Origin of the sequence: Nitrogeniibacter aestuarii (assembly GCF_017309585.1) — a bacterium.
Lineage (GTDB): Bacteria > Pseudomonadota > Gammaproteobacteria > Burkholderiales > Rhodocyclaceae > Nitrogeniibacter > Nitrogeniibacter aestuarii.
In genome coordinates, this window is record NZ_CP071321.1 from 1,027,769 (window position 1) to 1,083,384 (window position 55,616).

Below are 55,616 nucleotides of genomic sequence, written 5' to 3' on the forward strand. Positions count from 1 at the left end.
CTGAAATGGTCGAACCGGATCTTCGGGCGGGCGCGTTGTGCTGCGGTGTTTTCGAGTAAGGACTCGAACGGCGGCTTCAGCGCCTGCAGCGCGGCTGGCCTTGCATGGCACGCATGTCTTCGGCCAGCCTGTCTTGATTCATATCGAGGCTTCCTGATAACCAAGCGGGAATGCCGGTGGCGTCGATGCCTGTTGTTCGAGCGCGCTCTCCAGGCATTCCTTCGCGTGGCAGCAGCAGGCGCCGCAATCGGAGCCGATGCCCAGGCAGCCGCGCAAGTCGCGCATGCGCCGTGCGCCATTTTGCGCCGCGCTGTGGATGTCGCTCTCGGTTACTGCATTGCACACGCATACGTACATTCGAGTCTGGCCCCTGTCGTGTCTTGTGACTATTTCGTGAGGATCAGCTTGCCGGCCTTGGTTTCCTGCAGGCGGTAACGGGTCCCACGGTGTTCGATGGTGACGCAGCTGCGACCGCGCAGCAGTTGCCGGCTTTCGATCGGCGCGTCAGTCTCGGACGCAGCAGTCGTGGCGGCGGCGTGCGAGGCGGGCGTGTCGGGGAGCTTGGGCGGCGTCATCTTTCAATCAACAATGAAAATACGAACGATTCGCATTTAATCAGCTGTGAGGCGGCAAGTCAACCTGAATGCGAAGCATTCGCATTGTTGTGGACTGCGTCCTGGCGACGAAAGCGCGGGGAGCGGTTTATAGTGAGGCGATGTTCATGACTGCCGGGTGTCCGGCAAGGTAACGCGAGGGAAAACACCATGGCTTTCGTGATTTCTGCGCCCAGGCAGGCGACCGTGCCGGTGGCCGGTCGATCGGATGAATTTCCGGTGCGTCGGGTGTACTGCATCGGGCGCAACTACGCCGCGCACGCCAGGGAAATGGGGGGATCGCCCGATCGGGAGCCGCCGTTCTTTTTCTGCAAGCCGGCGGATGCGGTCTATCCCGTCATCTCCGGTGAAACCGGGGACTGGCGCTATCCGGGCATGACCAAGGACGTGCACCACGAGATCGAAATGGTGGCTGCCATCGGCCGGGGCGGGCGCAATATCGTGGTGGACGCGGCGCTCGATCATGTCTGGGGTTATGGGGTCGGGCTGGATATGACCCGTCGCGATCTTCAGGCCGAACTCAAGGCACAAGGGCGTAGCTGGGAGGTGGCCAAGGCCTTCGATCACTCGGCACCGATGTCGGCCTTGCGTCCGGTGAGCGAGATCGGTCATCCAACCGCAGGCGCCATCTGGCTTGATGTGAATGGTGAGCGTCGCCAGACCGGCGATCTGTCGGACATGATCTGGTCGGTGGCCGAGGCCGTGGCAGAACTGTCGCGCTACTTCCTGCTCGCGCCGGGTGATCTGCTCATGACCGGAACCCCCTCGGGCGTCGGCCCGGCGAAGAAGGGGGATGTCCTGGTCGGTGGTGTGGAAGGCGTGGCCGAGCTTTCGATCAAGGTGCTCTGATGCGCGAGCCGGCCGGCGGGCCGCCTCCGACCACGCCGGCTGCCCGGGGGACTACTTCGCGAGTTTCCTGATGGCGTTCGAAGTTGCGACCGAACCTTCGGTGACAAAGGCTTCCACATTGGCTTCGATGGTGTCCGGGTCGTACAGGTAGTTCACCATCAGGCCAAAGGACTGCTTGATGCCCTTGGAGGAGGTGTCGCCCATCCAGTTGAGCCGTTCGATGCGCGCGCCATTGCCCAGATGGAAGCGGGCGACCGGGTCAAAGGGCAGGTCGCCCCGGCCGCGGCCAGAAACCAGATAGCGCGCGGCGACGCGGCTGAGCGCAGGCTGGAGCGCATCCGGCATGCCGGGCTGCTCCAGCCAGGTGTCTTCAAGCACCATCGCAAGCAGGGTGTCCGCATCGGCGGCAGGGACGCCCAGGTCGGTCAGTTTCTTCCATTCGCTGTCGGTCACCGCGTCATCGAGCACCTCCGGGTGCTCGCGCAGCCAGTGGCGCAGTCTCGGCATGGGCGAGAGGGTGGCGAACTGCTTGAGACCGGGTAGATCACGTTTCAGATCATCGACCACGCGTTTGAGCAGGAAGTTGCCGAACGACACGCCGCGCAGCCCCACCTGGGTGTTGCTGATCGAATAGAAGATGGCAGTGTTGGCCTTCTCCGGGTCGGCAAGGGGGGCCATCTCGTCGAGCAGGCGCTGAACGTTGCCGGCCAGCTCTTCAACCAGGGCGACTTCCACGAAGATGAGCGGCTCGAGCGGCATGCGCGGATGGAAGAACGCGTAGCAGCGGCGGTCGGCATCGAGGCGGTTCTTGAGGTCCATCCACGAGCGGATCTCGTGGACGGCCTCGTACTGCACCAGCTTTTCAAGCAGGGCGGCGGGCGATTCCCAGGTGATGCGGCGCAATTCCAGAAAGCCCACGTCGAACCAGGCATTCAGGCGCGCTTCGAGCTCGCGGTCGAGGGCCTTGAGTTCGGGGTCGTCCTTGAGAAAGCGCAGCAGGTCGGCGCGCAGGTCCACCAGGAACTTGACCCCCTGGGGAATGGCGTTGAACTGGGTGAGTATGCGGATGCGTTTAGAGCGCATGGCGGCCCGGAGGGAGGCCTCCGCGTTCCATTGCGCTGTCGTGCCGATGGCCTGTTGATAGGCTTCGTGCGCTTCGGCGACACGCGCCGGGTCGGGGCCGAATTCGAGCGCGATCATGCGCAGGAACGCGTGGCGGGCGTCGTCATCGAGCTGCAGGTAGGTGTGGGCGAGGCGTGCCGCACGCTGTCGCGTGGTGACTTCGCCGCCAGCGCCCTCGGCGCATTCCTGCAGCTGTTCGCGGATGCGATCCAGGTCGTGGGGTTCGAGATGGGCCTGCTCCTTGCCGCCCCAGGAGATGATGGCGCGCATGGCGTTGAGGCCACGGGATACGAGATTGGACATGGTGATGCCTCCGGAACGCGGACGTCTCTCGTGGATCAGTCCGCGGCGTTTCGGTTTGCCTGTACGAGCAGGGCGATGCCAATGCCGATCATGGGCACGCAAAGCCACTGTGCCGTGGTGAGATAGGGGGTGATCCAGCTGAAGATGCCCGGATCCGGCGTACGGAAGAACTCGGCCGAGAAGCGCAGCACGCCATAGCCGATCAGGAACATGGCCGAGGTGGCACGCAAGGGCCGGGGTATGCGGCTGTACCACCACAGAAGCAGGAACAGCAGCAGGCCTTCGCCCGCCATCTGGTAGATCTGGGAGGGGTGGCGCGGTAGGTCGTCCACGTGAGGGAAGATCATGGCCCAGGGCAGGTCGGCCGGTGCGACCCGGCCCCACAGCTCACCATTGATGAAGTTGCCGATGCGCCCGGCCGCCAGACCGGTGGGCACCAGCGGGGCGATGAAATCGGTCACCGCCCAGAAGCCCTTGCCATGACGCCGGCCATACAGCCACATGGCCACCAGCACACCGAGGAAGCCGCCATGGAAGCTCATGCCCCCTTTCCACACCGCGAACATCTCCAGCGGATGGCTGAAATAGTAGGCCGGCTGATAGAACAGGATCTCGCCGAGTCGCCCGCCCACGATCACACCCAGCACGCCGTAAAAGAGCAGATCGTCAACCTGCTGCGGCGTCCAGTTCAGGTCGGGCCGGCGCCGGATGTGCAGGCGGCCAAGCAGCATGAACAGGCCGAAGGCCGCCAGATAGGTGAGGCCGTACCAATGAACCTTCAGGGGGCCGAGCGCGAACGCGACCGGATCGATCTGTGGGTAGATGAGCATGGGGTCAGTCTTCGCCCAGGCTGGCCTTGAGCGCGTTGAGTTCGGCGCGCAGGGCCGCCACTTCGGCTTCCAGCGTCTCGACCCGGGCGGACAGGCCGCCGGCACCGCCCCCACCGCTGGCCACCGACGCCACCACGGCGTCCACGTCCACATCGCCACACATCAGGTGCGCGTAGCGGGTTTCCTTGGTGCCCGGGGCGCGGGGCAGGGCGAGCACCATCGGGGGGTATTTTTCTTCGAGATGTTCGAGCCCGGCCTGGACGGCGGCCACATCGTCAAAGCGGTGCATGCGTTCGCTGCGGGTGCGAAGCTCGCCCGCTGTCTGGGGGCCGCGCAGCATCAGCAGGGCCAGCAGGGCCTGCTCGGCCGGTGGCAGGGAATGACGCAGGCGAATCAGCTGTTCGTACTTGACCACGCGCGCGCCCTCTCGGCGACCGACCAGGCCGCGGGCGTGAAGGGATTCGACGGCATCGGCCACCGTGGCCTCGTCCAGACTCATCACCGGGTCGCGCCCGGTGAGCTGGTTGCACCCGTTGGTGAGCGCGTTGAGGCTCAGCGGGTACTGGTCGGGCGTGGTGTAGCCCTTCTCGATGAGCACGCCAAGTACGCGGGCCTCCTCGGCACTCAGATCAAAGCCGTCGGTGTTCTCTTCACTCATGGGGCATCCTGGTTCGGGGCAGACCCGAATGATAGCCGAGCACGTTGCAAAGGCGTGCTACGACGCGCGCAGACCCTCGCGGGTCAGGTCGATGAGCGCCCGGGTGGACGCGTCGGCGTCGTCCGGATAGCCGCCTTCGTCGTAGGCCGCTTCAATCCGTTTGGCCAGCTGTTTGCCCAGCTCGACGCCCCACTGGTCAAAGCTGTTGACCTGCCACAGAACGCCCTGGGTGAACACCTTGTGTTCGTACATGGCAATCAGCGCCCCCAGGCTGCGCGGGGTCAGTTCGTCGAGCAGCACCATGTTGGTTGGGCGGTTGCCTGCGAAGGTGCGATGGGGCGCCAGTTCGCGGATGCGGGCCTCGCTCACGCCGGCTTCGCGCATCTCCGCCACCGCCTGTTCGGTACTTCGACCCTGCATGAGCGCCTGAGCTTGGGCGATGCAGTTGGAGAGGATGACCTTGTGGTGGGCGTCCGGGCTCAGACGGTTGCGCACGCTGACGATGAAATCCGCCGGAATGAGCTCGGTGCCCTGGTGGAGCAGCTGATAGAAGGCGTGCTGGCCATTGATGCCGCTGTAGCCCCAGACCACCGGGCCGGTATGACGCTCGACCGGCTTGCCGTCACGGGTGACCGATTTCCCGTTGCTTTCCATGTCCAGCTGCTGCAGGAAGGCTGGCAGCTGACGTAGCCCGTGATCATAGGGCGAGACCAGTTGGGTGTTGGCGCCCATGCCGTTGATGTACCAGACGCCGATCAGTGCGAGCAGCACCGGCAGGTTTTCCTGCCATGGTGCCGTGCGGAAGTGATGGTCCATCTGGTGCGCACCGGCGAGCAGCTCGTCGAAGACATCGGGGCCGACCGAGAGCATGACCGGCAAGCCGATTGCGGACCACAGCGAGTAGCGCCCGCCGACCCAGTCCCAGAAGCCGAACATGTTGTCGGTGTCGATACCGAAGGCGGCGACCTTCTCCGCGTTGGTGGACACGGCGACGAAGTGTTTGGCGATGTCGGCTTCGCTGGCCCCCTGATCGAGAAACCACTGGCGGGCCGTGTTGGCATTGACCAGCGTCTCCTGGGTACCGAACGACTTGGACGCAATGACGAACAGGGTGGTGTTCGGATCGAGGTGCCTGAGCAGTCCGGTAATGAGCGTGCCATCCACGTTGGCCACGAAGTGGGTCCGCAGGCGGGGGTGGGCATGCGCGCTCAGCGCGTCGCAGACCATGCGCGGACCGAGGTCGGAGCCGCCGATGCCGATGTTGACCACATCGGTTATGGCCTCGCCGGTGCGACCCAGCCACTGGCCGTCGCGGACCTGGTCGGCAAAACGGCGAACCCGGGAGAGGACAGCGTGAACGTCGTCGACCACATTGCGTCCGCCGACCTCGAGGACGGCATCGCGCGGCATGCGCAAGGCCGCATGCAGGGCGGGGCGCTGTTCCGTGCTGTTGATGGACTCTCCGGCGAACATGGCGTCGATGGCCGTGCGCAGTCCCATGGCATCGGCCAGCGAGAACAGGGCCTCAAGGCCGTCGTGGTCGATGCGGTTCTTGCTGTAATCGAGCAGGACGGGGCCGCTGCGGACCTGCATGCGCTCGGCGCGACGCTCGTCGGCGGCGAAAAGGTCGCGAATCCGGTGGCTCTTGAATGCGTCTGCGTGTGCTTGTACACGGTGCCATGCGCCATGGCGTGTCGTTTGGGTCATGCCGCGATCCAATGCTGTTCTTGTGCTGCAATTGAAGTGACATTCATGGGGCAAACGTTAGCACATCGAGGTTCAATCCGTCTGCGGACGCTGCAGCGCAGCATGTCGATCGGGCAGCCCGTCACCCTGTCTGCGCGAGTGCTTTGGGCGGAGTACAATGTTGGGCTAAACCGAATCTGCGGAGACACATCCATGCCCCAATATCGTTCCCGTACCTCCACGGCCGGTCGCAACATGGCCGGTGCGCGTGCCCTGTGGCGCGCCACCGGCATGAAAGACGGCGACTTCGAAAAGCCGATCATCGCGGTGGTCAACAGCTTCACCCAGTTCGTTCCCGGTCATGTGCACCTCAAAGACATGGGCCAGCTGGTGGCACGGGAAATCGAGAAAGCCGGTGGGGTGGCCAAGGAGTTCAACACCATCGCGGTCGATGACGGCATCGCCATGGGTCATGGTGGCATGCTCTACAGCCTGCCCTCGCGCGACCTGATCGCCGACAGCGTCGAGTACATGGTCAATGCCCACACGGCCGACGCCATGGTGTGCATCTCGAACTGCGACAAGATCACCCCGGGGATGCTGATGGCCGCCATGCGCCTGAACATCCCGGCCATCTTCGTCTCTGGCGGCCCGATGGAAGCCGGCAAGGTGAAGTGGGAAAACAAGGTGATTGCGCTGGATCTGGTCGATGCCATGGTCAAGGCGGCTGATGACAGCTGTTCCGACGAGGAAGTGGCCGCCATCGAGCGTTCTGCGTGCCCGACCTGTGGCTCGTGCTCCGGCATGTTCACCGCCAACTCCATGAACTGTCTGACCGAGGCCCTGGGGCTGTCGCTGCCGGGCAACGGCACCATCGTGGCCACCCATGCGGATCGCCGTCGTCTGTTCGAGGAAGCCGGACGTCGCGTGGTGGAGATGGCCCGCCGTTACTACGAGCAGGACGACGCCTCGGTGCTGCCGCGCTCGATCGCGACCTTTGCGGCCTTTGAGAACGCCATGAGCCTTGATGTGGCCATGGGTGGTTCGACTAATACCGTGCTGCATCTGCTGGCAGCGGCGCAGGAGGCCAAGGTGGATTTCACCATGGCCGATATCGACCGGATCTCGCGCAAGGTGCCGTGCCTGTCCAAGGTGGCCCCGGCGGTGCCGGACGTGCATATCGAAGACGTGCACCGCGCCGGCGGCATCATGGGCATTCTCGGCGAACTCAATCGTGCCGGGCTGTTGCACAGTGATACTCATACGGTCCACAGCAAGACGATGGGCGATGCACTCGCCCGCTGGGACGTGATGAAAGCCCATGACAATTCCGTGTTCGATTTCTATCGCGCGGCCCCCGGCGGGGTGCCGACTCAGGTGGCCTTCAGCCAGGACCGCCGCTGGAACGAGCTGGACATGGACCGCACCAAGGGGGTGATCCGCGACAAGGCCAATGCCTTCAGCCAGGAAGGTGGTCTGGCCGTGCTTTACGGCAACATCGCCGAGAAGGGTTGCATCGTGAAGACGGCGGGTGTGGATGAGTCCATCTGGACCTTCACCGGCCGTGCCCGTGTGTTCGAAAGTCAGGATGCCGCCGTCGAAGCCATTCTGGGTGAACAGGTGGTGGCTGGCGATGTGGTCATCATCCGCTACGAAGGCCCGAAGGGCGGGCCCGGCATGCAGGAGATGCTCTACCCGACCAGCTACCTCAAGTCCAAGGGGCTGGGCAAGGCGTGCGCCTTGCTCACCGATGGCCGCTTCTCGGGCGGCACCTCGGGGCTGTCGATCGGGCATGCGTCGCCGGAAGCAGCCATGGGCGGCGCCATCGCGCTGGTGGAAGAGGGCGATACCATCGAAATCGATATCCCCAATCGCACGATCAATCTGGCCATCAGTGACGACGATCTGGCCAAGCGCCGTGCCGCCATGGAGGCCAAGGGGGCTGATGCCTGGAAGCCCATCGGCCGTGAGCGGGTGGTGTCGCAGGCCTTGCAGGCCTATGCGGCGCTGACCACCAGTGCCGACACGGGGGCGGTCAGGGATCTGTCCCAGCTGCAGCGCTGAGCGCCGCGGTTCGCCTGATCAACAGGGTCGCTTCGGCGGCCCTTTTTCATGACACCGCCGGCCGGTGGTCGGCGCTGTTGAACCAGTCCCACGTCCTGTCGTCATTCAATGAAACGGGCGAGGAGCGTGTCATGGCGTCTGAACAGCGAGAAACCCTCATCCTCCGGGTGTGGCCATGGCTCACCCGGTTGGCGGTCGCCATGGCGGTTGGCAATCTGCTGATGGCGGTCGTGGTGCGCCTGTGGGGGCCGGCGCTGCACCCGGTGTTTGTCGATCCGCATACCTGGTTGCTGTTTCTGGTGACCGGCTTGTCACTGGCCGCTCAGGCCGGCCTGATGCGATACACCCAGCACGTACTCATGCGCGAGGCGGCCAACCTGCAGGCCCGGCTGGGCGCGCGCGAGCGCCATCGACGCATCGTGCATCGAAAGACCCGGCTGCTGCGCCATCTGGGGCGCCATCGACGTGTCGGTGCGCAGCTCTCACCCATGGTGACCAGCGGTCTGCGCGACGGGGCGTGAAGGACCCGGTTCAGGCAGCAGGACGCTGCTCGCGCGCCTGCGCTCGCGTCACGGCCGGTCGGGCCAGGTGGCGTTCCATGTAATCGAGCAGCACGGAAGGGACGATCTCGAGTTTGGCGGACTGTGCCCAGGCCAGACAGTGGGTGATCACGATATCCGCAATCGAGAACTGCTCACCCGCGACAAAGGATCGGCCAACCAGATGCCTGGCCAGTAGTGAGCAGGCGCTGGCGAACTCCCAGCGGCAGGTCTCTTCGATGGTGGCGTTGCGCCGAGCGGCAGGCAGCACAAATCGATGCTTTGCGATCGTCCACAGGGGTGGCTCCAGTTCGGTCAGCCCGAACATCAACCATTGCAGGGCCTCTGCCCGTGCCGTACCGGCGGCGGGCATGAGCTGCGCCTCTGGAAACTTCTCTGCCAGCCACAGCAGCATCGCGCCGGATTCGGTCATGGCCGTGCCATTCTCGACCAGGGCGGGCACCTTGCCGGCCGGGTTGATCTTGAGAAAGTCGGGTGAGCGTCCTGCGCCGCGAAACAGGTCGATCAGCACGTACTCATATTCTGCGCCAGCCTCTTCGAGCGCCCACACCGCGCGCAGCGAACGGGAATTCGGGCAGCCATATACCGTCAGCATCATGTTTTCTCCGGATGAACGGCCCTCATTGTAGTGGGCTGACGCCCGATGTGGGTGGTCGTGTGCTTTCCGATCCTGCTGCCAAACAAGCGCTTGAAAAGGCGTGGCAGGTCGCGCAGGCCAGTGGGTGTGACGGGGCTCGTATCACGCCCGGACCGTGTTGATGACAGGGTAATCGTCCCGATCTGCCGGCGCGGGCAGGCTTGAATCGGCATGTGGATGGAAGGCGCGCGCCCGGAGGTGGAAACTGGTAATCCACTTTCCAGTACAGGGGCGCTCGGGCCGTCGGGGTGATTTGTAACCGCCTGAAACCACGCGGGTTTTGAGGCATCGGTTGCGGGTGGCACGGATCTTGAGTCTATGTGCCCGTTGATGCGTGTCCGGATCAGTGGATGGCACATCGAATAACACCCAATGGGAGACGCCCGATGACCGAAACCTTTTACGAGGTACTGCGCCGCCAGGGGATTACGCGCCGCAGTTTTCTGAAGTTCTGCTCGTTGACCGCCACGTCGCTCGGACTGGGTTCCGCGTTTGCGCCGAAGATCGCGCATGCGCTGGAAAACAAGCCGCGCACGCCGGTGATCTGGTTGCATGGCCTGGAATGCACCTGCTGTTCCGAGTCGTTCATCCGTTCCGCCCACCCGCTGACCAAGGATGTGGTCCTGTCCATGCTGTCGCTCGATTACGACGACACGCTGATGGCCGCGGCCGGTCATCAGGCCGAGGCGATTCTCGAAGAGGTTCGCCGCAAGTACAAGGGCAACTTCATTCTGGCCGTGGAAGGCAACCCGCCGCTGAACGAGGACGGCATGTTCTGTATCCACGGTGGTCGTCCGTTCATCGAGGTGCTCAAGGAGACGGCCGCGGATGCCAAGGCCATCATTTCCTGGGGCTCGTGTGCTTCCTGGGGCTGTGTGCAGGCCGCCAAGCCGAACCCGACGCAGGCGACGCCGATTCACAAGGTGATTCACGACAAGCCCATCATCAAGGTGCCGGGCTGCCCGCCGATCGCCGAGGTCATGACGGGGGTCGTGACCTACATGCTGACCTTCGACAAGATTCCCGAACTCGATCGCCAGGGGCGTCCGAAGATGTTCTACGGCCAGCGGATCCACGACAAGTGCTACCGCCGTCCGCACTTCGACGCCGGTCAGTTCGTCGAGGAGTGGGACGACGAGAACGCGCGCCGTGGCTACTGCCTCTACAAGGTCGGTTGCAAGGGCCCGACCACGTACAACGCCTGCTCGACCGTGCGCTGGAACGAGGGGACGTCCTTCCCCATCCAGTCGGGTCACGGTTGTATCGGTTGCTCGGAAGACGGCTTCTGGGACAAGGGTTCCTTCTACGACCGTCTGACGGATATCAAGCAGTTCGGCGTCGAGAAGAATGCCGACGAGGTGGGTCTGGCTGTGGCCGGCACCGTGGGCGCCGTGGCGGCGGCTCATGCGGCCGTATCCGCACTGTCGCGTGTGCGCAACAAGCCGGGTTCTGACTTGCCGAAGGGAGACAACTAATCATGGCAGCATACGAGACTCAAGGGTTCCGGCTGGACGACTCCGGCCAGCGTGTGGTCGTCGATCCGGTGACCCGTATCGAGGGGCACATGCGTGTCGAAGTGAACCTCGACGAGAACAACGTGATCCGCAACGCAGTGTCCACCGGCACCATGTGGCGTGGCCTCGAAGTGATCCTGAAGGGGCGCGATCCGCGCGACGCCTGGGCCTTCGTGGAGCGCATCTGCGGGGTGTGTACCGGGTGTCACGCGCTGACCTCGGTGCGTGCCGTCGAAGACGCGCTGGGCATCCAGATCCCGAAGAATGCGCACCTCATCCGCGAGATGATGGCCAAGACCCTTCAGGTCCATGACCACGCGGTGCACTTCTATCACCTGCATGCCCTGGACTGGGTGGATGTGGTCTCGGCGCTGAGCGCTGATCCGCGCGCCACCTCCGAGCTGCAGCAGGTTGTGTCGCCGTCGCATCCGCTGGCATCCCGCGGCTACTTCCGCGACATCCAGAACCGCCTGAAGAAGTTCGTCGAGTCCGGCCAGCTGGGCCCGTTCATGAACGGCTACTGGGGCAACCCGGGTTACAAACTGCCGCCTGAAGCCAACCTGATGGCCGTGGCGCACTATCTGGAAGCGCTGGATCTGCAGAAGGAGTGGGTGAAGGTCCACACCATCTTCGGCGGTAAGAACCCTCACCCGAACTATCTGGTCGGGGGCGTGCCGTGCGCGATCAACATCGACGACACCGGCGCGGTGGGTGCGATCAACATGGAGCGCCTGAACTTCGTCAAGGCGCGTATCCAGGAGATGATCGACTTCAACAACAACGTCTACATCCCGGACGTACTGGCGATCGGCACCATCTACAAGAACGCCGGCTGGCTGTACGGCGGCGGCCTGTCTGCCCTCAACGTGGCGGACTACGGTACGTACGAAAAAGTCCCCTACGACTTTTCCACGCATCAGCTGCCGGGCGGTGCCATCATCGATGGCAACTGGGACGACATCCAGGAAATCGATCCGCGTGATCCGGAGCAGGTGCAGGAGTTCGTCAATCACTCCTGGTACACCTACCCTGACGAGAACAAGGGCCTGCACCCCTGGGACGGCATCACCGAACCGTTCTACCAGCTCGGCCCCAACACCAAGGGCTCGCGCACCAACATCAAGGAGCTCGACGAGGGCGGGAAGTACTCGTGGATCAAGTCGCCGCGCTGGCGTGGCCATCCGATGGAAGTGGGGCCGCTGGCGCGCTACATCCTCGGTTACATGCACGCCACGAAGGGCAACAAGCATTGCCAGCGCGTCAAGGATCAGGTCGATTACTCCGCTCGCATGATCAACCGCGACATCCCGCGTCTGCTCGGCATGCCGGACACCGACTACGGGCTGAAGCAGCTGCTGCCGACCACCATCGGTCGCACCCTGGCGCGTGCACTGGAAAGCCAGTACTCGGCCGAAATGATGATGGACGACTTCAACGAGCTGATCGACAACCTCAAGGCGGGCGACTCTGCCACCGCGAACGTCGAGAAGTGGGATCCCGCCAACTGGCCGAAGGAAGCCAAGGGGGTTGGTACCGTGGCAGCGCCGCGCGGCATGCTGGGTCACTGGGTCAAGATCAAGGACGGCAAGATCGAGAACTACCAGTGCGTCGTGCCGACCACCTGGAACGGTTCGCCGCGTGACGGCAAGGGGCAGATCGGTGCTTTCGAAGCCTCGCTCATGAATACCCCGGTCGAACGCGCGGAAGAGCCGCTCGAGATCCTGCGTTCCCTCCACTCCTTCGATCCGTGTCTGGCGTGCTCAACGCACGTGATGAGCCCGGATGGTCAGGAGATGGCCGAGGTCAAGGTTCGATAACGCCAGAGGGGCGGGGCGTCACGGCCGCAGGACGGTTGCGACGCCTTCCCGCCCCGCTAACGGAGGTGACACATGTCTCATAAAAACATGGCTGACGTCACGGGGGTGGATGACAATGCGGTGGCGCACGCCTCCAGCATCAAGGCCATCTACGTGTATGAAGCTCCGGTCCGCATCTGGCACTGGATCAACGCGCTGGCGATCACGGTGCTGTGCATCACCGGCTACTTCATCGGCTCTCCCTTGCCCTCGGTGCCGGGTGAAGCGAGCAACAACTTCCTCATGGGCTACATCCGCTTCACGCACTTTGCAGCGGGTTACGTGTTTGCCATCGGGTTGGTGGGGCGCGCCTACTGGGCCATCGTGGGCAACCACCATGCCCGCGAGTTGTTCAGCGTGCCGATCTTTACCGTGGCCTACTGGCGCGAACTGTTTTCCATGCTCAAGTGGTACGGCTTCATGCGGCCCTATCCGAACCGCTACGTGGGTCACAACCCGCTGGCACGGATCTCCATGTTCTTCGGCTTCCTGCTCATGGGTGTCTTCATGCTGTGCACCGGTTTCGCGCTTTACGGCGAAGGGGCGCAGGAAGGCCACCTGATGCACACGCTCTTCACCAGTTGGGTGCTGCCGCTGTTCAGCAACTCCCAGGACTTGCATACCTGGCATCACGTGGGCATGTGGGTGATCATCTGCTTCGTGATCCTGCATGTGTATGCGGCAATTCGCGAAGACATCATGGGCCGCCAGAGCATCATCAGCACCATGATCAGTGGGTTCCGCATGTTCAAGAACTGAATGTTTGTGTGATATTTCGCAAACTCGAACGGGATTGAAAGGCGGCGCGTGACTTGCGCCGCCTTTTCCCGTTCACCGGTCATATATTCTTGCCGTTGGAATAATCAAAAAACATTTCAATACAGAGAGGCGAGATCATGGAATTGCGTATCGGCGCAGATGATCTGGATGCAAAAGACCTGACCCTGGTCCGTTCCACGTCGCGACTGCACACCCGCGCATGGGTGTGGGTCGATTCCTTCTTCGATGCCGACCTGTGGCTCGTTGACCTGACCCGGCCGCAGGACAAGACCCCCGCCGACATGCTGGCCGACGCACGGGTGGCCTGTCTGGACAACTCGCTCGAGCATGCTTCCGCCGGTCTCAAGATCGTCACCAAGCCCCTCAAGGCCGTGCACCTCATGCGCCTGTTCGATTCGGTCATGAACCGGACGGGTGGGGTGGACGCCGTGGCCGAGGCCCGGATCATCACGCCCGCGCCACAGCCGGCCGCGCCTGCCGATGCCCGCATCGTCGACGTCCCCGGCGAGGCCGCCGCGCCGGCGGCAGATACGCCGCCCTGGTTCGGACGCAAGGTGCGTTTGCTCAAGTCCCCGAATCTGGCCAAATATCCGGTGTCGGTCGAATTGCTGGGCTGGCTGGAGACCATGCAGGCGAAGCCGGTGGATGTTCAGATCATTCACGATACCTTGCCGCTCGATCGCGACATGCTCCAGGACCTGCTCAATGAAGCGGCCAAGGGAGGCGCCCTGGTCGACGAGGCCGGTCAGCGGATCGCGCCCATGGTCAGTACCAAGAAGAGCCGCTTCAAGATCTGGTAACGCCCGCTCCACGAGTGGAAAGCCGATTTCCATCCCGCGGGCTGACTTGGTCAGTCAGATTGCCGTGCTTCTGGCCTGTGTTTCACTCATGTCTCTGTTTTTAATGAAAAACCCTGGCTGGCACGATGCTTGTTAGGTAGACCCTGCAGGACGTGCCCACGTCCTGTCTGACAATGCGTCAGTGGTTCCCTCTACTTTGCAAGCTATGAATGCGATGCAACGCGCGGACGACGGTCCGCGCGCCCTTTTTCCTGATGCGTCACCCAAGGATTTTCGCGCCAGCTCGCTGGGGCGAACGCCGGTCCATCCCGGGTATTTTCTCGAGACGCGCTTCATGCGTCCCGCGCGAATCTCTCAGGATGCACTCGCTCGTGCCTTGGGCATCTCCCGGCGCCGCGTGAATGAACTGGTGCGGGGGCGTCGTGCGTTCACGCCGGACACGGCGGTGCGACTGGGCATCTACTTCCATACCGATCCACGCATGTGGATGGCCATGCAGGCGGCCTGGGATGTTCATCAGGCGTGGCGACAACTCGAAGCGCAGGGCGACCCGCTGGCGCTGGAAGTGCTTCAAGACTGACAGCGCGCTTTCCAATGTGAAAGCGAATTGATCGGTACTTCACTGTGAAAGCGCCGGAATAAATCGCAGTCGAAAACTTAAATCCCTGTTTTATAAACACTATCGATTCCGGTGGTCAGGGTGGCACGCCGGTTGCTCTGTAACGCTTCATGTAACACTGACAAAGTGAGGCGTTGTCCATGAGCAATCGTGGTGATTCCATTCTGGTTCTCGGGATCGGCAACCTGTTGTGGGCCGATGAAGGTTTTGGTGTGCGTTGCGCCGAAGCGCTTCAGGCGGGGTGGTCCCTGCCCGACAATGTGAACATTCTCGATGGCGGCACGCAGGGGCTCTACCTGCTGCCCTACGTGACCGAGGCCCGGCACCTGATCGTCTTCGATGCCATCGACTACGGGCTCGAGCCCGGCACCCTGAAGGTGATCGAGGGCGACGACGTCCCCCGCTTCATGGGCGCCAAGAAGATGAGCCTGCACCAGACCGGCTTTCAGGAGGTGCTGTCCTCCGCCATGTTGATGGACGGTCTGCCCGAGTCTCTGGTGCTCATCGGCGTTCAGCCCAAGGAGCTGGAAGACTACGGCGGCAGCCTGCGCCCGGAAGTGCGTGCCCGCCTGCCCGAGGCGCTTCAGATTGCACTCTACAAGTTGCGCAGCTGGGGGGTGGAGCCGGTGGCCATCGAGGCCGCCGAAGATGCATCGCCTTTGAATCTGAACGACTACGAGGCCGGGCGCCCCGACGAAGAAGCCGCCTGCCGCATCGGCGACGATCGCTTTCTCGCGCGCATGGCCGAAGGTCATCCGACCGACGTGGAGCTCTGATCATGTGTATCGGCGAGCCCGTTCGCATCGAGTCGGTCGAGGGCATGGTCGCGCAGTGTCGTGACCGCTTCGGCGACCTGCGTACCATTGACCTGTTGCTGGTCGGCAAGCAGCCCGTCGGCACCTGGCTGCTGGTGTTCCTGGATGCCGCGCGCGACGTCATCGACGAAGCGCGAGCCCGGATGGTGCGCGAGGCCCTGGAGGCGGTCACCGCCGTCATGGCGGGTGGAGCGCTCGATATCGACAACGCATTTGCCGACCTCATCGGTCGCGAACCCCAACTACCCGATTTCCTCAAGGGAGGCTGAACATGGAACAAGACATCCTGAGCCCCGATGCCGAGCGCTTTGCCACGCTGCTCGAGCGTCTCAAACGCGACCACGACATCGAGACCCTGGACGAGAACACCGCCGAGGCCTTCGGTGACGGCCCCGGCGACAGCCTGACCCTGGTGATCGAGGACGTGGTCCGCACGCCCGAGGTGTGGGATGTGGCGGTCGTGCTCCCCGAGGCGCTCAAATCCATCAAGCAACCCCTGCGCGCCGGTATCGCCACCCTCGATGCCAGCCGTCAGCTGTCGGCCAAGTACGGCGTCAAGCGCTTCCCGGCCATGCTGTTCCGTCGCGATGGTGAATACGTGGGCACCGTCGAAGGCATGCTCGACTGGGGCTATCTGGTGGCCGCCATCGAACGCAAGCTGGGAGAAGACACCCAGCGCCCGCCGAGCATCGGCATTCCTGTCAAAGGCCCGTCTGCCGGTACCGGCTGCCACTAACGGAACCCCTGGAGAGATTCATGAAAGATTTTCCGATCCCCGTCGTCAGCTTTGGTCCGGGTTCCCAGCAAGAGGATGAAGAGCTCGAGTACATTGCCGCGCCGGGCGAAATGTCGGTGTTCAACACGCCGCAGTACCCGGCCACCGAAAACCCGGTCACCCGCGATGCGGCGGTGGCGGTGCTCCAGGACCTGCTGGCAAAGATGAAATCCACCCCGTTCGAGGGCGATGTGGCCATTGACATCGGCCGTCTCGATCCCGAGGTGTTGCGTCTCGTGAACGACGCGCTGGGCGAGGGCGAGGTGGGTGTGACCGTGGCTGGTGACATGCCCCTGCGCATCCAGGAGACCGTGTTTGCCGGTGTCTGGAGAACCCTGTCCGACGCGCATGGCGACGTGGCGCTCATCAACCGGATCGAAGCGGGCCCCATGCCCGCCGCCGTGATCAATGCCGGTCAGGCGGACGCGATGGCCGCGGTCGAACCGCCGCCGGTGACCGAAGGCGTGATGAATGCGCCGGCGGTGCTGAGCGAACTCAACGATGTCGTGGCCCGTCGCCAGCCGACCGATCCGGCGCACATCATCAACCTGACCTTGCTGCCCATGACCCCGCAGGATCTCGACTATCTGGGCGCTGCCCTCGGTGTCGGACCGGTGGTGATCCTGTCCCGTGGCTATGGCAACTGCCGCATCACCAAGACGCGTTTGCGCGACACCTGGTGGGTGCAGTACTTCAACAGTACGGACAAGTTGATCCTCAATACACTCGAGGTGACGCGCCTGCCTGACGTGGCGCCCGCGGCCGAAGAGGATTACGCTGACAGTATCGAGCGCCTGGGCGAATGGATTCAGGCCCTGCTCGACGATTAATCACCTCGCCGCCTGAGCGAGGAGGAGACTTTGATGTTTGAAGGCAGTTATCTGGGTGACAACGGCCGGATTGCCGACGATGCCAAACTCGAATGCGGCATCTGCTGGCAGGTCTATGACCCGGCCGAAGGTGACCCGGTGTGGCAGATTCCGCCGGGAACGCCGTTTGCAGCGCTCCCGGAGCACTGGACCTGCCCCAATTGCGACGCGCCGCGCGAAAAGTTCATGGTGGTGGACGCCTGATGAACGCGCCGGAAACCTTCTTTGCGGAAAGCCCCGCCGAGACGGTGCGCCGCATTTTCGAGTGCATTGACCGGGAGCGCATGCACGATGTGCCGCTGTGCAACCGGGCACTCGAGGTCGAGACCGTTGGTTTCCGCCACTGGGAAGGCCTCTGGGTGGGCGTGGTGATCACGCCGTGGGCGATGAACCTCATGGTCTTGCCCGCCGGAAGCGAGTCATTTGCGCCCTTGCGTGTGGGTCAGGAGCACGAGTGGGCGTTTCCCTCCGGGGCGTATCCCTTCATGGGAAACAATGAGCCGGGCCTCGGCGAATATCACTACTGCTCGCTGTTCTCGCCCATGGACGATTTCATCGACCAGGCGGTGGCGCGTGAAGTGGCAGAGGCCTCGCTCGACGAGCTGTTCGTCGCGCCCGAGCCCGAGACGCCACCCGAGCCGCAGCCACTCGATCGTCGCGCTTTCCTGCGCAAGGCGCTTGGCCGCAAGGACGCGGAATGACACAGGTCCCCCTTCACCTCGTGGCGCAGTGGCGTGACGGCCGGGTCGAATCGGTCGAGGCAATCAATGCGCGCCCCATGGCGGCAGGCTTGCTCAAGGGCAAGTCGCCGGAAGAGGCGGCGCAGATGGCCGGGGTGTTGTTCAGCCTGTGTGGTGTGGCCCAGCGTCATGCCGTCCTGGCTGCCTGTCAGGCGGCGCGGGGTGAGGCGTATGCAGTGGATGTCGAGACCGAGCGGGCGCTGGCCATCGAGGCTGCGCAGCTGCACATGTGGCGTGCGCTGCTCGATTGGCCCAACCTGTTCGGCATGGCGCCGGTGCGCGACCGCTTCGGGCTCCTGCACCGTGCCCTGAGCCAGGTGCGCGACAAGGCCAGCGCGTTCGAGGTGGGTGGTCACGTGCTGAACCTCGTGGGCAACGAGTTGCTCAGTGGTTTCTTCGTGACGATGCGCGAGCCGCGCAACCTGACCGAGTTTTCGGCCACCTGCTCACGCGCGGGCACCGTGGGCAAGATTCTTTCGCAATTGATTGATGCGGGGGCCAGCGATCCGCTCGAAGAGACGTTGCCCTTGCTGCCGTCCTTGCGTGCCAGCGACCTGATCGAGGCCCTGCCCAACGGCTGGCCCGACGAGGACTTTTGCCGGGCGCCGCAGCTGGCCGGGCAGGTGTATGAGACGGGGCCGCTGGCGCGACAGGTGAGCAACCCGCTGGTCGCCCGCCTGATCACGCATCGGCACCGCATTGCGGCCAGGCTGTTTGCCCGCCTGGTGGATCTGTCGGACTGTGCAAGCCGTATGCGTTACCCCCTGCCGACCGACATGCCGCCCATGATCGACGCGGCCAGTCTGGGCGATGGGGTGGGTCTGGCGCGGGTGGAAACGGCCCGTGGCGTGCTGCTGCACGCGGTACGGCTGGAGGGCGACGCGATCGCCGACTATGCCGTGGTGGCGCCGACCGAATGGAATTTTCGCCCCGGTGGCGTGTTCGAACACGAAGGGGCGGGTTGGGATGCGCCGGACCCGACCTATGCGCGCTGGCGCATCCAGGCGCTGGCGCTAGCGCTCGACCCCTGTGTGAATTTCGAGGTCTCGGTGAAGACCGATGAGGAAGTGGCCCATGCATGAAATGTCGCTGGCCGAAGGCATTCGCAGCATTGTTGAGGAGACCGCGCAGGCACAGGGTTTCGCCCGTGTGAAAGCGGTGGTGATCGAGGTGGGACAGTTGTCCTCGGTGGAAGTCGAGTCGCTGAAGTTCTGTTTTGACGTGGTGATGCGCGGCACGGTGGCCGATGGCGCGCGTCTGGATATCGAGACCGTGCCCGGCACCGGCTGGTGCATGCCCTGTGGCAAGTCGGTGCCGATCAAGGCCCTGTACGACCCTTGCCCCGATTGCGGCAGCTACCAGGTGCAGGCCACCGGTGGCACGGAGATGCGCGTGGTCGCGCTGGATGTGGATGGTGCGCCCGAGCGCGCCGCCGAAGGAGTCGAGTGAATGTGTACCGTGTGTGGATGTGGCGCCGGCGAGGTGACCATCGGACGCAAAACCCCCCAGGCCGAGCCGAGCAAGGCGCCCACCATGGGCTTCAAGCCGGCGGCGACGCATGAGCACAGCCATGATCATGCGCACGATCACCCTCATGATCACGGCCATGGCCACGATCATGACCACGTGCACGTGAGTGAAGGCGCCATGCACTTTGGTCACGGCCCGGCCCGCGCCCATGCGCCGGGTCTCTCGCAGGGTGAGATGGTGCGCATCGAGCGCGACATCCTGGGCAAGAATGATTCGCTGGCGAATGTGAACCGCAAGTGGTTCGACGATCACGGTATCTTTGCGCTCAATCTGGTCTCCAGCCCGGGCTCCGGCAAGACTACCTTGCTGTGCAAGACCATCGAATCGCTCAAGGGGCGCATGCCCGTGGCAGTGATCGAGGGCGACCAGCAGACTGAATTCGACGCCGATCGCATCCGCGCCACCGGTGCGCCGGCCCTGCAGATCAACACCGGCAAGGGCTGTCATCTGGACGCCGCTATGGTGGGGCAGGCCATGCCGCGCATGGATCTGGAGGACAACTCCCTGCTGCTGATCGAGAACGTGGGCAACCTGGTGTGCCCGGCGGCGTTCGATCTGGGCGAGGCGCACAAGGTCGCCATCCTGTCGGTGACCGAGGGCGAGGACAAGCCGCTCAAGTATCCGGACATGTTCGCGGCTGCCGACATCATGATTCTCAACAAGGTGGATCTTCTGCCCTATCTGAGCTTTGATGCTGACAAGGCGGTTGAATTCGCACTTCGCGTGAATCCGAACCTCAAGGTGTTCCGGGTCTCGGCGACCACGGGCGAAGGCTTCGATGCCTGGTTGGCATGGATTGACGCGGGCGTCAGCGCGCAGCAGGCGAAGCTGTCGTCGCAGGTCGAGTCGCTCAAGGCCCGGGTGGCCGACCTCGAGCGTCGGCTGGCCGGGGCCGGAGAGGCCTGATCGATGGACGCGCGCACCGACCGTACCGTGCCCTTGCTTGAACGCCGCCGCGTGCGCGTTCGCGGCATCGTGCAGGGGGTCGGCTTCCGGCCCTTCGTGTATCGGCTCGCCCAGGAGCTCGATCTGGCCGGCTGGGTGCGCAATGACGCCGAAGGCGTCGAGATGGAAGTGCAGGGGCTGCCCGGCAACATCTCCGCCTTGCTGGTGCGCATGGTCAAGGAGGCGCCCCGTCTGGCACGGGTGGACCACGTCGAGGCCAACGGCCGCGCGCCGGACCCGGACGATCGTGGTTTCACCATCCGCCCGAGTCATGGCGGCGCGGTGACGACGGCGATTGGCGCCGATACGTCGGTCTGCCCCGACTGTCTGGCCGAGCTGTTCGATCAGGAGAACCGCCGCTGGCGCTACCCCTTCATCAACTGCACGCACTGTGGGCCGCGCTACACGATCACGCGCGCCTTGCCCTATGACCGGGCCAATACCAGCATGGCCGGCTTCACCCAGTGTGAAGCCTGTCAGGACGAATACGAGGCGCCGACGCACCGGCGTTTCCATGCCGAGCCCAATGCCTGTCCGGCATGCGGCCCGAGCCTGAGTTACTACCGCATCGACGGTGTTCGAGTCGCCACCCGCGACCCCATTGCCGAGGCGCTGCTCGCCATCCTGTCCGGGCAGATCGTGGCGATCAAGGGGCTGGGTGGATACAACCTGGTGTGTGACGCGCGCAACCCCGAAGCGGTCGAGCACCTGCGCATGCGCAAGCAGCGCGGCGACAAGCCCTTCGCGGTGATGGTGCTCAACGCCAACTCGGCGCGCCAGTTCGCCCGTGTCGGTCTGCTCGAGGACGAACTCGTGAGCGGCCCGGAGCGCCCGATCGTGCTCATGAACAAACGCCGTGACGCCGAGATGCATCTGTGGGGCGTGGCGCCGGATCTGGGCCAGATCGGTTTCATGCTGCCCAACACGCCGTTGCACTACATGCTGTTTCATGACGAAGCCGGGCGCCCCGCCGGCACACAGTGGCTCGACGAAGTGCACCCGCTGGCGCTGGTGGTGACCTCCGCCAACCCGGGCGGCGAACCGCTGGTGATCGACAACGTGGCGGCCTTCGATCAGCTCAAGGGCATTGCCGACTTCGTGCTCACGCATGATCGCGACATCCTGGTGCGCGCCGACGACAGCGTGATGCGGGTCATCGACCATGCACCGACGACGATACGACGCGGTCGTGGCTACACGCCGCAAGCCATCCGCCTGTCGCGCAAGGGGCCGGCGGTGCTGGCCACCGGCGGCTACCTCAAGAACACGATCTGTCTCACGCGTGGGGACGAGGCCTTTCTCTCTCAGCATGTGGGCGACCTGTCCAATGCGGCCACCTGTGAGGCCATGGACGCGGCCATCGCGCACCTGTCGTCGGTGCTCGAATGCCAGCCCGAATGGATCGCCTGCGATCTTCACCCCGATTTTCACGCCACGCGAGTGGCGCATGCACTGGCGGCCGAGCGCAACCTGCCGCTGGTTGAAGTGCAGCATCACCATGCCCACATTGGCGCCGTGCTGGCCGAGCATTGCTTCGACGGCCCGGTGCTCGGTCTGGCGCTCGACGGCGTCGGCATGGGCGCCGACGGAGACGCCTGGGGCGGCGAGTTGCTGAAGGTGGACGGCGCTCGTTTCGAACGCCTCGGCCATCTGCGTCCGCTGCGCCTGCCCGGTGGGGATCGCGCCGCGCGCGAACCCTGGCGGATGGCCGCTTCGGTGATGTTCGACATCGGCCATGGGGACCTCATTGCGGATCGCTTCGGCGCGCATCGCGGGGCCGACCGGCTTGCCGAGGTGCTGGAAAAGGACATGCGCTGCCCGCCCACCTCGAGCATGGGGCGCTGGTTCGACGCGGCGGCCGGCCTGCTCGGTGTGTGCGACGTGATGCAATACGAAGGCGAAGCGGCCATGCGCCTCGAAGCCCTGGCGGCGGACTACGGTCCGGTGCTGCCCTTGCATCAGGGCTGGTACATCGATCGTGACCGGCAACTCGACCTGCGGCCGCTCATCGCGTCGCTGATGGACGAGCGTCATCCGGCGCGGGGTGCTGCCGTGTTCCACACCACCCTGATTGCCGCACTGGCGGACTGGGTGGTCGATACGGCGCGCGCAGAAGGACTCGATACCGTGGCGCTGGGGGGCGGCTGCTTCCTCAACGCCTTGATCACAGAGGGATTGTCCCGGCGATTGGGCAGTCGGGGTTTAACGGTTTTGCGGGCGCATCAGGCCCCCACGAGCGACGGCGGTCTGTCGCTGGGGCAGGCCTGGGTGGCGATTGCCCGCGCGATGGAGTGACAAGCTTATGTGTCTGGCGATTCCCGCACGCGTGGTGGAATTGATGGAAGAGGACATGGCCCGGGTGGACCTGGGCGGTGTTCGCAAGGAGATTTCCCTGGCCCTGGTCGACGGGATCGAGGTGGGCGACTACGTGATCGTGCACGTGGGTTACGCCCTGTCCAGACTCGACCCCGAAGAAGCCGCGAAGACGCTGGCCCTGTTCGAGGAATCGGGCATGGATCTGCAGGCGATTGCCGAGGGCTCGGCATGAAGTACGTGGATGAGTTCCGCGACGGTGACGTCGCCGCCAGGCTGGCCGAGGCCATTGCCCGCGAATCCGACACCGGGCGCAGCTACGCCTTCATGGAATTCTGCGGGGGCCACACCCACGCCATCTCCCGCTATGGCGTCACCGATCTGTTGCCTGCGAATGTGCGCATGATCCATGGGCCCGGCTGCCCGGTGTGCGTGCTGCCCATCGGCCGCATCGACATGGCCATCCGTCTGGTGCTGGAGCGCCCCGAGGTGATCCTCACCACCTATGGCGACTGCCTGCGGGTGCCGGCCTCCAACCAGCTGTCCCTGCTCAAGGCCAAGGCCCAGGGCGGTGACGTGCGCATGGTGTACTCCGCGGCCGACGCGCTGGCGCTGGCGCAGAAACATCCGGAACGGGAGGTGGTGTTCTTCGCCATCGGCTTCGAGACCACCACGCCGCCGACCGCGCTGGTGATCAAGCAGGCGCGCACCATGGGCCTCAAGAACTTCAGCGTGATCTGCAACCATGTGCTCACGCCCTCGGCGATCATGACCATCCTCGAGTCGCCCGAAGTACGCGAGCTGGGCACGGTGCCGCTGGACGGTTTCATCGGCCCGGCGCACGTGTCCACCATCATCGGTTCCAAGCCCTATGCCTTCTTTGCCGAGGAATATCGCAAGCCGGTGGTGATCGCGGGTTTCGAGCCGCTGGACGTGATGCAGGCCATCCGCATGCTGGTGCGGCAGGTGAATGAAGGCCGGGCGGAGGTGGAAAACGAGTTCACCCGCGCGGTGGACGAGCATGGCAACCTCAAGGCCCAGGCGCTGGTGAGTGAGGTGTTCGAACTGCGCCGAAGTTTCGAGTGGCGCGGTCTGCGCGAAGTGCCGTATTCCGCCCTCAAGATTCGCGAGGGGTTTGGCGAGCAGGACGCCGAGCGCAAGTTCGGTCTCGAATTCACCTCGGTGCCCGATAACAAGGCCTGCGAGTGTGGCGCCATTCTGCGTGGCGTCAAGAAGCCCACCGACTGCAAGATATTCGGCACGGTATGCACGCCCGAAAACCCCATGGGTTCGTGCATGGTCTCGTCCGAAGGGGCCTGCGCCGCGCACTACAACTACGGCCGTTTCCGCGACGTGCCGGTGGTCGCCGCCTGACGTTCGACACGCCGCCGATTCATGCGCATCAAAGATATCGCCTTTCCTGCCGTTATGTGTTCTCACACCAAAAAACGCAGTCAGGAGAACAGCATGGGCATCTTTGGACGCAGCAAACGCGTTGCGGGTCAAGGCTCGAACGGCGTCAGCACGCTCAGCACCAATAGCGCGAATCTGGCCGGCGCCTTGTCCGGCGTGCGCGTCAAGCCCACCTTCGTGGTCGGATACGTGTCGCCGCATATCGATATTGACCGGGTGGCCTCGCAGGTGCGCAACGCATTTCCGGGCGCTGCGCTGGCCTTCTGTTCCACCGCAGGGGAGTTGTGCAGCGACGGTGGCGGTCTGTACTGCAAGGCCGATGGTTCCTGGGATGGCATCGTGCTGCAGCTGTTCGACGCCAGCATCGTTGCGCGCGCCCAGGTTGTTTCGTCCCCGCTCGAATGCGACGACTTGCGTGGTGGTTCGGTCGGCATGCCGCTCAAGAACCGCATCGAGCGGATCAAGAGCAACATTGAACAGCTCAACACCGACATTCACATCGATCACCGCGATACGCTCGCCTATGTGCTCTTCGACGGCCTGTCGGCCTCCGAGTCCTTCTTCATGGAGGCGCTTTACGATTCGGGCCGGTTCCCCTGCCTGTTCGTGGGCGGCTCTGCCGGCGGCAAGTTCGATTTCAAGAACACCTACCTGCACGACGGCAACCGTCGTCTCGAAAACCATGCGCTGGTCGTGTTCCTGAAGATGGCACCGGGGGTGCGTTTCGGCGTGCTCAAGAGCCAGAACTTCGAGCCGGCGGGCGAGCAGTACCAGATTCTTTCCGCCTCGGTGGAGCAGCGCTTCGTCAATCAGGTGGTCGATCGCAACGGCCAGATCAGAACACTGGTCGATGCCCTGTGTGACACGCTCAAGTGCGGCCCGGCCGAACTCGAGGCCAAGCTGGCCGAATACTCCTTTGCCATCAAGGTGGGCAAGGAGCTGTTCGTGCGCTCCATCTCCCAACTCGACGTGGACAATGGTCGGGTGCATTTCTACTGCGATCTGGCGCCGGGCGACGACCTGCATCTGGTGCGCCGGACGAGTCTCGTCAGCACCACCGAAAACGACATGCAGCGCTTCATGCGCGGCAAACCGGTCAAGCCGATTGCCGGTATCCTGAACGACTGCATCCTGCGTCGCCTCTACAACGACAAGGAGCTGAGCAGCATGGGGCGCGTTCTTGACGGCGTGCCGGTGGCCGGTTTCTCCACGTTCGGTGAAATCCTCGGCCTGAACCTCAACCAGACCCTCACGGCGGTGTTCTTCTTCCGCGTGGCGCAAGGGCAGAGTTTTCATGACGAGTACGTGGACAACTTTGTTGCCCACTACGGCGAGTTCAAGGCCTTCTTCCTGCGGCGCCAGATTGCCAAGCTCTCAGGGCTGTCCAACGTCGTGGTCAGCCAGATCGACGACTTCAAACGACAGCGCTTCGATACCACCCTGGACATGACCGGGCTGGACGAGAGCATGGCGCGTGTCTTCAAGGGCATGAACGACCTGGGCGCCGAGCTGGCCAACTCTCACTCGCTGCGCGAGGCCACGGCGCACAAGCTGTCCGACTGTGCCAACGATCTGTATGGCTCCATGAGCGAACTGGGCGAGCACATTGTTGCCCAGGAGAATACCGTGGAGGAGGCGGCCAGCACCGTCCAGAGCCTGACCGGGCGCGCCACCGAGGTCGCGGGCAGCGCCCGTGATCTGGCCGAGGCCAGTGAGCGCATCCAGAGCGTGGTCGAGGCCATCCAGCAGATTGCCGACCAGACCAACCTGCTGGCCCTGAATGCGGCCATCGAAGCGGCACGCGCCGGTGAGGCGGGGCGCGGTTTTTCGGTGGTGGCCGACGAGGTCCGCAAGCTGGCCGAAAAGTCGCGCGACAGCGCAGACGATATCGGTCGCGACATCACGCATCTGGCCGGCGAGATCGGCCGCGTGGCCGAAGATATCGAAGCGCAGTCCGGCGGTGTTGCCGAGCTGTCTTCCCTGCTCGCCGCCATTCAGGACTCGAGCCGGCAAACCCATGGCACCGCGGAGCACACGCGTCGCGTGGCCGACACCCTGAAGGATCTGACCCAAACGGAGTATTCGTCGCGCTGACCCGATGACGAGTGGCCCCGGTGGCCACTGACGGGGATGTGCGGCCATAAAAAAGACAATGAAGGAAAACTACGTACGTCCCCTCGACATCAAACGCGGTCGCGTCGATCTCTCCCATGGCGCGGGTGGTCGTGTCTCCGCGCAACTGATTCGCGAGCTGTTTGCCAGACATTTTTCCAATCCCGCGCTCGACGCCGGTGACGACGGCGCCGTTCTGCCGGCGCTCGCGCCCGGCGAGCGTCTGGTCATGGCCACCGACGCCCATGTGGTTTCGCCGCTGTTCTTCCCCGGCGGCGACATCGGCTGCCTGTCGGTGCACGGCACGGTCAACGATGTGGCTGTGATGGGCGCCCGCCCCCTGTATCTGTCGGCCAGCTTCATTCTCGAAGAGGGCTATCCGCTCGCCGATCTGGCGCGCATCGTCGAATCCATGGGCAAGGCCGCGCGCGATGCCGGAGTGCCGATCGTGACCGGCGACACCAAGGTGGTCGAGGCGGGCAAGGGCGATGGGGTGTTCATCTCCACCACCGGCGTGGGGGCCTTGCCGGCCGGGATCGACCTCTCTGGCCGCAATGCACGCCCGGGCGATGCAATTCTGCTGTCCGGGTCCATTGGCGACCACGGCATGGCCATCATGGCGCAGCGCGAGTCCTTGTCCTTCGATTCCGAAATCGTCTCCGATACCGCGGCCCTGCATGGCCTAATCGCCCAGTTGCTCGAAGCGGTGCCGACCGTGCGTGTGCTGCGCGACCCGACCCGCGGTGGCCTGGCCACTACGCTCAACGAAATCGCTCAGCAGTCTGGCGCCGGCATGGTGCTCGACGAGAAGGCCATTCCCGTGCGCGAGCAGGTCGATGCCGCGTGCGAGTTGCTGGGTCTCGATCCGCTCTATGTGGCCAACGAGGGCAAGGTGATTGCCGTGGTGCCGGCCGAAGATGCCGATGCCGCGCTCGCAGCCATGCGTGCGCATCCCCTGGGTGCCGAGGCGGCCAGGATCGGCGACGTGATCGAAGACAGCAATGGCTTTGTTCAGATCAAGACCGGTTTTGGCGGCAAGCGCATGGTCGACTGGCTCTCCGGCGAGCAGTTGCCGAGGATCTGCTGATGCGGATCCTGCTGCTGACGCATACCTTCAACAGCCTGACCCAACGCCTCTTTGCCGAACTGCGCGCCGACGGGCATCTCGTGTCGGTGGAGTTCGATATCGCCGACTCGGTCACCGAAGAGGCGGTTGCCCTGTTCGCCCCCGACGTGATCGTTGCGCCCTTTCTCAAACGTGCCGTGCCTGAATCGGTGTGGCGTCGGCATCTCACGCTGATTGTGCACCCGGGCGTGGTGGGTGACCGAGGGCCGTCGGCGCTCGACTGGGCGATCATGAACGACGAGTCCGAGTGGAGCGTGACCGTGCTTCAGGCCGAGGCCGAGATGGATGCCGGGCCGGTATGGGCGACGCGGGAGTTCCCCATGCGCGAGGCCACCAAGGCCAGCCTGTATCGCAACGAGGTCACGGCGGGCGCGCTGGCGGCCGTGCGTGAAGCGCTGGGTCATGTCGATGACTGGCGCCGTGGCGCCTGGCAGCCGGTTCCGCCTGCGCAATGGCCGAATGCGCGCGGCGAGTGGCGTGCGCTGATGCGCCAGGCCGACCGCCGTATCGATTGGGCACAGGACGATACGCGCACCGTGTTGCGCAAGATTCGCGCAGCCGACGGCTTCCCCGGCGTGGCGGATGCCCTGTTCGGGGGGCCCTGCCATCTTTTCGATACGCGTGCCGGCCATGGCCAGGGCCGGCCGGGCGAGGTCATTGGCCGTTGTGGCGGCGCCTTGCTGCGTGCCACCGTGGATGGGGCCGTATGGATTGGTCACGTCAAACGCGGCGGCAGCGACGATCCCTACAAGCTGCCCGCGGCGCTGGCCTTCGCCGACGAGGCGGCTGACGTGCCCGAGGTCGAGGGCGTCGACGAGATCGACTACCGGGAGCGCGACGACGGCCAGGTCGGCTATCTGAGCTTCGATTTCTACAACGGCGCCATGGGCCCGGAGCAGTGCCGACGACTCGAAGCGGCGATTCGCCAGGCGGGTGAGCGGCCAACCCGTGTCCTCGTGCTCGAAGGCGGGCGGGATTTCTGGTCCAACGGCATTCACCTGAATCTGATCGAAGCCGCTGGCTCGGCGGCCGACGTGTCGTGGGACAACATTCAGGCCATGGATGATGTGTGCCTTGCGATCCTGCAGATGACCGACAAACTCACGGTCGCGACCCTGCGCGGCAACGCGGGCGCCGGCGGATGTTTTCTCGCGCTGGCGGCCGATGCCGTGTGGGCGCGTGAAGGCGTGGTGCTCAATCCGCACTACAAGAACATGGGCAACCTGTTCGGCTCCGAGTACTGGACCTACCTGTTGCCCAAGCGGGTGGGCGCGGCGCGGGCGCGCGGCATCATGGAAGACCGCTTGCCACTGCGTGCGCAGGATGCCGTATCCCAAGGGCTGATCGACGCTTGCTTTGGAAACGATCTTTCCACTTTCGAGAGGGAAGTTTCGAAGCGCGCCACCGCCATGGCGTCCGATCCCGGCTATGCTGAGCATCTGAACGATAAAAAGGCGGCGCGCGAACGCGACGAGGCAATCAAGCCCCTGACCGCCTACCGACAGGAGGAGCTGCAGCACATGCACCGCAATTTCTTCGGGTTCGACCCGAGTTATCACGTGGCGCGCTACCACTTCGTGGCCAAGACACCGCAATCGTGGACGCCGCGACATCTGGCCATTCACCGCGAGATTGGCTGGCAGACGCCCGATACGGCGGAGACGTGCTGATGGTCGCCGAAATGCCCGCCGTCCTCGTCATCGATGACGAGATCCGTTCCCTGGAAGCCTTGCAGCGGACGCTCGAAGAAGATTTCGTGGTGTTCACCGCCTCATCCGCCGAGGACGCCAAGGCCATTCTCGAACGCGAGTGGATTCGCATCGTGCTGTGTGATCAGCGCATGCCCGGCACCTCCGGCGTGCAGTTCCTGACCGAAGTGCGTGAGCGCTGGCCCGACGCCATCCGCATCATCATCTCCGGCTACACCGAGTCCGAAGACATCATCGCCGGCATCAACGAAGCCGGCATCTATCAGTACCTGCTCAAGCCCTGGCAGCCCGAGCAATTGCTGCTGACCCTGCGTGGCGCGGCCGAGTTGTATCGCTTGCAGGCCGACAACCAGCGCATGTCGGTGGACCTGAAAGTGGCCGAGCCGGTGTTGCGTCAGCGGGTGGCGGAAAAGCGCGAGGCGGTGCGGCGCAACTTCGCCACCGACGCCATCCTGCGCGCGGCCGATTCGCCCATGAATGCGGTCTGCGAACTCCTGGAGAAAGTCGCCCGGGTCGACGTGCCGGTGTTGCTCACCGGAGAATCGGGCACCGGCAAAGAGTTGCTCGCCCGCGGCCTGCATCTGGCCAGCTCACGCAACGCGGAACCGTTCGTGACCGAAAACTGCGGCGCCGTGCCCGACCAGCTGCTCGAATCTGAGCTCTTCGGCTACAAGCGCGGTGCCTTTACCGGCGCCTATGAAGACCGGGTGGGCCTGTTCAAGCAGGCCGATGGGGGTTTGATCTTTCTCGATGAGATCGGCGAAACCTCGGCGGCCTTCCAGGTCAAGCTGCTGCGGGTACTGCAAGAGGGCGAGGTACGCCCGATCGGCGCGCCGCGCCCCATCCCGGTCGATTCACGGGTGATTGCGGCCACCAACCGGGATCTCGAAGTTGAGGTGCGCGAAGGGCGTTTCCGCGAGGATCTGTATTACCGGATTGCCGCCATCACCGTGACCGTGCCGCCGCTGCGTGAGCGCACCATGGACATCTCCTTGATTGCCCAGGCCTTTGCGGACGAGATCTTTACCACCATCGGCGCTGAGCCGCAGGAACTGGATCGTGAAATCCAGGCTTGCATGACGGCCTACCGCTGGCCGGGCAACGTGCGCGAACTGCGCAACGAAGTGCTGCGCATGGTGGCGCTGGCCGACGGCGGGCCCTTGCGCGCGGCCGATCTGTCGCCGCGCGTGTTGCGTGCCGGCGAAGCCGAGGACGAACAGGAGCTGTCACTGCTGGCCGGTCTGGATGGCGATCTCAAGAGCCGTCTCGAGGCCCTGGAGGCGCGCATCGTCAAGGAGAGCCTCATCCGCCATCGCTGGAACAAGACCCGTGCGGCCAAGGAACTCGGGCTGTCCCGCGTGGGCCTCAGAAACAAGCTGTCACGCTACGGGTTGGAACGGGACTGATCGGCGCGGTCTGATGGATGTAAGGATGCGACCGGCATGCCGGTCCAACTCCTGTCACCCATCCAGAGGAGATCGACATGATCCGTTCCACGCTTGCCGCATGCGCCCTTGCAGCCACCGCGACCGCCGTTCACGCCACGGACGGGCTGATCACCGTTCAGAGCCCGCATTCACCCCAGGCCACCATGGACCGCTTTGCCTCGGTGGTGGCATCGAAAGGCATGAAGGTGTTTGCGCGCATCGATCATGCGGCGGGCGCGGCCAGCGTCGGTCAGAGCCTGCGCCCGACCGAACTGATCATTTTCGGCAATCCCAAGGGCGGCACGCCCCTGATGCAATGCGCCCAGTCCGCCGGTATCGATCTGCCGCTCAAGGCCATGGTCTGGCAGGACGACGCGGGCCAGACGTGGCTCGGCTACAACGACCCGGTGTGGATCGCGGCGCGCCACGGCGCGGCTGACTGCGCCGTGGTGCCGGCGATGGCCAAGGCGCTATCGGCCTTCTCGAGTGCGGCCACCGCCCCCTGACGTGCCCCCGAGGGGGCTCAGGCGGATCTCGAATGGACAGCGCGGCGCACTACCGCGCCGACACTGAGCCCCTGAACGAAGATCGAGCAGACCACCACTGCGTAGGTCAGGGCGAGCACGATGTCGCGTTCCGTGCCGGTCGGGATCGAAAGCGCCAGTGCCACTGAAATACCCCCGCGCAGGCCACCCCAGGTCAGCACCTTCCACGAGCCCTCGGGCAGGCGGAAGACCCGGTTGAACATGGCGACCGGTGCGCCGACGGCCACCAGACGGGCAAACAGGGTGATCAGAATGACCAGCGCAATCGAGGTCGCCAGGCCCGGTGCGTAGTCGATGACCACGATCTCGAGGCCGATGAGCACGAACAGGACGGCGTTGAGCATGGCATCGATCAGGTCCCAGAACATGTCCAGGTACTGGCGCGTGGTCTGGCTCATGGCGCGCTCGCGGCCATGGTTGCCCACGATCAGGCCGGCCACTACCATGGCCAGCGGGCCGGAGAAGTGCAGGTGGGTGGCCAGGGCATAACCGCCGAGCACGGCCGCCAGCGTGATGAGCACTTCTTCCTGGTAGCTGTCGATGCTCTTGAGCAACTGGTAGGTGACGAAGCCGAGCAGCAGACCGAAGAGGACGCCGCCACCCACTTCCTCGGCAACCAGCAGACCCACATGGCTCGCATCGGGCGCCTGACCGCTGGTTGCGGCGGCGAGCAGGATGGTGAAGACCACCACGCCCACGCCGTCGTTGAACAGGGATTCGCCGGCGATCATCAGTTCCATCTGTTTGGGTGCGCCGGCCTTCTTGACGATACCCATGACGGCAATCGGGTCGGTGGGGGAGATGAGCGCGCCGAACAGCAGGCAGTAGATCAGCGGGATATCCACCCCGGCCAGCGGCAGGATGAAGTACACCGCATAGCCGACAATGAAGGTGGAGACCAGCGTGCCGACCACGGCCAGCGCGCCGATCTGCCACTTGAGCGTCTTGAGCTCGGACAGATCCACATGCAGCGCGCCGGCGAAGAGCAGCAAGGAGAGCATGCCCTGCATGAGCACTTCAGAGAAATTCACCGATTCGAGCAGTGAGACCTCGTATTCGAGCAGGGTGCTGACACCGAGGTGGTTGAGCCCGAACAGGACCAGTGACAGCCCCATGGCGATCGCCATGACGCCGATGGTGGTGGGTAGCTTGATGAAGCGGATGTTCACGTACGCCATGAGCGCCGTGAGCACGAGAAAGATCACTGCGGTATCAAACATGAAGGTCGGTTCCCCTGAAAAACAAAAGCGCCAGTCATTGACTGGCGCCTGCTGTTGCTGCTGCCCGGCGCGTGCGACGCAGGTCGATTACGCCGTCATTTTTGTCAGGGCAGCATCATGCCGCGAATCATGTAGAACAGCAATGCTGCCATCAGCGCCGAGGCAGGCACGGTGATCACCCAGGCCGCAGCAATACGCATGAGCTGCGAGCGTTTGACCAGTTCGTAGCGATACACCTGCTTGAGCGCCTTGCGTTCCTGCTTGGAGAAGTGTGCCGGGTCAAGCTGCGCCTTGGCCTGCGCCTTGAGCTCGTTGAGCATGGTGCCCTTTTCGGCCACCGGTGCCTTGTTGAAGCGCTCCATGAATGCGTCGATCGCCTGCTGGTCGCCCTCCGGGTGATGGGCCTTGATTTCGTCCTCGATGCGCGCGTATTTGCGCTTGATCCATTCGCGCAGGAAGCCGACCCCGAACACACCGCCCACGGCGATGTGGGTGGAACTGACCGGCAGGCCCAGCTGGCTGGCAATGATGACCGTGATGGTGGCGGCCATGGCGATGCAGTAGGCGCGCGTCTGGTCGAGTTCGGTGATTTCGGACCCGACCGTCTTGATCACTTTGGGGCCGTACAGGGCCAGGCCGAATGAGATGCCGATGGCGCCGATCATCATGACCCACACGGGGATGGTCGCTTTGGCGTGGAACTCGCCGTCGAGTGAGCCGAGTGCGTCGACAATGGCCGCCAGCGGGCCGACCGCGTTGGCCACGTCGTTGGAACCATGGGCGAAGGAGAGCAGGGCCGCGGCGAAGATCAGCGGCACGGTGAACAGTTGCTTCACCCCGTTCTTGTCATTGGGCAGCTTGTTTGCCTGACGGGCGATCAGTGGCTTCACGATCAGGTAGATCAGCACCGAAACGATCAGGCCATACACCACCGCCTCGCCGAAACCCACTTTCCAGATGGCCTTGAGCCCCTTGAGCATCAGGTAGGTGGCCGAGGTCCACGCCATGATGGCGATGAGCAGCGGCACCCACTTGAGTGCGGCCTTGCGCATGTCCGAGGTGTAGGTGATGCGATGCTTGATCAGGTAGAGAAACCCGGCCGCAATCAGGCCGCCCATGACCGGCGAGATCACCCAGCTGGCGGCAATCTGGCCCACCTTGCCCCAGTTGGCCACGCCGAAGCCGCTCGCTGCGATGCCGGCACCGAGGACGGCGCCGACGATGGAGTGCGTGGTCGACACCGGCGCGCCCACTGCCGTGGCGATGTTGAGCCAGATGGCGCCGGCAAGCAGGGCGGCCAGCATCAGCCAGATGAAGGTTTCGCCGCGAGGCAGCATGGAAGCGTCGATGATGCCCTTGCGGATGGTGCCAACCACTTCGCCGCCGGCAATGAGCGCACCGGCCGCCTCGAACACCGCAGCGATGACCAGCGCCAGCCCCAGCGTCATGGCCTTGGAGCCCACGGCGGGCCCGACGTTGTTGGCCACATCATTGGCCCCGATGTTCAGGGCCATGTAGCCGCCGACCACGGCCGCGGCCACCAGCATGGCATTGAAGTGGCCATCGATGCCGCGGGCAGAGGCGAAGAGCATCACGCCAATGATGAACAACATCCCCATGCCGAAGCGGAACAGCTCGCCGCTTGACGGCTTGGTGGCTTCTTCTATCTTGCTGATGTGCTTGAGTTCCACGCGGCAATTCCCTCGATGCCCGAACGAAGGCGTGATTGTTTCAGATTTGAGACATGAAATAAATGCGTCATCTCAATCCCTTGGCCGGGGGACGCTGATCCCGTTCGAGACGCAGCGACCGGGATGAATGGGCATCGCGTGGAGGCTGACCGGTCGGTTCGGGCAGGCTTCGAATGCTGCGGTGCGGCACGCGTCCGGGGCGACGTTCGAGGACGTCTGTGATTCAATAGCAATCATGAATGTGCTCTGGCTCCAATCCGGTGGCTGTGGCGGCTGCACCATGTCGATGTTGTGCGCGGAAACGCCCGACCTCCTGGGCATGCTCGCGGACGCCGATATCCATTTCCTCTGGCATCCCAGTCTCTCCGAAGAAAGCGGTAGCGAAGCGGTCTCGGTGCTTGATCGCTGCGTCTCTGGCGAGTTGCCTCTCGACGTGCTGTGTGTCGAAGGCTCCCTCTTGCGTGGTCCGAACGGCACGGGGCGTTTCCACATGCTCGCCGGGACCGGCACCCCCATGATCGAGTGGGTCTCGAAGCTTGCAGCGCGGGCGCGTCACACCATGGCGGTTGGCACCTGCGCGGCATTCGGCGGGGTCACGTCCGGCGGCCTGAACCCGACCGATGCCTGCGGCCTGCAATATGAAGGCGCAACGCCCGGGGGGCTGCTCGGTGCGGATTTCCGCAGTGGATCGGGCCTGCCGGTCATCAACGTGGCAGGCTGTCCAACGCATCCGGACTGGGTCATCGAGAGTCTGATGGCCCTGTCGATGGGCGAAATGGGCGCCGAGGCGCTCGATGAAGTGGGGCGCCCCCGTTTCTATGCCGATCATCTGGTGCACCACGGGTGTTCCCGCAACGAGTTCTACGAGTTCAAGGCCAGCGCCGAGAAGCCGTCGGACATGGGGTGCATGATGGAGCACATGGGCTGCAAGGGCACCCAGGCCCACGCCGATTGCAACCTGCGTCCGTGGAATGGCAACGGGTCGTGCACTTCGGGCGGTTATCCCTGCATCAGCTGCACCGAGCCCGGCTTCGAGGAACCGGGCCACCCCTTCGCCGAAACCCCCAAGGTCAGCGGTATCCCCATCGGCTTGCCCACCGACATGCCCAAGGCGTGGTTCGTGGCGCTGGCCGCGCTGTCCAAGTCGGCCACGCCCAAGCGGGTGCGGGTCAACGCCACGTCCGACCACACGGTGATCGCGCCGGCCAATCGAAAGACGGGTCTGAAGTGAGGGGCGAGCGCCGATGAGTCGAACCGTTCTGGGCCCCTTCAACCGGGTCGAAGGCGATCTCGAGGTCAGCCTTGAGGCCGCTGACGGTCAGGTCAGTGCCGCCTGGGTGAATTCGCCCATGTATCGTGGATTCGAGCAGATTCTGCAGGGCAAGGCGCCGCATGATGCGCTGGTGATGGTGCCGCGCATCTGCGGGATCTGCTCCGTGTCGCAATCGGTGGCCGCCGCGGCCGCCCTGACGAATGCGGCAGGGGCACAGGTGCCCGTCAATGGCGAGCGCGCCATCAACCTGATGCTGGCAACGGAAAACCTGGCCGATCACTTCACCCACTTCTATCTCTTTTTCATGCCCGACTTTGCGCGCGAAGCGTATGCGGGGACCCCCTGGTTCGACCCGGTGGCCGCCCGCTTCAGGGCGATCAAGGGCAGCGCGACGGCTGAAGCCTTGCCCGCACGCGCCCGCTTCTTGCAGATCATGGGCCTGCTGGCGGGCAAATGGCCGCACACCCTGACCATTCAGGCCGGCGGCTCGGCCCGGGCCGTCAGCGCGAACGAGCGTATCCGGCTGCTGTCGATGATTCGCGAATTCCGCCAGTGGCTGGAGCGCCACCTGTTTGGTGATCGGCTGGAGGCGGTCTGTGCGCTGGAGTCGATCGACGACTTGATGTCGTGGGCAACCGGCGACGGGCCACGCGGTGCCGACCTGGGGCGTTTCGTACAGCTGTGCGATGCGCTCGACTTGCATACACTGGGACAGGCGCCGGAGGTGCCGCGCTACATGAGTTTCGGCAATTATCCTGTCGAGGGCACGCCGGCCCTTGCGCGCGGGGTGTGGCACGCGGCAGCCCAGCGGCTAGAACCGATGGTGTCCAGCGACATTGTCGAAGACCTCTCCCATGCGTGGATGGCAGGGGGGGGCGCTGCGCATCCGCTCAAGGGCAGTACCTTGCCGGATCTGGATAAAGCCGATGCCTACAGCTGGTGCAAGGCGCCACGCTGGCAGGGGCAGGTGGTCCAGTGCGGTGCCCTGTCCCGCCAGGTGGTGTCGGGTCATCCGCTGGCGCGCGACATGGTGGCGCGCGCGGGGGGCAACGTCATGAGCCGGGTGATCGGCCGCTTGCTCGAGATCGCCCGCATCGTGCCCATGATGGAACAGTGGACGCGCGCCCTGGAGCCGGGGGCGCCTTTTCACGCGTCAGTGAGCCTGCCCTCGGACGGCGAGGGCGTCGGCATGGTGGAGGCCGCTCGCGGGTCGCTGGGCCACTGGCTGGTGATCCGGCGCGGACGCATCCACAACTATCAGATCATTGCGCCGACCACCTGGAACTTCTCCCCGCGGGATGCCCAAGGCGTGCCGGGCGCGCTCGAACAGGCGCTGGTGGGCACGCCCGTCGAGACCGGGCGCGAGATGCCCGTACGCGTTCAGCATGTGATACGGTCTTTTGATCCCTGCATGGTGTGCACCGTGCACTGAGGGCGGCAAAACATGAGTGACACCGGCAACCGGGCCGAGGACATCGGTCACACCGGACACCCCGGCGAACTGGTCGGCGTGGGTGAGGACATGTGGATGGAAGTCATCCACAAGATGGACGAGGTCTATTCCGACCTGTTGCAGTACGAAGTGGCCCTGGAAGAGAAGAACGCCAAGCTCGAAGAGAGCCAGCAGTTCATCTTCTCGGTGCTCACGGCGATGTCCGACATCCTCGTGGTGATTGGCCGAGATGGCAGCATCGAAGACGTCAACCCGGCCTTCGAACAGATCACCGGGCGGCGGACCGAAGATCTGCGCGGCACCTCGATTTTCGATCTGTTCGGCACCGAAGAGGCCCGTGACGAGGCGCGCAAGCTGTTCAGCCCCTTGAGCGATGGAGAGGTCCGTGACCGGGAGTTGCCGCTGCGAGGGAACGATGGCCAGTTGGTGCCGGTGTCGTTCAACTGCCGCCCCCGCTTCAGTGTGGTGGGCAAATCCCTCGGTCTGGTGGTGACCGGACGGCCGATCGGCGAATTGCAGAAGGCCTACCATCAGCTGCGTCAGGCGCATGAAGACCTCAAGCTCACCCAACAGCAACTGCTGCATTCGGAAAAGATGGCCTCACTGGGGCGTCTGGTGGCGGGTGTGGCCCATGAACTGAACAACCCGATCAGCTTCATTCTCGGCAATGTGCATGCGTTGCGCCGGTATGCCGGCCGTCTTGAGGAGTATCTGGGGGCCGTGCACGAGGGCGGGGCGGTGGATCATCTAGCCGAACTGCGCCAGCGTCTGCGCATCGACCGGATTCTCGATGATCTCAATCCGCTGATCGATGGCACCATCGAGGGGGCCGAACGGACCCGCCAGATCGTCGATGGACTGAAACGTTTCTCTGCGGTCGATCGGGACGAGCAACAGCATTTCGATCTCACCGAGGTTCTTGAGCGCTCGGTGCGCTGGGTGTGTCAGGCCGCGCGCAAGTCCTTTGATGTGGTCATCGATCTGCCGGGGCCGTTGCCCGTGGTGGGCTCGCCCGGGCAGATGCAGCAGGTGCTCATGAATCTGGTCCAGAACGCCTTCGATGCGACCCGCGAGGTCGAAACACCCCGGCTGGAAATCACCGGTGTCCGACAGCAAAGCGATGAAGAAGACCTGATCGAACTGCGCTTTCATGACAACGGATCGGGCATTGCGCCGGGGAATCTGCCGCACGTGTTCGATCCATTTTTCACCACCAAGCCGGTCGGACAGGGCACCGGGCTCGGCTTGTCCATCAGTTATGGCATCGTCGAGCACCACGGAGGACGTCTCCAGGCCAGAACCGACCCGCGAGGCGGTGCGGTGTTCGTGCTCACCATGCCACTCGATACCTGAGCAGCTCGCCAAAAAAAAGCACCCCGCAGGGTGCTTTTTCTCTGGATCAAGTGTGCTCAGCTCTTGAGCACGATCTCGTTCTTGACCGACTTGACGCCCTCGACGCCCATAGCCAGCTTGCCGGCCAGCTCACGCATCTCGGTGGTGGTCACAACGCCTTCGAGCATGACCACACCTTCTTTCGTGGTGACGTCGATGTCCATGCCATCGAGCACTTCGGAGTCGATGATCCGGGCTTTGACTTTGGTGGTAATGGCGGTGTCTTCCACGGCCTGACCGGCGTCAGCCAGCGACTCAGAGACAGCTTCACCCGCGTTGTTCGCTGCAGCCTTGGTGTCCGACCATAGCTCCTTCGCGCCTTCCTTGACGTCCTGTGTGGTGGCCGCAACCTTGTCGCCGGCCTCGTCGGCTGCCTCGCTGGCCTTCATTTCAGCTTCGTTCGCGGCCTGTTTGGCATCGACCTTGGCTTCCTGCATTTCCTGCTTGGTTTCGGCGATGGTCTTGTCGAGCTGTTCGCCAGCCGTCATGTTGTCATCGTTAGAGCAGGCCGCCAGCAAGATGGTGGTAGCCGACAGCGTGGCGATGGCGATATTGCGTTTGGTGAACTTCATTTGTATCTCCTTGAATGGGTTCAATGCTTGATCTTGATTCGTGCGTATGACTTGAATCGGTCACGCTCAGGTGACCGATTTGAAGACCGTCAGGCCGAGGACCAGGAAAAGGACAAACAGGGCGACGGCAATAAAGAACAGGATTTTGGCGATGGATGCGGCGCCGGCGGCGATGCCGGTAAAGCCGAACAGGCCGGCCAGAATCGAGACAATGAAGAAAATCAGAGCCCACTTGAGCATGCTAACCTCCGCTTGGTGTTGTGTTGGTTGAGCCGGTTGCTGCCGGTGACGCTTCAACTTTATGTGTTTGCCATGCGTCGACCTGTAGGAGACAGCTGCAAAGCGTGTAGGACGCGGTGAAGCGCGCGAGTCGGAATCCACGTTCGACCGGGTGGTCGAAGCGCATCCATCTGCGTGCGGCAAGTGGAAGCGCAATTGACACACCGTGGTTGAGTGAAGAGGCTAAACGCCTGTCTGGACTGGGTTTTTGCCTTGGCACGCATCTTGATACGTAATCACGAAAAACTCGTTTCATACCGCACAAAATTCAGGAGGCTCAACATGGTTCATTCCCGTCTTATCGTCGCCCTCGCGCTGCTGGCCGGCTCGGGCGCTGCAATGGCGCATAGCGGCCACCACGGGGCCGGGTTCGCCACCGGTTTTGCTCACCCCTTCAGTGGCCTCGATCACCTGCTGGCCATGGTCGCTGTGGGCCTGTTCGCCACCCGCATGCAGGGCGCCTCGCGCGTTGCGGTGCCGGGGGCATTCGTGCTGGCCATGATCGTCGGTGCGCTCGCGGGTGCCGGCGGTGTCTTCATGCCGCTGCAGGAAGCCGGCATTGCCGCTTCACTGCTTGTGTTCGGTCTCGCCCTGGCAGTCGCCCTTCGGGCCCCCACAGCGCTTGCTCTGCCGATGGTGGCCTTTTTCGGTCTGTTCCACGGTTCTGCTCACTTTGCCGAAATGGGCGCCGGCTCGCTGGTGACCTATATGGCTGGTTTCGTCGCGGCAACCGCCGCGTTGCATGCTGCCGGCTTTGCGCTGGGGCAGTGGATGCCGCGCAGCTCGCTGGGCCGCGTCGCCAAGCGAGCCACGGGTGTCGCCATTGCAACGACCGGCGCGATCATGCTTGGTGCCTGATTTCCCTCCTCGTCGCACATCAAGGGCGCCACTCGGCGCCCGTTTTTTTATCTCGTCCAGTGCATGTGGTGTGCACGCAACATGTCGATGCGATCCGGGCTTGGCCTTCACGGCGCGCCACTGGCAGAATGCGTGTCAACCCCTAGCGCCCGTCGGGCGTTAACGAGAGCGTTGCCCAACAATGCGTCAGACATTGAGGGCATGCAGCTTGGTTTTGATTCACGTAGCCACGGCTTCGCATTAGAATCGACTAATACTCATTCCTCACTGTAAAAAGGAAAGACTCACATGAAAGCACTCGTTGTCGCGACCGCTGCTGCTGGCCTGCTCATGGCTGGCCACGCCATGGCTGATGGCGCCGAACTGGCCAAGTCCAAGAACTGCCTGGCCTGTCACGCCGTCGACAAGAAACTGGTCGGCCCTTCCTACAAAGACGTGGCGGCCAAGTATGCGGGTCAGGAAGGCGCTGTTGCCATGCTGACCGAGAAGGTCATGAAAGGTGGTAAGGGCACCTGGGGTCCGGTCCCGATGCCGCCTAACCCGCAAGTGTCGGCCGAAGAGGCCAAGACGCTGGTCGAGTGGGTTCTGGCCCAGAAGTAATTCGGACCTGGCGAAAAGAAAAGCCAGCCTTCGGGCTGGCTTTTTTCATGCATGAAAAGACTTAATGGGCGAGCGGTTTTTCGATCAGCAAGGCATGGCCGCTGCGGCAATGTAACTCGTAGAGCACACCCGGTTGCAGGCTGGGAGACCACAAGGCGTGTTCATCGCCCAGCGCACGCGCCGAGTCGTAACCGAACTGCTTGAGTGCTGTCAGATCGACATGCTCGGCCAGCGCGATGCGCTCGGTCGCTGAACGGTGCTGGTGGACGAGTCGGTAGGCCATTGCTCGCTCCCCTGTGGGTGACAATTGCCTGCGAGCTTAACTGTCTCGTGTGACGACGACGTGACCCGCTGACGCGCTCAATGGATCAGGGCGGCGGGTTCCCGGAGCCAGCGCTCAGCCTCATGGGCGCTGATCGCGGCAGAGAAATAGTGACCCTGCATGACATCGCAGCCGAGGCGACGCAGACGTTCTGCCTGTTCAGCGTGCTCAACGCCCTCGACCACCAGATGCAGCGAGAAGCCGCGCGCAATGCCCGTGATGGCGGAGATGATGGGCGTGGCGGCCGGACCGTCCAGATCGCTCACGAAGCTGCGGTCGATCTTGAGGCTGCTGACCGGAAATTTCTGCAGGTAGGCCAGGGCGGAATAGCCGGTCCCGAAATCATCGATCGAAATTCCGACACCGCATTCGCGCAGGCGCTGCACGCGGGCGACCACTTCATCGGTGTCGCGCATCATGACGCTTTCGGTGATCTCGACATCGAAGCAGTCGTTTGACAGACGGTGCTCTTCGATCCGGTTCTGGACCCGTGCAATGGTTTCATCACGATCAAAATCGTGTGACGACAGATTCACCGACAGGCGGAGTTTGTCGAAACCGGCTTTTCGCCACTGCGCCAGTTGTGCGGTGGCGGTATCGACGACCCAGCGGCTGATCTCGCCGATGAGTCCGATCTCTTCGGCCACCTGAATGAAGGTATCCGGCGTAACCAGCCCGAGCTTTGGATGCTGCCAGCGCAGCAGGGCTTCCATGCCGACCACGCGGCGTTGCGAGAGGCTGACCTGGGGTTGATACAGCAGGGCGAATTCATTGCGTTCGAGCGCGCCGCGCAGTTCATGCTCAAGCGTGATGCGTTCCTGATGATGCTGATTCAGATCGGGCTGGAAGAAACAGTAACCGTTCTTGCCGCCCCGCTTGATCTGGTACATGGCGATATCGGCATGCTGGGTGAGCATTTCGGCCACTTCGCCGTCACGCGGAAAGACGGAAATGCCGATACTGACCGTGGTCCGAAAGCTGCCATGCTTGAGTTCGAATGGGGCTTCAAGTGCAGCGTGAATCTTGCGGGCAATGATCTCGGCATCGTGTTCATGGGCGATATCGGGCAACAGCACCGTGAACTCGTCGCCGCCGAGTCGGGCAAGGGTGTCGCCTTTGCGCAGGGTGTCGCGAATACGCTGCGCGATGGCGCGGAGTAGTCGATCGCCTTCCGAGTGGCCACTGGTGTCATTGACCAGCTTGAACCGGTCCACATCGATGAACATCACGGCAAGCAGGCCGCCCCGGCGTTGAGCCTGGGCAATCGCCAGCTCGAGTCGATCCTTGAACAGAATCCGGTTGGGCAGATGCGTGAGCTGATCGTGATAGGCCTGAAAGGTGATGATTTCTTCTGCGCGCTTGCGATCGGAAATGTCACGCGCCACCCCGTAGATGCCGACGGGCACTTCGCCCGGGCCGTTGGGGTTGCGCCCCTGAATGGGCACCACGTTGAGCGCCACCGGAATGGCCGAGCTGCCGGGCTTGCCCGACCCCGGGTCGCGCCGGCGCAGGCGCAATTCCACCGACTGGTTGCTGCGCGACCCGTTGATGGCCTCATGCATCATCGTGTCCACACGGCCGATGTCTTCGTGGACCGTCAGCTGGGCCAGGGACTTGCCGATGAGGTACTGGCGCGGGTAGCCCAGCATGGTCTCGACACGGGGGTTCACATAGGTGAACTGGCCGCCGGTGTTGAGCGTGAAGATGAAGTCGGGCGAACTCTCGACCAGGTAACGATGCAGCCGTTCCGAGCCTTTGAGGCGCTGGCTCATGGCAAGGTTGGCCCGTTCCAGCAAGGCCTTGTGCAAGGCATTCTGAACAGCACGCTGGAGTTGAGCGACGTGGTAGGGCTTGCGGACGAAGTCGTCAGCGCCGCGGCGCAAGGCGCCGATGGCGGCGTCGATGGCATCCTCGCCGCTGATCATGACCACGGCTTCATCGCGCTTGGCACCAGCGAGCCAGTCGAGGACGTCAAGGCCGGTGCCGTCAGGCAGACGGTAATCGAGGAGAATCAGTTCGTAGTGCTGAGATTCGAGACGCGCGATGGCCTCTTGCACATTCCCGCACTGGTCAAAACTCCGGCCCGGCTGGGCCAGAACGTGAGGCAGCGTCGTGCGCAGCGCGACATCGTCATCCACGAGGAGGATGCGACAGGCGGAATCGGTCGGGGAAAACCCATCCGAACTCGCGCTGATGAACGGCGCCTCGCCAGGAATGACCATGGTGCTCCTGTCGTTTCTTTCGTCGGTGCTGCGACTTTGTAAAAAACTTTGAGTTTCAGCAATCTACCACAGGTATGTAGATTTGGAAGCTCGTTCCCTGGTTTTTGATCGTACGACAAAAGATATATGCGCCATGCTCGTCCAGGAGTTGTTTGACGATCGACAGGCCGATGCCTTGATGGTCCTCCCCCTTGGTACTCGGGGCTGCCTCGAAGAGGGCTTTCTGGCGTTCCAGGGGCAGGCCAGGGCCGTCGTCCTTGAGCAGGATTTCCACACAGGGGCGTCCGCCGGTAATGGCAACGCCGGAGGATCGAATCGACAGGGTGCCTGATTCCGGGAGCGCTTCGGCAGCGTTGCGCACCAGGTTGAGGAGCACCTGCGTCAGTGCCTTGGGTGTGATCGCAACCGGCGGCAGGCTGGGGGGCAGGCGAACGTCGAGGTGCCGACCGCGTTGCTCGAACAACGCGTGGCCATACAGTTCCCGCAAGCGACCGACCTCGGCATTGATCGAGGCCTCTGTGCTTGAAGCCACCGTAGTGGGTGGCGTCACGAGTTCGGAAAGCAACTCATTGACCCGGGCCACTTCATGGCTGATTTCGTGCAAGGACACCGGGCTGTCGCTGTCGTCATCTTGCTCGGCCAGCAGGCTCAACTGCGCCTGCAGGACGGTCAGTGGGCCAGAAGCTTCATGCTTGATGCGCCGAACATGGGCCATGATGTCTTCGCGGATCTGTTCCCCGTGGGCGTCGACCTGATGGCGATACAAGGCGTCCCGGAAGTGGCTGCGGGCAGCCTGCTGGACCAGTTGCGCCATCAGGCGTTGCTCGGCGGTGATGCCGGCCGGGTCATCACGCTCACCGACAACGCCGACGCCCCGTTGGCCGCCAATATCGAAGGGCAGGCAGGTGAGGCTGCGGTGGCCCAGCCAGCGCGCAACATGCCAGTCCTTGGTGTTCCGGCTGGGGGCATCGCGACCCACATACTGGGTGGTGATCGCCTGACTGCGAACGGCCAGCGACACGACGCTGCTAGCGTCGTCAACATTCAGTTCGAGCTCGCGCAGGCGACGGGCCAGGGTCTGGGCGCCGGGGTCGGTGCCGGTGGCAAACGGAATGAGACGTCCGCTTTCTTCCTTGAGCAGCAGAGGCGCGGGTGCGCAGAACAGCAAGCGGAATGCCCGCGTCAGGCTGTTGTCGATGTGATCGGCCAATGAACCGAAGATGTCTGCAGTCAGCGAAGCCAGTACCGTGGTGCGCCAGGCCGACGGCACCATCGGATACACGCTGTGCGCCGAATGGATCAGGTCCGTCGAGACGCTGCTTGAATATCGCTCCCGCAGGTCGGAGAGTGTGGCTGCGGCAATACCTGAAAAGCGGGCGATGGCATCAATGTCAGCGGGTGTTCGGGTCAGTTGCGTCGCCGTATGCAGCAGCCGGGAGAGCGGGTGGGCCCCTTCGAGTCGTGCTGGATTCAGTCGGCTCATCAACAGTGCGTCCTGGATGTCGACACCCAGGCCGCAGGCGTCCGCAAGGCGCGAGGCGACCTGGAGATGGTCAGTGCCCAGATGTTCCTGCTCCATGTCGAAGCGCGCATCGATTGAATCGCTGCCCTCAAGCATCTGTACATAGTTGGGTATGGACGCAGCCAGACTGAGTTCCCCCGCACCCATCCAGAGGCCGGCCAGTTGCGCTGCCATGTGCTCGTACATGCCGGATGCGCTGGCCAGTGCCGTGGTCAGGCTGGACAGGTGGAGACTGCGCGCGGCGTTTGCCGATGCGAAATCGTTGTCGCTCAGATGGCCACCGGCCTGAAGGACCCATGCCCTGATCAGGGGCGCACCCGCGGTCGACAGCCGTTGTGTCATGGCAGTGCGCAGGGTGTCTTCACCGGCTTTCAGCGGTGTCATCCACAGCAGCGCGACGATCAGCGATGGCGTGACCAGGGCCGTCTCGATGACGGCATCTGCCGTGACATCGCCGTCGTTCAGGACGTCGAGCAAGGCAACGGCCTGAGCCGCGGAGGGCGGCGGCAGATGCAGCGGGAACGGCAGGCTGAGGTTGAAACTCACGGAGGCGCGGACACTGTCGGGATTTCGGGACAGCGTGAATTCTAATGGCGCGACTCGGTTCCCGTCGTGAGGATTGTGGCGTTTTGTACGACTTAAGTCAGGTGGTGTGCCGCCAGTTGTGACAAATTAGGCCTGCAAACTGTCAGCGAACTGCAGGCCCGAGAGCAGGGCGGCGTTGACCTTTTGCGGATCGATGGTCAGGTCATCAGCCAGCTGCTGAAGGGTCGAGGCGTCGAAACGTTCGGCTGCGCGGGCCAGCTTGAGGAAGGGGGCATAGGCGCCTTCTTCGTTGATCAGCGCGTCGGTGATGGATTCGGGCAGACTCATTTCTCCGAGCAGGTCACCCAGTGAGGTGCCGAGCAGTGAGGGCAGCAAGGAGAACGCACCGGTGATGAACAGGTTGTCATGATCGGCCTTCTCGAAGAAGGGGGCGCCGATGTGTTCCATCATGCGCCCGCGGGCGATCGATGCCTGCATCAGTGCAGGGGCGGACGGGTCCTTGCTGGCGGTCACCAGCAGCACGGTCAGCCACTTGTTCAGGTTGTTGTAGCCCAGGATGGTCACGGCGTGCCGGAACGACTGGATTTCACAGCGAAGGCCAAAACCGGCCGAGTTGATGTGGCGCAGCAGTTTGTAGGAGAGGGCCACGTCCTGCTTGAGCACGGCTTCGATGTCGGCAATGTCGGCGTTGGAGCGCACGAGATTGAGCAGCCTGACGATCTGGGCATGGGACGGAGACATGCCCTTGGACGGCGTGTTGCTTTTCAGGAAGAACCAGCCGGCGGCGCCGTCGTAGCCGTTGTCAATCGCGGCGTCGAAGCCTTCGATGTCTTTCAGACCCCAGGCCAGGCTGAGGCTGGGGCTACCCGATGGTTGCGGCAGCTTGCGCTGATCCATGATCACGAAGCGCCAGTCGATATCTGCCGGCAGCACCGCTTCAGGGGCGAACCAGGACAGGCACATGCTGATGCCCGCGGTCTGCAGCTGGGGCAGCAGGGCCTGGGTTTTCGGATGCGCAAGCGTCGGCGCCGGAATCTCGACCATCAGATTGTCCGGCAGTGACCACTCGAGCAGATCGGGCGTCGGTACCAGCTTGCCCAGGCTCAGAAACACCGGATGCTGACGCGGCCATTCTTCCTCGAATTGCTGCAGGCCCGCGACAACGTCGGCAACGGTAGTAGCGTGGGCGATCAGGCGGTTGGCGGTAATCGCGCGGTTGCGATTCACGACAGGCTCGCGGGTCAGCAGCATGTTCGGGCTCTTTCAGACGTCAGGGTTGGGAATCGGCCGAGAACGTAAAGGAATCCGCAAAATACTGGTCTTCCGGCAACCGGCACTGGCTCATGAAGTCTGCCATCGAGGCTTCGATCATCGCCGGCGCACCGCAGGCATACACTTGATGACCGGACAGATCGGGCAGATCTTCGACGACAGCCAGATGGACCAGACCGGTGCGGCCCTTCCATTCGTCCTCCGGTGTCATATCGGACAGCACGGGCACAAACTTGAACCATTCGTGATCTTTTTCCCACTGCTCGGCAAGCGCCGACAGATAGAGGCCGGCGCGGTCACGGGCGCCCCAGTAGAGCGTCATGGGGCGCGTCATGCCCTTGGCAATGGCATGCTCGACAATGCTCTTGATGGGCGCGAAACCGGTGCCGCCTGCGAGCAGCACGATGGGTGCGTCCGAGTCTTCACGCAGGAAGAAACTGCCCAGCGGCCCCTCGAAGCGCAGGATGTCCCGCTCCTTCATGGTCGTGAACACCTTGTCGGTGAAGTGACCGCCCGGCACATGGCGGATGTGCAGTTCGACGCTGTCCTGCACCTCGGGGCCGTTGCCGATCGAAAAACTGCGGCGCTTGTCGCCGGGCAGCAGGAAGTCGATGTACTGGCCGGCGCGGAAGGCGAACTTTTCGGTGGCAGGGAGCTTGACCTCGAGAATCATCACGTCCGGCGCCGCCTTTTCGAGCTTCTGGACGCGGCAGGGCAGCTTCTTGATGGGGATGTCATCGACGCGCGAGACGTTGCGTGCCTCGATCACCAGGTCCGATTTTGCAGTCGCACAGCAGAACAGGGCGAGCCCTTCGGCCTTGTCTGCGTCGGTGAGCGTGTCCGGGCCATGCCTGCCGTAATCGACCGTGCCGCTGAGTATCTTGCCCTTGCAGGCGCCGCAGACGCCGTCCCTGCAGCTGTAGGGCAACATCAGGCCCGATTCGATGGCGGCGTCGACAAGCGGTTGATCTTCCGCGACCTCGATTTCATGGTCGCCCGGCAAGATGGTGAGTTTGAAAGACATGTCAAAATCCGGCGTGAGATAATCCGTGCATGAACACAGTGTTGATCGTGGGATGCGGTGACGTGGCCCAGCGAGCGCTTTCCTGGCTGGTGCGACGTTTTCGCGTCATTGCGATGATACGCGATGAGGGCCAGCGTGTTGCGCTGCGCAAGCTCGGCGTCAAGGCGATTGCGGCCGATCTGGACGATTTTGCCTCGCTGCGCCGGCTGGCAGGCATCGCAGATTATGTGATCCACACCGCACCGCCTGCGGGCGATGGCGCCCATGACTGGCGTACTCGTCGGCTGCTGGCGGCACTGAGCGGTAGTGCTCACCGCCCCAGGCGACTGGTCTACATCAGCACGACCGGCGTCTATGGCGATTGTGCCGGTGCCGTGGTCGACGAAACGAGGCCGGTTCGTGCGCAGTCACCGCGCGCGCAGCGTCGTGTGGACGCAGAGCAGATGATCCGCGCAGTTGCCGCAAGGGGCGTGCTCGAGGCGGTGGTGTTGCGGGCGCCCGGCATTTACGCGGCAGATCGTTTGCCTCTCGAGCGCCTTCAGCGAGGCGATCCAGCACTGGCCCGCGACGAAGACGTTTTCACCAATCACATTCACGCCGACGATCTGGCGCGCCTCATGTGTCTGGCCCTGTTTCGCGGGGGAAATGGGCGCGTGTTCAATGCCAGTGACGACTCCGACATGAAAATGGGCGACTACTTCGATGCGGTCGCCGATCACTTCGGACTGGCCCGGCCGCCACGCGTGTCGCGAGAGGTGCTTGCCCGACAGGTGTCGGCGATGACCCTGTCCTTCATGCGGGAATCCCGGCGGCTGGTCAATCAGCGCCTCAAGCGCGAATTACGCGTCGAACTGCGTTACCCCGACATTCACGCGGGTCTGGCCGCTGCTGCGCCGTCCGCCCACTGACCCAGGAGTCCATCGCCGATGCTGGTTTCAAAAGCCCTTCACATCATTTTCGTCACGAGCTGGTTCGCCGGTCTGTTCTACCTGCCGCGCATCTATGTGAATCTGGCCATGGTGGCTGACGGGGCCGAGGATGAGCGCAAGCGGCTGCTGCTCATGGCGAACAAGCTATATCGCTTCATGACGCCACTGGGCATCATTGCTGTCGGTCTGGGGTTCTGGCTGTGGTTCGGCTATGGCTTTACCGGTGGTTGGCTGCACGCCAAAACGTCGCTGGTCGTCTTTCTGATTCTCTACCATCTCTACTGCGGTCAGCTGCTTCGTCGCTTCGAGCGCGGTGAAAACACCCGCAGCCACACCTGGTACCGATTCTTCAACGAGGTGCCAGTGCTGGTGTTGTTCGTGGTGGTGTTCCTGGTGGTCCTGAAACCTTTCTGAGATCCGACGCATGTCTGAACGATTCTTTGCTCCCTGTCCGCGCGGCCTCGAGCCGGCCCTCATGGATGAACTCGGTGCGCTGGGGGCGCAAAACCTCAAGCAGATCAACGGCGGGGTCGCCTTCATGGGGGACTGGGCGCTGGCCTATCGCGCCAACCTGGAAAGCCGACTTGCGACGCGGATTCTGTGGCAGGTCGCCTTCGGGCGTTACCGCAGCGAAGACGATATCTACCGACTCGCCTACGGGGTGACCTGGGCCAAATGGTTCACGCCGGATCAGACGATCCGGGTGTATGTCACAGCCCGCCGTTCGCCCCTGAAGAGCCTCGAGTTCGTGACCCTGCGGGTCAAGGATGCGGTGTGTGATCACCATCGCATGGTGCATGGGCGTCGGCCGAGTATCGATACGGCCAATCCGGATGTGCGCATCCACACCTTCCTGAGTCAGGATCAGGTCACCCTGTATCTCGATACGTCCGGCGAGCCGCTCTACAAGCGCGGTTTCAAACAGGCCGCCGTCGAGGCGCCGCTGAAGGAAAACCTGGCCGCGGGCATTCTGCGCATGGCCGGCTGGCAGACCGACGAAGTCCTGCTCGACCCCATGTGCGGCAGCGGCACCTTCCTGATCGAAGCCGCACAGATGGCGTTGGACATTGCGCCGGGCCTGGGGCGCGCCTTCGCCTTCGAGAACTTCAAGCACGCTGACGTCAGCCTGTGGCGGCGCATCCGCCGTGAGGTGGAAGGGCGCAGGCGCCATGCGGCCAAGCTGCCGATCTATGGCTCCGATAGCGAGCCGGTGCAGGTCAAGCGCGCGCGGATCAACCTGGAGGCCGCCGGTCTGGCAGAGCAGGTGACCCTTGAGCACGTGGGGCTGCTTGATCGCAAGCCACCGGCCGCCGCGGGGGTCATGGTCGCCAATCCGCCCTATGGCGTGCGCATTGGTGAAGCCTCGGAGCTTGAAGCGTTTTATCCGCAACTGGGAGACGCGCTCAAGGCGAACTGGAGCGGTTGGCGCTGTTATTTCCTCAGCGCAGACGCTGAATTGCCCAAGCGTATCGGCTTGAGGGCGTCCAAACGGACGCCGCTGTACAACGGGGCCTTGGAGTGCCGGGTGTATGAATACAAGATGATCGACGGCAGTCTGCGCAAACGCAAAGACGCCGAGGAATGAAAAACGGCGCCCAAGGCGCCGTTTTTCATCTGAGGCATAACGTCAGCACGCCGAAACCCCGTCAGGGGAGACAGGTGCGCCGCATGTGCTGCCCTACACGATATCGAGATGCTGGATGCCGGTATTGGGGTCCTGCGCGCCGAGCTTGCTGTTGAGCTTGATCTGCAGGCGCAGATCGTTCACCGAGTCGGCGTTGCGCAGCGCGTCTTCGTAGGTGATCTGTTCCGCTTCGTAAAGCTTGAAGAGCGCCTGATCGAAGGTCTGCATGCCCAGCTCGTTGGAGCGCTTCATGATTTCCTTGATCTCGGAAATCTCGCCCTTGAAGATCAGGTCGGAAATGAGCGGTGAGTTGAGCATGATTTCAACCGCAGGCACGCGACCCTTTTTGCCTTTGATCGGCAGAAGGCGCTGGGAAATCATGGCGCGCAGGTTCAGCGACAGGTCCATGAGTAGCTGCTGGCGGCGCTCTTCCGGGAAGAAGTTGATGATCCGGTCGATGGCCTGGTTGGCGCTGTTGGCGTGCAGGGTGGCCAGGCACAGGTGACCGGTCTCGGCGAAGGCGATGGCATGGTCCATGGTTTCGCGATCGCGAATCTCGCCCATCAGAATCACGTCGGGCGCCTGCCGCAGGGTGTTCTTGAGGGCAATTTCCCAGTCGTCGGTGTCGATGCCCACTTCGCGCTGGGTGATGATGCAGTTCTTGTGTTGATGCACGTATTCGATCGGATCCTCGACCGTGATGATGTGCCCGTAACTGTGTTCGTTGCGGTAATCAACCATCGAGGCCAGCGAGGTCGTCTTGCCGGTGCCCGTGCCGCCGACGAAGATCACCAGGCCGCGCTTGGCCATGGCCACTTCACGGATCACGGTCGGCAGGCCGAGCTCGTCCATGGTGGGAATCTTCTGGGCGATGGTCCGCAGCACGCAGCCGACACGGCCTTGCTGAACGTACGCATTCACACGAAAACGACCGATGTCCCCCGGCGAGATGGCGAAGTTGCACTCCTTGGTGGCTTCGAACTCGGCGGCCTGCTTGTCGTTCATGATGGCGCGCACCAACTCGGTGGTGTGCTGGGCCGAAAGCACCTGATTCGATTGCGGCACGATGCGCCCGTCGATTTTGACGGCGGGCGGGAAGCCGGCGGTGATGAACAGGTCCGAGCCTTTCTTCTGCTCCATCAGGCGCAGCAGGTCGTGCATGAATTTGAGGGCTTGATCGCGTTCCATCGCTTTGGCTCCGTAATGCATTTGCGCCCCCCGACGGGGGCGGCTCGGTCGTCAGCCGAGGAAATTGTCTTTGTTCTGCGCGCGCAAGCGGGCTTCGGAATTTGAGATGAGGTTGCGTTGCACCAGCTCGGCCAGGTTCTGGTCGAGGGTCTGCATGCCGACGCTCTGGCCGGTCTGGATGGCTGAGTACATCTGGGCAATCTTGTTTTCGCGAATGAGGTTCCGGATCGCGGGCGTGCCGATCATGATCTCGTGTGCGGCCACCCGACCCTTGCCATCCTTGGTCTTGAGCAGTGTCTGCGAGATCACCGCCTTGAGTGATTCGGAGAGCATGGCGCGAACCATGTCCTTCTCTGCGGCGGGGAAGACGTCGACGATACGGTCGATGGTCTTGGCGGCCGACGAGGTATGCAAGGTACCGAACACCAAGTGACCGGTTTCCGCTGCGGTCAGCGCCAGGCGAATGGTTTCCAGGTCACGCATCTCGCCCACGAGAATCACGTCAGGATCTTCCCGCAGGGCAGAGCGCAGGGCGTTGTTGAACGACAGCGTATCGCGATGCACCTCGCGCTGGTTGATCAGGCAGCGTTTCGCTTCGTGCACGAATTCGATCGGATCCTCGACGGTCAGGATGTGCCCGTAGTGGTTCTCGTTGATGTAGTCGATCATCGCTGCCAGCGTGGTGGACTTGCCCGAACCGGTCGGGCCGGTCACCAGGCAGATACCGCGCGGCTGCTCGGCGATTTCCTTGAAGATCTTCGGCGCATTGAGGTCTTCGAGGGTCAGCACCTTGGAGGGAATCGTCCGGAACACGGCGGCGGCGCCACGCTCCTGATTGAATGCATTGACCCGGAAGCGCGCCAGGTTCGGCACGGCGAAGGAGAAGTCGGTCTCGAGTACTTCTTCGTACTGCTTGCGCTGCCCGTCGTTCATGATGTCGTAGACCATGGCATGCACGTCCTTGTGCTCCATGGGCGGCAGGTTGATCCGGCGCACATCCCCGTGCACGCGAATCATCGGCGGCAGGCCTGCCGACAGGTGCAAGTCCGAGGCCTGGTTCTTGACGGAAAATGCCAGCAGTTCGGTGATATCCATGAGTGTTTCTGAGTCTCCGTGACGGAATGGGCGGCCAAGGCGCGATGCTATAATTTTTCGGGTTTCAAACGCGTTTCTTTAGCCGTCAGCCAACCTATATGACATCAATCGCAGGCAACTTGCAAGCCGTTCGCCAGCGCATCTGCAGTGCTGCCGCGGCATGCGGCCGTTCGCCGGAAGATATTCACCTGCTGGCGGTCAGCAAGACATGGCCGGCAGCGTGTGTGGCAGAAGCCGCCGACGCCGGGCAGGTCGCCTTCGGTGAAAATTATGCGCAGGAAGGTGCCGACAAGGTCGATGCACTGGCCGACCGGTCACTCGAATGGCATTTTATCGGCCCATTGCAAAGCAACAAGACGCGTTTGGTCGCCAGCCGGTTCGACTGGGTTCATTCAATTGATCGACTCAAGATTGCCGCCCGGCTGTCCGAGCAGCGCGACCCGCAATTGCCCGCCTTGAACCTGTGTGTGCAGGTCAATGTGAGCGGGGAGCTCAGCAAGTCTGGCGTATCGCCGGAAGCGCTGCCCGAACTTGCGCGTGGCATTGCTGCACTCCCCAATCTGCGATTACGCGGTCTGATGTGCATTCCGGAACCCACCGAGGACTCGGCCTTGCTGCGAGAGCGTTTCGCCGTGCTGCGGCGGCTCATGGCATCGCTCAACGCCGACGGCTTCGGGCTCGACACCCTGTCCATGGGCATGTCCCACGACATTGAACCGGCCATTGCCGAAGGGGCGACCATCGTTCGCGTCGGCACGGCCATCTTTGGGGCCCGCCCGCGCGCGGGTGACCCGCAGGAAAATTGAAGACTATGAAGATTTGTTTCATCGGCGGTGGAAACATGGCGCGGGCCATGATCGGGGGCATGGTTGCCAAGGGTCAAAGCCCTGAAGAGATTGGTGTCGTTGAGCCGCGCGAAGAGGGGCGAACTGCCCTGGAAGCCGATTTCGGCGTGCGCACCCTGCCGGCCGTGAGCGAGCAGGTCGCTTCTGCGCAGGTGATCGTGCTTGCCGTGAAGCCTCAGCAAATGAAATCGGCCGTGGCGCCGCTGGCCGGGAAACTGGCCGGTGCCGTCGTGGTGAGTATTGCCGCGGGTTTGCGTGCTTCGGATATCGGCCGCTGGCTGGGCGGTTATTCGCGAATCGTCCGCTGCATGCCCAATACCCCGGCCCTGATTGGCGCCGGTGTCACCGGCCTGTATGCCGATCCCTCCGTCAGTGCCGACGAACGCAACCAGGTCGCCGGCATTCTCTCTTCGGTCGGCACCTCGGTGTGGATTGATGACGAAGCCAAGATGGACGCGGTCACGGCCATCTCAGGCAGTGGCCCGGCCTATGTTTTCCATTTCATTGAAGCGCTCGAGGCGGCGGGAGTCGCCCTGGGGTTTGACGAGGGCACGGCCCGGGCGCTGGCCATCGGCACGGTTGATGGGGCTGCCCGCCTGGCCGCACAGAGCGACGAGGCACCGGGTACACTGCGTGAGCGTGTCACCTCCAAGGGGGGCACGACAGCCGCCGCACTCGCGTCACTGGCCCAGGATGATTTCAGCGCCATCATTGCGCGTGCGGTTGAGGCCGCTCGTGCCCGGGGCGCGCAGATGGGTGACGAGCTTGGGGCTGACTGAAGCCGCTGGACAAACTGACTGAAAGACCGGGAGCACGCCGCGTATGATGACCAACCTGCTGTTGATGATTCTGAATTTCGCCGGGGGCTTTCTGAGCCTGATGCTGCTGGCGCGCTTCTTCATGCAATGGCAGCGGGTGAGTTTCCACAACCAGCTCGGGCAGTTCGTGATTGCGACGACCGACTGGTGTGTCAAACCGTTGAGACGCTTTCTGCCCGGGCTGTTCGGGCTGGATATGGCCAGTCTGCTGCCCGCCTGGGTAGTGCAGACGATTCTGGTCTATGCCGGGCTCGTGATCCGTGCGGGGGCGCTCAACGAAAACACCGTCGCGTTGCTGCTGGGTGTCTGGGGGCTTGGTCTGGTCGAACTCATGCAACTGATGATCTACATGGTGATGGGGATCGTGCTGATTTCCGCCGTGTTCTCCTGGGTGAATCCGCACGCGCCGATGGCGCCGCTGTTTTTCAGTTTGTCGACGCCCTTCCTGCGTCCCTTGCGAAAAGTCATTCCCCCGATCGCGAATGTGGACCTGTCCCCGCTGGTCTTGCTGCTGGTGCTGCAGATTCTGCTGATGGTGCTCAAGACCATTGGTGGCGCATTCGCCCCGCTGATCTTCGGCTTGTGAGTGACTGGATGCAGGTGTCGGCCGACGAGGTCGTGCTTCGCCTGCATATCCAGCCAGGGGCGAAGACGAGCGGTTTTGCCGGGCGCCACGGCGACGCGATGAAGCTGCGGCTGGCCGCGCCGCCCGTGGACGGGAAGGCCAACAAGGCACTGCTTGCCTACCTGGCCGATTTCTGCGGTCTTCCGAAGTCAAAGGTTGAGCTTGTCTCCGGGCACACCTCCCGTGCCAAACGGGTTCGCCTTTCGGGGCTCTCCGTGTCCGGGCTGGGACGGCTGAAGGATCTCGATTGATGCGCCTACCAAGCGGACAGGCATAAAAAAACGCCCGCAGCTTGTTGGCTCGGGCGTTAAACCACACCTGTTCGGTTTGTGGAGGAGACAGTTCCAACTCTACCCATTGATTTGCTGCATTGCAACAAGTTTTTCGTCTTTTGCGCCTAAAACTTGTTTCTGGAGCAATAGATGGAGCTTATCGAACCGCGGCCTCTCCGAACATGATCTTGCCTTCCACGATAGTGTAACGAACCTGCCCCGGCAGGTTGTACCCCATAAATGGCGTGTTTTTCCCTTGGCTTTTCAGTTGCTTGCGAGTAACGGTGGTTTCTCCGTTGGCATCGAAGATGCATACGTCGGCGCGCGCACCGGCACCCAGGTGACCCGATCGAGAGCCGATGATGCGGGCCGGATTGATTGTGATGCGACGCAATGTATCGCACATGGACAAGGCCTGTTCCTGGCCCCACTTGAGCGCTAGGGGGAGTAGCAGCTCCAGACCGGTGGCGCCGATTTCGGCCTCGGCAAACGGAATCTGCTTGGCGTCGTCATCCACCGGCGTGTGATTCGAGCACAGGGCGTCGATATCGCCTGCCGCAAGGCCAGCCTTGAGCGCGTCGCGGTCACGCTGGCTGCGCAGGGGCGGAATGAGACGGCAGTTGGCGTCGAAGTATCCGATGTCCATGTCGCACAGGTGCAGATGGTTAATGGAGACGTCGCAGGTGATGTCCAGCCCTTCGGCGCGCGCACGGCTGACCATGGAGAGGCCTTCTGCGCTCGAAATGCGGGTGATGTGCAGCTT

56 protein-coding genes (1 of these 56 cut by a window edge) are annotated in these 55,616 nt (G+C 63.3%); 37 read left to right on the plus strand and 19 right to left on the minus strand.

Annotation, left to right across the window (positions count from 1 at the left end; translation table 11 throughout):
- Positions 1-138: 138 nt before the first annotated feature.
- Complete coding sequence (locus tag J0W34_RS04805) at positions 139-357, minus strand: (2Fe-2S)-binding protein (protein ID WP_230970911.1); 219 nt, start codon at positions 355-357, stop codon at positions 139-141.
- A 29-nt stretch (positions 358-386) separates the two neighbouring features.
- Positions 387-575 carry a hemin uptake protein HemP gene (hemP, locus tag J0W34_RS04810; protein WP_227815844.1) on the minus strand — a complete coding sequence of 63 codons (189 nt, stop codon included), beginning with the start codon at positions 573-575 and terminating at the stop codon, positions 387-389.
- A 189-nt stretch (positions 576-764) separates the two neighbouring features.
- Here hemP and J0W34_RS04815 point away from each other — a divergent pair, with 189 nt between their 5' ends.
- Positions 765-1,463: a fumarylacetoacetate hydrolase family protein gene (locus J0W34_RS04815; RefSeq protein ID WP_230970912.1), complete on the plus strand. Its 699-nt coding sequence runs from the start codon at positions 765-767 to the stop codon at positions 1,461-1,463.
- A 51-nt stretch (positions 1,464-1,514) separates the two neighbouring features.
- Here the strand turns inward: J0W34_RS04815 and J0W34_RS04820 are convergent, their stop codons facing one another.
- The 4 genes from J0W34_RS04820 to pgi are packed head-to-tail and all read right to left on the minus strand — an operon-like array spanning position 1,515 to position 6,083.
- Positions 1,515-2,888, minus strand: coding sequence for a malonyl-CoA decarboxylase (locus J0W34_RS04820; protein ID WP_227815846.1), 1,374 nt, complete (start codon positions 2,886-2,888; stop codon positions 1,515-1,517).
- Between the two features lie 35 nt (positions 2,889-2,923).
- Entirely contained in the window at positions 2,924-3,718 is a 795-nt protein-coding gene (gene lgt, locus J0W34_RS04825; protein WP_230970913.1) for a prolipoprotein diacylglyceryl transferase, read from the minus strand.
- Between the two features lie 4 nt (positions 3,719-3,722).
- Positions 3,723-4,376, minus strand: a complete 654-nt coding sequence (locus J0W34_RS04830) for a YceH family protein (protein ID WP_230970914.1) — start codon at positions 4,374-4,376, stop codon at positions 3,723-3,725.
- Between the two features lie 57 nt (positions 4,377-4,433).
- Positions 4,434-6,083: a glucose-6-phosphate isomerase gene (gene pgi / locus J0W34_RS04835; protein WP_230970915.1), complete on the minus strand. Its 1,650-nt coding sequence runs from the start codon at positions 6,081-6,083 to the stop codon at positions 4,434-4,436.
- 192 nt (positions 6,084-6,275) lie between these two features.
- Here pgi and ilvD point away from each other — a divergent pair, with 192 nt between their 5' ends.
- Positions 6,276-8,126: a dihydroxy-acid dehydratase gene (gene ilvD / locus J0W34_RS04840; RefSeq protein WP_227815850.1), complete on the plus strand. Its 1,851-nt coding sequence runs from the start codon at positions 6,276-6,278 to the stop codon at positions 8,124-8,126.
- A gap of 131 nt (positions 8,127-8,257) precedes the next feature.
- Complete coding sequence (locus tag J0W34_RS04845) at positions 8,258-8,647, plus strand: hypothetical protein (RefSeq protein ID WP_230970916.1); 390 nt, start codon at positions 8,258-8,260, stop codon at positions 8,645-8,647.
- A 10-nt stretch (positions 8,648-8,657) separates the two neighbouring features.
- Here J0W34_RS04845 and J0W34_RS04850 read toward each other — a convergent pair whose 3' ends face one another.
- Entirely contained in the window at positions 8,658-9,284 is a 627-nt protein-coding gene (locus tag J0W34_RS04850; protein WP_230970917.1) for a glutathione S-transferase family protein, read from the minus strand.
- A 425-nt stretch (positions 9,285-9,709) separates the two neighbouring features.
- On the opposite strand from J0W34_RS04850, the gene J0W34_RS04855 reads away from it, so the two are divergent.
- From J0W34_RS04855 to J0W34_RS04960, 22 genes are all read left to right on the plus strand, one after another.
- Entirely contained in the window at positions 9,710-10,798 is a 1,089-nt protein-coding gene (locus J0W34_RS04855) for a hydrogenase small subunit (RefSeq protein WP_230970918.1), read from the plus strand.
- 2 nt (positions 10,799-10,800) lie between these two features.
- Positions 10,801-12,654, plus strand: a complete 1,854-nt coding sequence (locus tag J0W34_RS04860; RefSeq protein ID WP_230970919.1) for a nickel-dependent hydrogenase large subunit — start codon at positions 10,801-10,803, stop codon at positions 12,652-12,654.
- A 72-nt stretch (positions 12,655-12,726) separates the two neighbouring features.
- Entirely contained in the window at positions 12,727-13,452 is a 726-nt protein-coding gene (gene cybH, locus J0W34_RS04865) for a Ni/Fe-hydrogenase, b-type cytochrome subunit (protein WP_227815855.1), read from the plus strand.
- Positions 13,453-13,589: 137 nt separating this feature from the next.
- Positions 13,590-14,273: a hypothetical protein gene (locus J0W34_RS04870; RefSeq protein ID WP_230970920.1), complete on the plus strand. Its 684-nt coding sequence runs from the start codon at positions 13,590-13,592 to the stop codon at positions 14,271-14,273.
- 214 nt (positions 14,274-14,487) lie between these two features.
- Positions 14,488-14,853: a HigA family addiction module antitoxin gene (locus tag J0W34_RS04875; protein ID WP_227815857.1), complete on the plus strand. Its 366-nt coding sequence runs from the start codon at positions 14,488-14,490 to the stop codon at positions 14,851-14,853.
- 179 nt (positions 14,854-15,032) lie between these two features.
- A complete protein-coding gene (locus tag J0W34_RS04880; RefSeq protein WP_230970922.1) occupies positions 15,033-15,668 on the plus strand; it encodes a HyaD/HybD family hydrogenase maturation endopeptidase in 636 nt (211 codons plus the stop codon).
- A 2-nt stretch (positions 15,669-15,670) separates the two neighbouring features.
- A complete protein-coding gene (locus tag J0W34_RS04885) occupies positions 15,671-15,976 on the plus strand; it encodes a HypC/HybG/HupF family hydrogenase formation chaperone (protein WP_227815859.1) in 306 nt (101 codons plus the stop codon).
- 2 nt (positions 15,977-15,978) lie between these two features.
- The gene (locus J0W34_RS04890; protein ID WP_227815860.1) at positions 15,979-16,443 is read left to right on the plus strand and encodes a thioredoxin domain-containing protein; all 465 of its coding nucleotides are present in this window, start codon (positions 15,979-15,981) and stop codon (positions 16,441-16,443) included.
- A gap of 20 nt (positions 16,444-16,463) precedes the next feature.
- Positions 16,464-17,312 (plus strand): hydrogenase expression/formation protein, encoded by an 849-nt coding sequence (locus J0W34_RS04895; protein ID WP_230970923.1) that lies wholly within the window; start codon positions 16,464-16,466, stop codon positions 17,310-17,312.
- Positions 17,313-17,345: 33 nt separating this feature from the next.
- Positions 17,346-17,555, plus strand: a complete 210-nt coding sequence (locus J0W34_RS04900; RefSeq protein ID WP_227815862.1) for a rubredoxin — start codon at positions 17,346-17,348, stop codon at positions 17,553-17,555.
- Positions 17,555-18,052: a [NiFe]-hydrogenase assembly chaperone HybE gene (gene hybE / locus J0W34_RS04905; RefSeq protein ID WP_230970924.1), complete on the plus strand. Its 498-nt coding sequence runs from the start codon at positions 17,555-17,557 to the stop codon at positions 18,050-18,052. The genes J0W34_RS04900 and hybE overlap by 1 nt, the downstream gene beginning before the upstream one ends.
- Entirely contained in the window at positions 18,049-19,173 is a 1,125-nt protein-coding gene (locus tag J0W34_RS04910; RefSeq protein ID WP_230970925.1) for a hypothetical protein, read from the plus strand. Before hybE ends, J0W34_RS04910 begins: the two co-directional genes overlap by 4 nt.
- A complete protein-coding gene (gene hypA, locus J0W34_RS04915; RefSeq protein WP_227815865.1) occupies positions 19,166-19,540 on the plus strand; it encodes a hydrogenase maturation nickel metallochaperone HypA in 375 nt (124 codons plus the stop codon). Before J0W34_RS04910 ends, hypA begins: the two co-directional genes overlap by 8 nt.
- A complete protein-coding gene (gene hypB / locus J0W34_RS04920; protein WP_230970926.1) occupies positions 19,541-20,527 on the plus strand; it encodes a hydrogenase nickel incorporation protein HypB in 987 nt (328 codons plus the stop codon).
- 3 nt (positions 20,528-20,530) lie between these two features.
- A complete protein-coding gene (gene hypF / locus J0W34_RS04925) occupies positions 20,531-22,861 on the plus strand; it encodes a carbamoyltransferase HypF (RefSeq protein WP_230970927.1) in 2,331 nt (776 codons plus the stop codon).
- 7 nt (positions 22,862-22,868) lie between these two features.
- Positions 22,869-23,114, plus strand: coding sequence for a HypC/HybG/HupF family hydrogenase formation chaperone (locus tag J0W34_RS04930; protein ID WP_227815868.1), 246 nt, complete (start codon positions 22,869-22,871; stop codon positions 23,112-23,114).
- Entirely contained in the window at positions 23,111-24,253 is a 1,143-nt protein-coding gene (gene hypD, locus J0W34_RS04935; protein ID WP_230970928.1) for a hydrogenase formation protein HypD, read from the plus strand. The genes J0W34_RS04930 and hypD overlap by 4 nt, the downstream gene beginning before the upstream one ends.
- 93 nt (positions 24,254-24,346) lie before the next feature.
- The gene (locus J0W34_RS22270) at positions 24,347-26,386 is read left to right on the plus strand and encodes a methyl-accepting chemotaxis protein (RefSeq protein ID WP_230970929.1); all 2,040 of its coding nucleotides are present in this window, start codon (positions 24,347-24,349) and stop codon (positions 26,384-26,386) included.
- A 58-nt stretch (positions 26,387-26,444) separates the two neighbouring features.
- A complete protein-coding gene (gene hypE / locus J0W34_RS04945) occupies positions 26,445-27,491 on the plus strand; it encodes a hydrogenase expression/formation protein HypE (RefSeq protein WP_331001534.1) in 1,047 nt (348 codons plus the stop codon).
- Complete coding sequence (locus tag J0W34_RS04950; RefSeq protein WP_230970930.1) at positions 27,491-29,200, plus strand: hydrogenase maturation protein; 1,710 nt, start codon at positions 27,491-27,493, stop codon at positions 29,198-29,200. The genes hypE and J0W34_RS04950 overlap by 1 nt, the downstream gene beginning before the upstream one ends.
- Positions 29,200-30,645, plus strand: a complete 1,446-nt coding sequence (locus J0W34_RS04955) for a sigma-54-dependent transcriptional regulator (protein ID WP_227815872.1) — start codon at positions 29,200-29,202, stop codon at positions 30,643-30,645. The genes J0W34_RS04950 and J0W34_RS04955 overlap by 1 nt, the downstream gene beginning before the upstream one ends.
- A 77-nt stretch (positions 30,646-30,722) precedes the next feature.
- Positions 30,723-31,172, plus strand: coding sequence for a DUF302 domain-containing protein (locus tag J0W34_RS04960; RefSeq protein WP_230970931.1), 450 nt, complete (start codon positions 30,723-30,725; stop codon positions 31,170-31,172).
- Positions 31,173-31,189: 17 nt separating this feature from the next.
- On the opposite strand, the gene J0W34_RS04965 is transcribed toward J0W34_RS04960, so the two are convergent.
- Together J0W34_RS04965 and J0W34_RS04970 are read right to left on the minus strand one after the other, a co-directional pair.
- Entirely contained in the window at positions 31,190-32,431 is a 1,242-nt protein-coding gene (locus tag J0W34_RS04965; RefSeq protein WP_230970932.1) for a cation:proton antiporter, read from the minus strand.
- 104 nt (positions 32,432-32,535) lie between these two features.
- A complete protein-coding gene (locus J0W34_RS04970; protein WP_230970933.1) occupies positions 32,536-34,122 on the minus strand; it encodes an inorganic phosphate transporter in 1,587 nt (528 codons plus the stop codon).
- 235 nt (positions 34,123-34,357) lie between these two features.
- Here J0W34_RS04970 and J0W34_RS04975 point away from each other — a divergent pair, with 235 nt between their 5' ends.
- From J0W34_RS04975 to J0W34_RS04985, 3 genes are read left to right on the plus strand one after another with little or no spacing between them, the layout of a single operon-like run.
- A complete protein-coding gene (locus J0W34_RS04975) occupies positions 34,358-35,353 on the plus strand; it encodes an NADH-quinone oxidoreductase subunit B family protein (RefSeq protein WP_230970934.1) in 996 nt (331 codons plus the stop codon).
- A 13-nt stretch (positions 35,354-35,366) separates the two neighbouring features.
- Positions 35,367-36,827 carry a nickel-dependent hydrogenase large subunit gene (locus J0W34_RS04980; RefSeq protein ID WP_230970935.1) on the plus strand — a complete coding sequence of 487 codons (1,461 nt, stop codon included), beginning with the start codon at positions 35,367-35,369 and terminating at the stop codon, positions 36,825-36,827.
- Positions 36,828-36,839: 12 nt separating this feature from the next.
- Complete coding sequence (locus J0W34_RS04985; protein ID WP_230970936.1) at positions 36,840-38,201, plus strand: sensor histidine kinase; 1,362 nt, start codon at positions 36,840-36,842, stop codon at positions 38,199-38,201.
- Between the two features lie 56 nt (positions 38,202-38,257).
- On the opposite strand, the gene J0W34_RS04990 is transcribed toward J0W34_RS04985, so the two are convergent.
- Together J0W34_RS04990 and J0W34_RS04995 are read right to left on the minus strand one after the other, a co-directional pair.
- Entirely contained in the window at positions 38,258-38,812 is a 555-nt protein-coding gene (locus tag J0W34_RS04990) for a BON domain-containing protein (protein ID WP_227815879.1), read from the minus strand.
- Positions 38,813-38,878: 66 nt separating this feature from the next.
- Entirely contained in the window at positions 38,879-39,052 is a 174-nt protein-coding gene (locus J0W34_RS04995; protein ID WP_227815880.1) for a DUF1328 domain-containing protein, read from the minus strand.
- 321 nt (positions 39,053-39,373) lie between these two features.
- On the opposite strand from J0W34_RS04995, the gene J0W34_RS05000 reads away from it, so the two are divergent.
- Complete coding sequence (locus J0W34_RS05000) at positions 39,374-39,949, plus strand: HupE/UreJ family protein (protein ID WP_230970937.1); 576 nt, start codon at positions 39,374-39,376, stop codon at positions 39,947-39,949.
- Positions 39,950-40,237: 288 nt separating this feature from the next.
- Positions 40,238-40,549 (plus strand): c-type cytochrome, encoded by a 312-nt coding sequence (locus J0W34_RS05005; protein WP_227815882.1) that lies wholly within the window; start codon positions 40,238-40,240, stop codon positions 40,547-40,549.
- A gap of 61 nt (positions 40,550-40,610) precedes the next feature.
- Here J0W34_RS05005 and J0W34_RS05010 read toward each other — a convergent pair whose 3' ends face one another.
- The 5 genes from J0W34_RS05010 to J0W34_RS05030 all read right to left on the minus strand — a co-directional run bounded on the left by J0W34_RS05010 (position 40,611) and on the right by J0W34_RS05030 (position 47,457).
- Positions 40,611-40,832 carry a hypothetical protein gene (locus J0W34_RS05010; RefSeq protein ID WP_227815883.1) on the minus strand — a complete coding sequence of 74 codons (222 nt, stop codon included), beginning with the start codon at positions 40,830-40,832 and terminating at the stop codon, positions 40,611-40,613.
- Between the two features lie 77 nt (positions 40,833-40,909).
- Entirely contained in the window at positions 40,910-43,093 is a 2,184-nt protein-coding gene (locus J0W34_RS05015; RefSeq protein WP_227815884.1) for an EAL domain-containing response regulator, read from the minus strand.
- Between the two features lie 55 nt (positions 43,094-43,148).
- On the minus strand, positions 43,149-45,161 hold the full coding sequence (locus tag J0W34_RS05020; protein ID WP_230970938.1) for an ATP-binding protein: 2,013 nt from the start codon (positions 45,159-45,161) through the stop codon (positions 43,149-43,151).
- Positions 45,162-45,287: 126 nt separating this feature from the next.
- The gene (locus tag J0W34_RS05025) at positions 45,288-46,412 is read right to left on the minus strand and encodes an EAL and HDOD domain-containing protein (RefSeq protein ID WP_230970939.1); all 1,125 of its coding nucleotides are present in this window, start codon (positions 46,410-46,412) and stop codon (positions 45,288-45,290) included.
- A 19-nt stretch (positions 46,413-46,431) separates the two neighbouring features.
- Positions 46,432-47,457 (minus strand): CDP-6-deoxy-delta-3,4-glucoseen reductase, encoded by a 1,026-nt coding sequence (locus J0W34_RS05030; protein ID WP_230970940.1) that lies wholly within the window; start codon positions 47,455-47,457, stop codon positions 46,432-46,434.
- Positions 47,458-47,486: 29 nt separating this feature from the next.
- Here J0W34_RS05030 and J0W34_RS05035 point away from each other — a divergent pair, with 29 nt between their 5' ends.
- Genes J0W34_RS05035 through J0W34_RS05045 form a run of 3 tightly spaced genes read left to right on the plus strand, consistent with a single transcriptional unit; the run spans position 47,487 to position 49,971 of the window.
- On the plus strand, positions 47,487-48,365 hold the full coding sequence (locus tag J0W34_RS05035; protein ID WP_230970941.1) for an SDR family oxidoreductase: 879 nt from the start codon (positions 47,487-47,489) through the stop codon (positions 48,363-48,365).
- Positions 48,366-48,383: 18 nt separating this feature from the next.
- Entirely contained in the window at positions 48,384-48,800 is a 417-nt protein-coding gene (locus J0W34_RS05040) for a CopD family protein (RefSeq protein WP_227815889.1), read from the plus strand.
- A gap of 10 nt (positions 48,801-48,810) precedes the next feature.
- On the plus strand, positions 48,811-49,971 hold the full coding sequence (locus J0W34_RS05045; RefSeq protein ID WP_227815890.1) for a THUMP domain-containing class I SAM-dependent RNA methyltransferase: 1,161 nt from the start codon (positions 48,811-48,813) through the stop codon (positions 49,969-49,971).
- A 93-nt stretch (positions 49,972-50,064) separates the two neighbouring features.
- On the opposite strand, the gene J0W34_RS05050 is transcribed toward J0W34_RS05045, so the two are convergent.
- The gene (locus tag J0W34_RS05050) at positions 50,065-51,198 is read right to left on the minus strand and encodes a PilT/PilU family type 4a pilus ATPase (protein ID WP_227815891.1); all 1,134 of its coding nucleotides are present in this window, start codon (positions 51,196-51,198) and stop codon (positions 50,065-50,067) included.
- 51 nt (positions 51,199-51,249) lie between these two features.
- Positions 51,250-52,293 (minus strand): type IV pilus twitching motility protein PilT, encoded by a 1,044-nt coding sequence (locus tag J0W34_RS05055; protein WP_227815892.1) that lies wholly within the window; start codon positions 52,291-52,293, stop codon positions 51,250-51,252.
- A gap of 98 nt (positions 52,294-52,391) precedes the next feature.
- Here J0W34_RS05055 and J0W34_RS05060 point away from each other — a divergent pair, with 98 nt between their 5' ends.
- From J0W34_RS05060 to J0W34_RS05075, 4 genes are read left to right on the plus strand one after another with little or no spacing between them, the layout of a single operon-like run.
- Entirely contained in the window at positions 52,392-53,099 is a 708-nt protein-coding gene (locus J0W34_RS05060; RefSeq protein ID WP_230970942.1) for a YggS family pyridoxal phosphate-dependent enzyme, read from the plus strand.
- 5 nt (positions 53,100-53,104) lie between these two features.
- On the plus strand, positions 53,105-53,917 hold the full coding sequence (proC, locus tag J0W34_RS05065; protein WP_230970943.1) for a pyrroline-5-carboxylate reductase: 813 nt from the start codon (positions 53,105-53,107) through the stop codon (positions 53,915-53,917).
- Between the two features lie 43 nt (positions 53,918-53,960).
- Complete coding sequence (locus J0W34_RS05070; protein ID WP_227815895.1) at positions 53,961-54,542, plus strand: YggT family protein; 582 nt, start codon at positions 53,961-53,963, stop codon at positions 54,540-54,542.
- An 8-nt stretch (positions 54,543-54,550) separates the two neighbouring features.
- Positions 54,551-54,832, plus strand: a complete 282-nt coding sequence (locus tag J0W34_RS05075; protein ID WP_230970944.1) for a DUF167 domain-containing protein — start codon at positions 54,551-54,553, stop codon at positions 54,830-54,832.
- 178 nt (positions 54,833-55,010) lie between these two features.
- Here the strand turns inward: J0W34_RS05075 and J0W34_RS05080 are convergent, their stop codons facing one another.
- On the minus strand, positions 55,011-55,616 hold the 3' portion of the coding sequence (locus J0W34_RS05080; protein ID WP_227815897.1) for a dihydroorotase. It continues 681 nt past the right edge of the window; the window shows 606 of its 1,287 coding nt (coding positions 682-1,287); its start codon lies off the right edge, out of view; it ends in the stop codon at positions 55,011-55,013.

Bases quoted from the DNA above. Each gene is read 5' to 3' on its own strand.
- J0W34_RS04860 (WP_230970919.1), top strand. From the start codon at position 10,801: ATGGCAGCATACGAGACTCAAGGGTTCCGGCTGGACGACTCCGGCCAG.
- proC (WP_230970943.1), top strand. From the start codon at position 53,105: ATGAAGATTTGTTTCATCGGCGGTGGAAACATGGCGCGGGCCATGATC.
- pgi (WP_230970915.1), bottom strand. From the start codon at position 6,083: ATGACCCAAACGACACGCCATGGCGCATGGCACCGTGTACAAGCACAC.
- J0W34_RS04975 (WP_230970934.1), top strand. From the start codon at position 34,358: ATGAATGTGCTCTGGCTCCAATCCGGTGGCTGTGGCGGCTGCACCATG.
- J0W34_RS04805 (WP_230970911.1), bottom strand. From the start codon at position 357: ATGTACGTATGCGTGTGCAATGCAGTAACCGAGAGCGACATCCACAGC.
- J0W34_RS04910 (WP_230970925.1), top strand. From the start codon at position 18,049: ATGACACAGGTCCCCCTTCACCTCGTGGCGCAGTGGCGTGACGGCCGG.
- J0W34_RS05025 (WP_230970939.1), bottom strand. From the start codon at position 46,412: ATGCTGCTGACCCGCGAGCCTGTCGTGAATCGCAACCGCGCGATTACC.
- J0W34_RS05030 (WP_230970940.1), bottom strand. From the start codon at position 47,457: ATGTCTTTCAAACTCACCATCTTGCCGGGCGACCATGAAATCGAGGTC.
- J0W34_RS04875 (WP_227815857.1), top strand. From the start codon at position 14,488: ATGCAACGCGCGGACGACGGTCCGCGCGCCCTTTTTCCTGATGCGTCA.
- J0W34_RS05015 (WP_227815884.1), bottom strand. From the start codon at position 43,093: ATGGTCATTCCTGGCGAGGCGCCGTTCATCAGCGCGAGTTCGGATGGG.
- hypE (WP_331001534.1), top strand. From the start codon at position 26,445: ATGAAGGAAAACTACGTACGTCCCCTCGACATCAAACGCGGTCGCGTC.
- hypF (WP_230970927.1), top strand. From the start codon at position 20,531: ATGGACGCGCGCACCGACCGTACCGTGCCCTTGCTTGAACGCCGCCGC.
- J0W34_RS04890 (WP_227815860.1), top strand. From the start codon at position 15,979: ATGGAACAAGACATCCTGAGCCCCGATGCCGAGCGCTTTGCCACGCTG.
- J0W34_RS04880 (WP_230970922.1), top strand. From the start codon at position 15,033: ATGAGCAATCGTGGTGATTCCATTCTGGTTCTCGGGATCGGCAACCTG.
- J0W34_RS04845 (WP_230970916.1), top strand. From the start codon at position 8,258: ATGGCGTCTGAACAGCGAGAAACCCTCATCCTCCGGGTGTGGCCATGG.
- J0W34_RS04885 (WP_227815859.1), top strand. From the start codon at position 15,671: ATGTGTATCGGCGAGCCCGTTCGCATCGAGTCGGTCGAGGGCATGGTC.
- J0W34_RS05005 (WP_227815882.1), top strand. From the start codon at position 40,238: ATGAAAGCACTCGTTGTCGCGACCGCTGCTGCTGGCCTGCTCATGGCT.
- J0W34_RS04830 (WP_230970914.1), bottom strand. From the start codon at position 4,376: ATGAGTGAAGAGAACACCGACGGCTTTGATCTGAGTGCCGAGGAGGCC.
- hypA (WP_227815865.1), top strand. From the start codon at position 19,166: ATGCATGAAATGTCGCTGGCCGAAGGCATTCGCAGCATTGTTGAGGAG.
- J0W34_RS04855 (WP_230970918.1), top strand. From the start codon at position 9,710: ATGACCGAAACCTTTTACGAGGTACTGCGCCGCCAGGGGATTACGCGC.
- J0W34_RS04995 (WP_227815880.1), bottom strand. From the start codon at position 39,052: ATGCTCAAGTGGGCTCTGATTTTCTTCATTGTCTCGATTCTGGCCGGC.
- J0W34_RS04900 (WP_227815862.1), top strand. From the start codon at position 17,346: ATGTTTGAAGGCAGTTATCTGGGTGACAACGGCCGGATTGCCGACGAT.
- J0W34_RS04815 (WP_230970912.1), top strand. From the start codon at position 765: ATGGCTTTCGTGATTTCTGCGCCCAGGCAGGCGACCGTGCCGGTGGCC.
- J0W34_RS22270 (WP_230970929.1), top strand. From the start codon at position 24,347: ATGGGCATCTTTGGACGCAGCAAACGCGTTGCGGGTCAAGGCTCGAAC.
- J0W34_RS05000 (WP_230970937.1), top strand. From the start codon at position 39,374: ATGGTTCATTCCCGTCTTATCGTCGCCCTCGCGCTGCTGGCCGGCTCG.
- J0W34_RS04895 (WP_230970923.1), top strand. From the start codon at position 16,464: ATGAAAGATTTTCCGATCCCCGTCGTCAGCTTTGGTCCGGGTTCCCAG.
- J0W34_RS05010 (WP_227815883.1), bottom strand. From the start codon at position 40,832: ATGGCCTACCGACTCGTCCACCAGCACCGTTCAGCGACCGAGCGCATC.
- J0W34_RS04985 (WP_230970936.1), top strand. From the start codon at position 36,840: ATGAGTGACACCGGCAACCGGGCCGAGGACATCGGTCACACCGGACAC.
- J0W34_RS05040 (WP_227815889.1), top strand. From the start codon at position 48,384: ATGCTGGTTTCAAAAGCCCTTCACATCATTTTCGTCACGAGCTGGTTC.
- J0W34_RS04955 (WP_227815872.1), top strand. From the start codon at position 29,200: ATGGTCGCCGAAATGCCCGCCGTCCTCGTCATCGATGACGAGATCCGT.
- hypD (WP_230970928.1), top strand. From the start codon at position 23,111: ATGAAGTACGTGGATGAGTTCCGCGACGGTGACGTCGCCGCCAGGCTG.
- J0W34_RS05075 (WP_230970944.1), top strand. From the start codon at position 54,551: ATGCAGGTGTCGGCCGACGAGGTCGTGCTTCGCCTGCATATCCAGCCA.
- J0W34_RS04990 (WP_227815879.1), bottom strand. From the start codon at position 38,812: ATGAAGTTCACCAAACGCAATATCGCCATCGCCACGCTGTCGGCTACC.
- J0W34_RS04850 (WP_230970917.1), bottom strand. From the start codon at position 9,284: ATGATGCTGACGGTATATGGCTGCCCGAATTCCCGTTCGCTGCGCGCG.
- hemP (WP_227815844.1), bottom strand. From the start codon at position 575: ATGACGCCGCCCAAGCTCCCCGACACGCCCGCCTCGCACGCCGCCGCC.
- J0W34_RS04980 (WP_230970935.1), top strand. From the start codon at position 35,367: ATGAGTCGAACCGTTCTGGGCCCCTTCAACCGGGTCGAAGGCGATCTC.
- J0W34_RS05055 (WP_227815892.1), bottom strand. From the start codon at position 52,293: ATGGATATCACCGAACTGCTGGCATTTTCCGTCAAGAACCAGGCCTCG.
- J0W34_RS05060 (WP_230970942.1), top strand. From the start codon at position 52,392: ATGACATCAATCGCAGGCAACTTGCAAGCCGTTCGCCAGCGCATCTGC.
- J0W34_RS04965 (WP_230970932.1), bottom strand. From the start codon at position 32,431: ATGTTTGATACCGCAGTGATCTTTCTCGTGCTCACGGCGCTCATGGCG.
- J0W34_RS05050 (WP_227815891.1), bottom strand. From the start codon at position 51,198: ATGGAACGCGATCAAGCCCTCAAATTCATGCACGACCTGCTGCGCCTG.
- lgt (WP_230970913.1), bottom strand. From the start codon at position 3,718: ATGCTCATCTACCCACAGATCGATCCGGTCGCGTTCGCGCTCGGCCCC.
- cybH (WP_227815855.1), top strand. From the start codon at position 12,727: ATGTCTCATAAAAACATGGCTGACGTCACGGGGGTGGATGACAATGCG.
- J0W34_RS04820 (WP_227815846.1), bottom strand. From the start codon at position 2,888: ATGTCCAATCTCGTATCCCGTGGCCTCAACGCCATGCGCGCCATCATC.
- J0W34_RS04870 (WP_230970920.1), top strand. From the start codon at position 13,590: ATGGAATTGCGTATCGGCGCAGATGATCTGGATGCAAAAGACCTGACC.
- J0W34_RS04930 (WP_227815868.1), top strand. From the start codon at position 22,869: ATGTGTCTGGCGATTCCCGCACGCGTGGTGGAATTGATGGAAGAGGAC.
- hybE (WP_230970924.1), top strand. From the start codon at position 17,555: ATGAACGCGCCGGAAACCTTCTTTGCGGAAAGCCCCGCCGAGACGGTG.
- J0W34_RS04950 (WP_230970930.1), top strand. From the start codon at position 27,491: ATGCGGATCCTGCTGCTGACGCATACCTTCAACAGCCTGACCCAACGC.
- hypB (WP_230970926.1), top strand. From the start codon at position 19,541: ATGTGTACCGTGTGTGGATGTGGCGCCGGCGAGGTGACCATCGGACGC.
- J0W34_RS04960 (WP_230970931.1), top strand. From the start codon at position 30,723: ATGATCCGTTCCACGCTTGCCGCATGCGCCCTTGCAGCCACCGCGACC.
- ilvD (WP_227815850.1), top strand. From the start codon at position 6,276: ATGCCCCAATATCGTTCCCGTACCTCCACGGCCGGTCGCAACATGGCC.
- J0W34_RS05035 (WP_230970941.1), top strand. From the start codon at position 47,487: ATGAACACAGTGTTGATCGTGGGATGCGGTGACGTGGCCCAGCGAGCG.
- J0W34_RS05070 (WP_227815895.1), top strand. From the start codon at position 53,961: ATGATGACCAACCTGCTGTTGATGATTCTGAATTTCGCCGGGGGCTTT.
- J0W34_RS05045 (WP_227815890.1), top strand. From the start codon at position 48,811: ATGTCTGAACGATTCTTTGCTCCCTGTCCGCGCGGCCTCGAGCCGGCC.